Genomic DNA, 55,017 nt, shown 5'->3' with positions numbered 1-55,017 from the left:
GATCGATTTGAAACCGCGCACCGGCTTGATCAGTATCTTGAGCTTTCCGTGATCGGCCTCGATCACGTTATTGAGATACTTCACCTGCCGGTGGGCCGTCTCCCGGTCCAGCTTTCCTTCGCGCTTCAATTCGGTGATCGCTGCACCATAGCTCGGCGCTTTGTCGGTATTGAGCGTGGCAGGCTTTTCCCAGTGCTTCAGGCCTCGCAGGGCCTTGCCCAGGAACCGCTTCGCTGCCTTGGCGCTGCGGGTCGGCGACAGGTAGAAATCGATCGTGTCGCCCCGCTTGTCGACTGCCCGGTACAGGTAGGTCCACTTGCCCCGCACCTTGACGTAGGTTTCATCCAGGCGCCAGCTCGGATCAAAGCCACGCCGCCAGAACCAGCGCAGCCGCTTCTCCATCTCCGGGGCGTAGCACTGGACCCAGCGATAGATCGTCGTATGGTCGACCGAAATGCCGCGTTCCGCCAGCATTTCCTCAAGGTCGCGATAGCTGATCGGATAGCGACAATACCAGCGCACCGCCCACAGGATCACATCACCCTGGAAATGGCGCCACTTGAAATCCGTCATCGTTCCGTCCGTCCAATCTCCGCCAAGCATGCTCAAGCTTCACGATTTTTGCAACAGAGCCTACTTGGGCATGTGAGGTTGTGCTGTGCATCTCCAACCCGGGTGGTCCGACGCAATATCCAGCCTGTGTTCCACCGATAACGAAACTGTGGCGCGTGCTGGCTCTCGGCGGCAGCTTCCCGACATGCACGGGCGGGGGCATCGCCAAGACCAAATACAAGAAGCCGGATGATGGGAGGCCTGGTCGCTTGACGGTCACTTGGACTGACGGGCGGCAACAGACCTACTATCAGCCGCGCAACTGACCGGGAGCGGGAACGTGTTCCTCGAAACCGGGGCCGTTCTTTCGCTGGCGGCGCAATGCGCCCCAGCGGTAGCGCCGCATACGATCGCCGCGATCGTGGATGCGGAATCTTCGAACTATGTTTTTGCGATCAACGTCAACGGCGTGGCCAGTCAGCCTCGCCGTCCGCGTAATGAGGCTGAGGCCATCGCAACCGCGCGCTCCTATGTGGCTCGCGGCTACAGCGTGGATCTCGGCCTCGGCCAAATCAATTCACGCAACATGGGATGGCTCGGCCTAACGTGGGACACTGTTTTCAAGCAGTGCTCCAATATCGAAGCGGCAGGCCGGGTGCTCCTGTCCAATTTCCGTTCGGCCAAGACGGGGCGCACCCCGCAAGAGGCCCTTCGGGTCGCACTCAGCATGTATAACACAGGCTCTCAATCGAGAGGTTTCCGCAACGGCTATGTCGCCCGCGTGGAGAACGCAGGTCGCCGCGTCAGCGGTCGGCCTGCGACCGCAATCCCGACTGTCATCGTGGGCGATCAGCCCGCCAGCGCCGCCATGAGCGACACTGGCGCCGGTCGTGTGCCGGTGGAGCTGGCGGAAATCGCAGCGGAGAACATGGAGGCGGCTCCACCGCCTGCACCGCCTGCGTGGGATGTTTTCGGCCGCGCCCAACACGCGCGGATTGGTTCGTAAGGCGAAGATAGGAGTTATCGAATGTTTCGTATCTGGAAGATCAAGGCTGAATCCCGGCTCGATGCGCTGCTCGCGCGTCTCAAGCCCTCGCCGCTCATGGCGCGCGCGCTGCCCCTGTCGCTGCTGGCAAGCCTGCTCGTAGCGGAGCCGGCTTTTGCGCAGGCAAACTTTGAAGGCCTGGCCGACAACATTCTCGGCCTGCTGAGCAACGGTTTGCTCCGCACGCTTGCGATCATCGCGATCATCGTCGTTGGCCTTCTGTGGTTCCTCGGCCGCGCGTCGGTGCAGATGCTCGTCACGGTCGTAGTTGGCGTGGTGATCGTGTTCTCCGCGCCTTGGATCGTCGACACGATTACGGGGTGATCGGGGATGGACGGTCAGGAAGAAATGACAAAAGACCCGCTGTTCTTGGCCGTCACCCGCCCCGCTTTGTGGGCGGGTGTTCCCATTGAAGCGGGCGCGCTCATCATCATGGCGGGCGCAATCACGTTAGTTGGTTCGGGCAATCCTCTCTACGGCGGCGCGGCCGCCGTCGCGCTTTATGCGATGGCGCGGCTTATCGTTCGGCATGACGTGAACGCATTCCGGCTGATCTTCCTGTGGGGCCGGACCAAAGCGGCGAACCGGAACCGCGTCTTTTGGGGTGGATCGAGCTACACGCCGCTGCCGCTCTACGGAATCAAGCGAAAGGGATTTGGTCGTGGTGTTCGGTAAGAGCGCGCTCGCGGAGAAGGTGCCTTTTGACAAGGCCAAACGGGAGGAAATGCCCGAGAAATTCTTGCCGTATTCGCGGCATGTCAATGAGCATGTGGTCGCCCTCGATAACGGCGATCTGATGCTCATGCTCGAACTGGATGGACGGCCCTTTGAGACTTCGGACGTGCGCGATCTGAATGATTGGCACACGCGCCTCAACGGGGTCTGGCGCAATATCCATGACGAGCGGCTTTCGATCTGGACGCACATGTTGCGGATGCGCGTGCGCGACTATCCAGGCGGCACGTTCCGCTCGCATTTCGCCGCGAAGCTCGATCAAAAATACTATGAGCGGATGACGGCCGAACGCATGTTCCGCAACCGCTTCTTCATGACGGTCGTGATCCGCCCAACAGCAAACGCGACCGACAAGCTGATGGATTTCCTGCGCAAGAAGCAGGAGGACAAGAACGCCAATATCGCGGAAGCTCTAGAGCTGCTGGAAGACAAGGTGCGCGATCTGGAAAAGCTACTGCTGCGCGTTCGTCCGCGCCGTGTCGGCATCTATGAGCACCGGGGTCTCCTGTTCTCCGAACCGCTGGAAATATTGAACCAGGTGATGACCGGGCGCTATCGGCGCTGTCCTCTGGTCCGTGGCCGTCTCGGCTCGGCGCTCTATGCGAGCCGCGCCATCATCGGCGCTGAGACATTTGAGGTCCGCGACGCCGATCATTCGATGTTCGGCGGCATTTTCGGCATTCGCGAGTATCCGTCATCGACAACGCCGCGCCAGTTTGAATCGCTGCTTTCGGTCGATTTCAGCCTCGCCATAACGCAGTCGTTCACGTTCCTGTCGCGCACAGCGGCAACAGAACGGTTTCGGCTTCGCCAGACCCAAATGGCGAACGCCGGTGACAAGGCGATCAGCCAGATGGATGAGCTGATCGACGCGGCCGACGATTTGCAATCGAACCGCTTTGTGCTGGGGGACCATCATTTCACGCTGACGGTGTTCGCGGAAGATTTGAAGAAGCTGCGCGATAACATGTCGATCGCGCGCGCGGCGCTGGCCGATACGGGCATGGTCGCCGCCCGCGAAAGCGCGGCGCTGGAAGCTGCCTATTGGTCGCAGCTGGTCGGCAACTTCGCGTGGAGGGCGCGCCCCGCGCCGATCACGTCATATAATTTCTCGGCGTTCTCGCCCTTCCATACGTTCCCTGCAGGGCACGAGGACGGCAATCATTGGGGGCCTGCGGTCGCCTTGCTCAAGACAAGCGCTCGCAGCCCCTATTACTTCAATTTCCATTCGGCAGACCTGGGCCATTCGATGGTCATTGGTCCATCGGGCGGCGGTAAGACGGTGCTGGTCAACTTCCTGATGGCGCAGCTCGAAAAGTTCAACGCGCGCCATATCTTCATCGACAAGGATCAAGGCGCGGAAATTTTTGTCCGAGCCAGCGGCGGCACCTATCTCGCGCTGCGCAACGGGGAACCTACGGGCTTCGCTCCGCTCAAGGCGCTCGACAATACGGCTTCCCATCGCGCGTTCCTCGGTCGCTTCATCCGCCAGCTGGTGAAGCAAGAGGGGGCGCCGATCACGGTGCAGGAATCGCACCTGATCGACGATGGCATCGAAGCCGTGATGAAGCTGCCACGCGAGCAACGCTCGCTGTCGGCGCTGCGGACCATGCTCGGCATGTCGGACTCGGGCGGCGTCGGCGCGCGCCTAGTCAAGTGGACCTCCGAGGGGAACCTTGGCTGGGTTTTCGATAATGAGGAAGATTCCATGTCTCTCGAAGCCCGTTTCGTGGGCTTCGATATGACCGACTTCCTCGAAAACGCGGAAATCCGCACGCCGGTCATGCTCTACCTGTTCGAGCGGATAGACGCGCTCCTGACAGGCGAGCGCATGGTTATTGCGATTGACGAATTTTGGAAGGCGCTGGCCGATCCGGCGTTCACGGCATTCGCGCAGGATGGCCTCAAGACATACCGCAAGCGCAATGCGTTCCTCGTCTTTGCAACACAGTCGCCTGCGGACGCGCTGCGGTCCACGATCAGCCATTCGATCTTGGAGCAGGTCGCGACGAAAATCTTCCTGCCCAATCCGTTCGGCCAGCGCCGGGATTACATCGAAGGCTTCTCGCTCTCGGAGGCGGAATTTAAGCTGGTGCGCGAAGAGCTGTCGCCGGAAAGCCGCAAATTCCTCGTGAAGCAGGGCCATGACTCCGTTGTGGTCGGCCTGGATCTCATTGGCATGGACGATGAACTGGCCGTGCTGTCGGGCCGCGCTGAAACAACGGGCGTGGCCCGCGAAGTGATTGCCGAACTGGGCAATGATCCGAAGCTCTGGTTGCCGGAATTTCACCGGCGCCGGCGCCCAAGCTGAAAGGAGTGAGACTATGAAGCAGCTTATCTTGGCGGCTGTGTCGATCGGGAGCCTTGCGGCCGCGACGCCAGCCAGTGCGCAGGGTATCCCTGTGTTCGATAGCACGTCGGTGCTCAAGCATATCGAACAAATCCAGAAGACCATGCAGATGATCGAGCAAGGTCGCCAGCAGATTGCGGAAGCGCAGCAGCTCTACCAAGGGTTGAACCAGCTGACCGATGTTTCCTCGATCGCCAACCAGCTTAAGACAGATTCACTTCGCACCCTGGGCGTTGATGTGAACTCGCTCGAACGCATGGCGCGCGGCGATTTTGGCGGCGGCGGCAGCTACGGCGGGCGATCTGATGCGATCTATCAGGACATGCTCGAACGTCTCGGCGTATCCGCGAATGGCGATCAGACTGACGTTCGCTATCAGACAGCTCGCTCGATCGCGATGGACAAGGCCATGGCCGAAGGCATGGGCGAAGCGGCCACATCGCGCAGTGAGGGTCTGGAAGAGCTGCGCAATCGACTTGCGACCGCATCAACAGCCAAGGAAGTTGCTGACCTTCAAGCGCGCATCCAGCTCGAAAGCGCGTCGATGATGAACGACCAGCTCCGCGTCGAAGCGTTGGAGCGAGCGCGCAGAGCGGAGGCCGCGGCGCACACGGCCGAAGCTTTTGCGGACAGGTCGCGCAAACGCGATGAGCAGCGTGCGCGAGCGCGGGCGGCAGCTGGAATTTGACCATGAAGAAAATGGTCCTTCTTGCGATCAGCGCAGCCGGCTTGCTCGCCGGCTGCGAACGCGCGCCCACATTTCCCGAGATTTTAATGACCTATCATGACGTTGATTGGCTCAAAACTCATGAAGATCAGATTCCGGTGATCGTCGCTGAGTGCGACAAGATCGTGAACAGCGAACTCAAACAGTCGGACCTCCCCATGCCAGTGGCTCGCAATTGCGGAGGCATAAAGAACAAAATCGCCTCCATTGAAAGGTCGCGGAAACGTGATGAGCAGCGTGCGCGAGCACGGAAGGCAGCTGGAATGTAAGGCTGTAATAACAGCTTGAATTATATCTAATCGGAGCGGTCTGGTGGAATACGATCTATTTACGAATGCCTATCAGGGCTTCACCAACGAACTCAATTCGGTAGTTGTGTCCAACTATGCTGGGTTTGTTGGGTGGATCGCTGGACCGCTCCGCACTGGCATGATCATTTACATAATCCTGCTAGGCTACGCGATTATGCGCGGGGCCGTGCAATACCCCTTCCGCGAATATGTCTATCGCTCGCTTATGCTGGCCGCGCTCTATTATGCTGTGACAAACCTCTATGGAGCATCGCTCGCACAGATGATCGTGACCGGCCTGCCGCATGAGTTTGCCTCGATCGTAGGCGGCTCACCGGACGGCGTTGGTGGGTCTTTCGATGGGATGTGGGCGCGGGTCGATGATGCACTGCTCGCGATGCAGGATGCGACCGAGAAATACGCAGAGGAACACGCCTCACTGACTGATATTCCCGGCGCTGCGGCCGCAATTATGCTGTGTATCGGTGCCACTATCATCATTCTTTTGACAGCGATCGCGGCTCTGTTCGCACTGGCTGTCGGCTTTGTGATCGTGCTCTATGCGCTGTTTGCGCTCGCCTGTCTGGCGGTGGTCGGGCCGATCTTCGTAGCAGCGCTGCTGTTTGATTCCACCAGAAGCTACTTCTTCTCATGGCTCGGCAGCGTCCTCAACTTTCTGATGTTGTCGCTATTTGCGATGCTTCTTGTGCTCGTTGTGGCCAATGTCGCTGAATCGGCAACAGCAACATTCGATGGCGATTTTGACAACATCTGGAGCACCTGTATCCGGATCATCGCGTTCTACATTCTCGCCTGCTTTTTCTTCATCCAAATCCCCGGAATAGCTGCCTCACTTGGCGGCGGCGCGGCTGCAATGGTGACGCAGTTCGGCAACGCGGTGACGAAGGGTGGCGGGGCAGTTGCAACGGGCGCAGGGCACGCGGCCAGCGATGCCCGCGCCATGGGGGCCAGCATGGGGCGGGGCTTCTCGTCGGCGGTTCGCCGTTGGCGCAACCGAAACACAATCACCAGAGCTTGAGGGAACGAATATGCGCAAGTTGCTTGGACTCGGAATCTGCCTGGCGCTGGCGGCCTGCGCAGGTCAGCCCGTCAAAAAGCCAGCCAAATGTGAGGGGCCGATGCGGCCTGCAAATCCGCATGGGCTTACCCTCCCCACAATCCCGGATCAGGCCGCACAGCGAACCGCGCCGGCAAATGTGGACGTGTTCAATCAGGGTGCACCGGCAACGCCGGACGCGGCCCCGGCAGACCCCTCCACTCCGGGCAATGAACAGTCGGACGCATCGCGGGCGGTCGAAGTGCCGCGTCTAAGCGCCTCGCTGCGCGGCCCGATCTACTCGAATTGCTGAGGTGTTACGATGGCAGTTGGTATTCCAAAGGACGAGCTGAAAGCCTATTTTGAAGAGGCTGCAAGCTGGGAACGTGACAAGCTTGCGGCGGCCGAGCGCTCCAAAAAGCTGGCGTGGGTCGTCGCTGGCGTTGCTGGCGCCCTGGCGACTGCTGGCGTTGTGGCCGTTGCAGCCCTGACGCCTCTAAAAACGGTCGAGCCATATGTTATCACGGTGGACCGTAACACGGGCGAGGCGTCGATCGCCGCCAAGCTCCACGGTGACGCGACGATCACCTATGACGAGGCGGTCCGTAAGTATTTCCTCGCTACCTATGTCCGCTATCGCGAAGGCTGGATAGCGGCCGCTCGCGAAGAATATTTCGATGCGGTCATGGTCATGTCGGCGCGGCCCGAACAGGATCGGTGGTCACGCTTCTACAAGACCGACAATCCCCAAAGTCCGCAAAACATCCTTGCGAACCGCACTGATGTTTTTGTCGAAATCAAGCGGGTGTCGTTCCTGGGCGGCAACGTCGCGCAGGTCTATTTCACTAAGGAATCTGTGACCGGCTCGAACTCGACCAAAACCGATGCCGTCGCGACCATCAAATACAAGGTCGATGGCACGCCGAGCAAGGAAGTGGACCGCTTCAAGAATCCGCTTGGCTATCAGGTCGAGAGCTATCGCGCTGACGTGGAGGTGCCCCAATGACCGTGTTGAAGTGGAGCGCCCCGTTTGCGCTCGCGATCGCGCTAGCTGCGTCGCCGGCGATGGCCGAAGAAACGCCTCATGCGACGGTGCTCGATCACCGGGTTCGTGAAGCGAACTACAATGATCGGCAAGTCTATGAGATTCCGGGTGTATTCCGCATCGCCACGGAAATCGTCTTCGCCAAGGATGAAGTAGTCGAGCATGTGGCGTTGGGCGATACCGTGTCTTGGGAAGTCGCACCGGCTGCCAATTCGCTTTTCATCAAACCGCGCGAGCGCGCGGGTCGCACGAACCTGACAGTCATAACCCGTTCACGCTACGGCCCGCGCAGCTACCGCTTCGCTCTGTCGCCAACGCAGCGCGGCAGCGGCTTCTATACGGTCGTTTTCCGCTATCCTGAACAGGAAGCGGCCGAGGCGCAGGCGCAAGCCGCAATGGCCCAGCTGGCCCAGCTGAAAGCCTTGGAACGCGGCGCGGTGAAGTCCGCGCTCGATATTGGCGTGCTGGAAGGCACACGCAACGCCGATTACATCATGCAAGGATCGACGGCCATCCAGCCCTCCGAAGTGTCTGACAATGGACAGTTCACCGTGATGCGCTTCCCCAACCAGCGTGAATTGCCGGCGTTCTTCGTCGTCAATCCTGATGGATCGGAAGCCATCGCCTCCTTCGATGTGCGCGATGAATATGTGGTGCTGCACGGGGTTTACAGGACAATCCGGCTGCGCCGGGGCCTCGAAGTGCTCTGCATCCACAATCAGAAAACCGACTATTACGGGCGCGATCCCAAAACTGACACGGCCTCTGGCCTAGTCGAGCGAACCACGGGGGTTCAATAAAATGGCTGCGAACGATCATGACAACGCGCCGCATGGCGACAACATCATCTCGCAGGGCGAGACGGTCGAAAACCGGCCCCTCGCGTCTGAGCCGGTGCCCGATCCCGAAGATATTGAGCGGCAAAGCGAGCGCCAGGCGAAGATTGCCGCTCTGCCGAACAGGTCGATCGACCCCAAAAAGGCGGTCGTTCTCGCGGCGGTTGCCTGCGGCGCGATCGTTCTCGGTTTCAGCACAATCGACGCGATGCGGAGCGATCCAACCGAAAAGGCCGAGAAAGCGGAAAAGCCGGATGAAAGGCAGCTCGCCAACTACGATCCCAAGTCGATCATAGCGCCCACGCTTGCCGATGCGCCAAATGATCCGAACGCGCCGGTGCCCATGACGGAAGTGCCGGCGCTTGATGGAAGCCAAGCGCCCCGCACGGGCGGCGCGAATGGCCGCCCCCAAAAGTCTGAGGGGCAAGTCATCGCTGAGGCCCAACGCCGCGCCGGGATCATGGCTTATGGTGGCGAAAACGGCGGCGGGGTCGGTGGAGCGGTGGCAGCTGCCACCGGCCTGCCCATGGGCGGCGGCACAGGAGCACAGGGCGCGCAGTTGATTGGTGCGTCGGCCGATGGTGATGGGCAAGGTGGATCGCGCCGGACAAATCTCGAAAACATGCGCCAAACCTCGCAAATTGATCGGGTGTCAGGCCGCGACATTGGCAACCGCGATATGCTGATCCTCGCAGGGTCGTTCATTCCGTGCGTGCTGCAAACGGCGATGGATTCCAGTCAGCCCGGATATGTCAGCTGCATCATTCCCCGCGACATTTATTCGGACAACGGCCGCGTCGTCCTGCTGGAAAAGGGAACGCGCGTCTTGGGCGAATATCAAACCGGCGTCCAGCGCGGCAAATATCGTCTCTTTGCGGTATGGAACCGCGCGGTTACGCCTCGCGGCGTGGCGATCGACGTAGGTTCGCCCGCCAGCGACGCGCTTGGCCGTTCAGGTATGGCAGGCGGCGTGAAGAACTTCTTTTGGGAACGCTTCGGGGCCGCGCTGTTGTTCAGCTCGCTCAACGATGCCGCCTCGATCGCCGCCTCGGAAGTCTCCGACGCCGATAATGTCACGCGGGTTCCCAGCCAAGCGTCGGACACGATCTTGCGGGACACGATGCAGATTCAGCCGGTGCTTCGCATCAATCAGGGCGCGGAAGTGGGGATTATGGTCGCTCGCGACTTCGATTTCTCCAACATCTACGGCCTGCGGCTGAGGCGCGGCCAGTGAGCAATACGGCTGTCCTCGAAAACGCCCTGCTGCCGCTGCGTCCTCTTCTTGCGCGTGAGGACGTAACGGAGCTGGTGATTAACAAGGCTGGCGAAGCGGCGATTGAAACGCGCAATGGATGGTCCTGGGAGACATTGCCTGACCTCAATGAAAAGTCGCTGCTCGCGCTCGCGCGGGCAGCGGCGGCTTTCACGCATCAGGACATAAGCCAGTCCACGCCGATCTGCTCCACAATCCTCCCCAGCGGTGAGCGCGTGCAGCTGGTTGTGCCGCCTGCTGTCCCTGCCGGCACCGTGTCCATCACCATCCGCAAACCGTCATCGGTGACGTTGACGATGGAGGACTTCGAGCGCGGTGGGCTGTTTAGCGAGACAAAGATCGCAACTAGGCAAGTCTCGCCGCTCGATGTTGAATTGCGCGATCTGCTCGACGCAGGAAAGCACGTCGAATTTTTCCAAAAGGCGGTCCAAGGCCGCAAGAATATCCTGATTTCGGGCGCTACCGGCTCGGGAAAGACGACGCTCTCTAAAGGGCTGATCCAGCTCATTCCGCCGCATGAGCGGCTGCTGACGATCGAAGACACGCGCGAATTGGTCGTTCCGCATCGCAACGTGGTCCACATGCTCTACGCGAAGGACAAGCAGGGCACCGCGAAAATCTCTGCAAAGGATCTTCTGGAATCGGCCCTGCGTATGCGGCCTGACCGGATACTGTTGCAGGAGCTGCGCGACGGCACCGCGTTCTTCTATCTCCGCAACGTCAACTCAGGCCATCCCGGCTCGATCACGACGATCCATGCGGACTCGGCCGAACTCGCGTTCGAACAGCTGACATTGCTGGTCAAGGAAAGCGAGGGCGGCGCCGATCTGGCCCGTGACGACATTCGCAGCCTGCTCAAGCTGCTGGTTGATGTGGTCGTGCAGACCAAGAAGGTCGAAGGCCGCTTTCGCGTGACGGAGATATATTTTGATCCAGAAAACAGGCTCTAACAGGCTCGCACTGGCCCTCGTCCTCCTTCCGATCACGCTCCTGCTGATCGGCCTGCTGACCGGCACGGTGGCGTGGTTCTTCCTTAAGATGCCCGCCGCGGCTTATGATCCGCTCACGCTCCCCGGCTTCTTCTGGTATTACCGGCATGATCCTGTCGTGACCGAAGCGCTTTGGCGAGCCGCGGTCATAGGCGTGCCGTTGCCGGTGTTGCTCATGGCGATCGTCCTGCGGCCGAAAAAGAACCTTCACGGTGAAGCTCGTTTCGCGCGCGAAGGTGAAATCCGCAAGGCGGGCCTTCGCGCGAAAAAGGGCATTGTGCTCGGCCGCTTCCGCAATGGCTTTTTCCGCAACGGCTTTCTCATGGTGGGTAAGATGGAGCATGTATTGCTCGAAGCCCCTACCGGATCGGGCAAGGGCGTCGGCATCGTCATTCCCAATCTGTTGCAATGGCCGGATTCGGTTGTCGTGCTCGATATTAAGCGTGAGAACTACGAAATCACGGCGGGTTTCCGCCGCAAAGGCGGCCAAAAGGTTGTCCTGTTCAACCCTACGGACAGGGAAGGCCGCACGGCCCGCTACAACCCGCTCAGCTACATCAACAGGTCCGACCCGATTGAGGTCCTGGTCGAATTGCAGAAGATCGCCACGATGCTCTTCGTGCCTCCGGAAAAGGGCGAGGCGTTCTGGACGGAATCAGCCCGCACGGCATTTGTCGGCATTGCATCGTGGATCGCGGCCAAGCCTGAACGTCCCTTCTCGTTTGGCGAGATCTACCGGACCATCACGATGCCAGGGATGAAGGCATTCTTCGCCAAGGAAGCCGGCGATGGTGCGCTATCGGAAGGGTGCCGCGCTGCGTTGAGCGATTTTACGTCCAGCGCTGACAACACATTCACCGGCATTATCCAGACCGTCACCTCCAAGCTCAATCTCTGGATCAATCCGATTGTCGATCGCGCGACTGCCGAAAGCGACTTTTCCCTGACGGACCTTCGCCGCATCCCGACCTCGATCTATCTCGGCGTTTCGCCGGATGAACTCGATAGGGTCGCGCCGCTCTACAATCTGTTTTTCCAACAGCTGATCGACCTCAACACGCGGCAACTGCCCGACGATAGCGAAAAGCTGTCCGTGCTGCTCATTCTGGACGAATTTGCGCGGCTCGGCCGCGCCCAGGTCATTGCAAATGCGTTCTCCTATGTGCGCGGCTATGGGCTTCGTCTGCTTCCCGTCATCCAGTCACGCTCCCAGCTGCGAAATGTCTATGGGGAGCATGGCGCGGACGAAATCGTATCAAACTGCGGGGTCGAAATTGCCTTCACGCCCAAGGAACTGCGGGTCGCAAAGGAACTGTCCGAACGCCTCGGTTATCTCGGTCAGGATGCGGAAAGCCGGTCCCTGACGATACATGGATTGCTCGCCAATCGAAGCAAGACAATCTCCGAACAGCGGCGCGCACTGATGCTCCCTCAAGAGCTGATGCAGCTGCCCGAAGACGATATTCTCGTCATCCGGGGCGGTATCCCCGTCATTCGCGGGAAGAAAATTCGCTACTTCAAGGATGCCGTGTTCCGCTCGCGCTTGACGCCTGCGCCGAAAGTGCCGGCGCTGCCCAAGCCGATCGCCCCGATCGCGACCATCGATGATCTGAGCGATGAAGAGCTGGCGGCTTTCAACGATTATTCCGCACTGGCCGATGACCAGGTGCAGGACATTCCCGAAGACGTTCTCGCCCTCGATCGCGACATGCCGAACCTGACAGTGAAGGACGGCAGCATGGCTTTCGATGAAATCGACTTCGACGACATTATTGGTCCCGACCCGACAAAAGAGGAGTGGGAAGGCCAGCGCCGGGATCTAGTTCTAAGTGAAGGAGAAGAATATGGCCGATGATGACACAAGCCAGCGCGGTGCATCTGAGCCACGCCCTTTCGAAGTTCGCGGCGGACCGGGGAACAGCAAACAGTCGTTCGCTACTCTTCCCGATGCGATGCAGGCTTACGTCAAGGCGGACAATGGCGATCATTCGCTGACGGGCTCTGTTGCAAAGATTGGCGGCAGTCAGAGGTAGGCTGTCGCTCTGCGCCGATCAGGCGGCTGCTGCGAAATGGTGGTTGAGCATGCCCATGGCCTCCGTCAGCGCCGAGGGCCCAATGCCAAAAGCTCTCTCCACAAGGCGCACCTCGCCCCTGATGCCGGGCTGCAGGCACCAGGGGCGAGCCTGTCCTTTGCGCAGGGCTCGCATGACTTCGAATCCCTTGATCGTGGCATAGGCCGTGGGGATCGATTTGAAACCGCGCACCGGCTTGATCAGTATCTTGAGCTTTCCGTGATCGGCCTCGATCACGTTATTGAGATACTTCACCTGCCGGTGGGCCGTCTCCCGGTCCAGCTTTCCTTCGCGCTTCAATTCGGTGATCGCTGCACCATAGCTCGGCGCTTTGTCGGTATTGAGCGTGGCAGGCTTTTCCCAGTGCTTCAGGCCTCGCAGGGCCTTGCCCAGGAACCGCTTCGCTGCCTTGGCGCTGCGGGTCGGCGACAGGTAGAAATCGATCGTGTCGCCCCGCTTGTCGACTGCCCGGTACAGGTAGGTCCACTTGCCCCGCACCTTGACGTAGGTTTCATCCAGGCGCCAGCTCGGATCAAAGCCACGCCGCCAGAACCAGCGCAGCCGCTTCTCCATCTCCGGGGCGTAGCACTGGACCCAGCGATAGATCGTCGTATGGTCGACCGAAATGCCGCGTTCCGCCAGCATTTCCTCAAGGTCGCGATAGCTGATCGGATAGCGACAATACCAGCGCACCGCCCACAGGATCACATCACCCTGGAAATGGCGCCACTTGAAATCCGTCATCGTTCCGTCCGTCCAATCTCCGCCAAGCATGCTCAAGCTTCACGATTTTTGCAACAGAGCCCATCATGTTGCTCGGCACCTCGAACAGCGAATAGGTGAGATACATTATGCCCACGCCAAACCCGAACATGGCGGTGCTAAGGCCGAGTGCCTGGGACATGGGGACAGCGGCATAGGCCACGTTTCCCCGATCGAGGATTGCCACGAAATACAGGGCGATCAGCCACCACATGATGCGGTTTGCGACCTTGCGAATGATGGGCGGCGGAGTGTTGTCGTCCGCGCTTGCCGCCTGAGCGGGATCGGTTGCGCCACTCATTCTTTTCCTCCCCTTGAAACGTCTCTCGGCCACCCACTGAAACCGGTTGCACATAGTAGTAAAAACAACTATGGAAAAAGCAACCATCAACCGCTAGCGGGTGGATCGGGTCATTCTGGCAGGCTGGCACATTTCCAGCCATCCGGAGGGAAATGTCAGCCGCCGTGAATTGCACGCAGTACCAGGACAGAAACGAGATGCTGATAGAGGATCGCCCTGGAGAGGGTACTTTTACGGTCGACCGCTCCGTTTTCACCGACGAGGACCATTGTCGCCGTGAGCTGACTGCGGTGTTCGAATCCGGATGGGTCTTCATCGGTCTGGAAAGCCAGCTTCGGCAGAAGAACAGTTTCTTTACGACCCATATCGGTCGACAGCCGGTGCTCGTCACGCGAGACGATCAGGGTAAGCTGGGCTGTTTCCTTAACAGTTGCCGACACCGCGGAACCATCCTGTGCCCGTTCAAACAGGGGCGGCAGAAATATCATGTCTGCCGCTATCACGGCTGGTCTTATGATTCCGCTGGCCGCAATGTTCTCGTTACCGATAAGGACTCGGGTCAATATCCCGCCGCTTTCGACCAATCCGACCACGGTCTCATTCCCGTTGCGCGGCTCGGTTCCTACCGCGGGCTTCTGTTCGCCAGTCTGTCGGCGGATGTTCCCGATCTGGACAGCCATCTCGGCGATGCGCGCCGCTTCATCGATCTGCTGGTGGACCAGAGCCCGGTTGGAGAAATCGAGTTCGTCCCCGGTGATCTGGTCTATACCTTCCAGGGCAATTGGAAGCTCCAGTTCGAAAATGGTCTGGACTATTATCACTTCCAGTCGACCCACAGCTCTTACGTCGATATCCTTGCTGAGCGCGTAAAGGCCGGCACGGTCGAAGACGTCGTTCTCGGGACCGATGAGCCGGGGCAGGGCAGCTTCAGCTTCACCAATGGACATGCGGTCAATTGGTCGATCCACAATGAAGACCGTTTTGGGCGCCCCGTTCTGATGGAGCCCGGCGGCCTCGATGGTCTGCGTGAGAGGGTTGGTGCAACCTCTGCCAAATGGATGGTCCGGCAACGGAACCTGACCATTTTCCCGAATCTTCAGATCATCGATATCGGTGCAGCCCAGATTCGAACATGGCGACCCCTGGCGGCCGGCTTGACCGAGATGACGTCGCACTGTGTGGGCATGGTCGGCGAGAGCGGTGAAGCGCGCCGCAAGCGCATTCGGAACTACGAGGATTTCTTCAATCCGTCCGGGCTCGCCACGTCCGATGACAATGTCATGTATGAGCTCTGCCAGTCTGGCTATGCCGCGGCTGCAGCCGGGCCGTCGGAAGGCTATTTGCGCGGCATGGGGGCTGCGCTCGATCGGGCGCAGCCCCACGCCGACGAACTGGGCATCAACCCGGTAGAGAGCAGTTTTGGATCCCTTGGTTTTGGCGGGGAGACCAACTTTCATCCTGGCTATCGGGAATTGGTGCGGCGTCTGGCAGATGCTGCTGGGGGAAAGAATTGATGATCGAGATCGATACCGACCGCTCCATCGGGGCGGCGGAGGCCATTGCCAGGGATGTATTGTACCGCGAGACGGAGGCACTGGATCGTCAGGAATGGAACAATTGGCTCGACTGCTATTGTGAAGATGCGCGTTTCTGGGTGCCGACCTGGATAGCCGAACACAAGCTCGCCGACGATCCTGACCATCAGGTATCCATGATCTATCATGTGGGCCGGCGCGAACTCGAAGAGCGGGTGTTTCGCATCACGTCGCGCAAATCGGTCACCGCAATGCCGCTCCCCAGGACGCTGCATATGCTGTCCAACATTCGCGTTTCCGGCAATCGCCCGCAGGACATCTCCGTCAGCTGTACTGGCCAAACCGCAGTATATGATGTTCGGCTCGGCATCGTTCATCCCTTCTTTGCGCGATATACCTACGCATTGCGGGAGGCCGGTGGATCCTGGCGTATCAGCGAGAAGATCGTCCACCTGATCAACGACCGCGTACCCACGGTCCTCGATTTCTACAGCATATGACGGAGCGCGCGATGAGTGGGGAGGAAAGCGCGTCGGCGACCTGGCACAGCGTCGTCGACTGTTCGGCGGTCGATTCGGGGGAAGCTTACGGCGCCGAGATCAATGGCCAGCAGATCGTCATATTCCATACGGAAGAAGGTTTCTTCTGCACCGGGAATCTCTGCACGCATGGCGAAGCGATGCTGTCGGACGGGCTGTTGGACGGATGCATTGTGGAATGCCCGCTGCACTTTGCCCAGTTCGACGTGCGGACGGGAGAGGCTCTTTCAAGCCCCGCTTTCATCCCCGTCTCCTCCTATCCGACCCGCATCGTCGATGAGAAAGTCGAAATATTGATGCCCAGCTGAGGCCGCTTGGCCGTCATCATTTCTGCCGGATCGACATGAGGTCGACGTCGAATGGCTCGGCCTCGCTTCCCATGAGCGGGATCCGGGCGTCCAGGTAATTGACCATGTCGATCAGCGTTTCGACCTGCTCGGCCGTGAGCCCGCCGATAAGGCGAGCATGTCGTTTTTCGACCTCGTCAAATGTTGCCGCGTAGCGCCGGCGCCCTTCGGCTGTAAGGCTGATCTTCGTCGTGCGCCTTGCGACGTTCGGGACCGCCACGATATCGATCAGGTCACGCTCTTTCAGATCCCTGACCGCACGGCTGACCGCCGCCTTTTCAAGATATTGCGACGTCCAGATATCATAGGCGCTACATGGTCCGACTGACGCGATGTGCGAGAGAATACGCCACTCGAGCAAGGACAGATCGAACCGTTCGCCGAAGAACCGGTTCGCCGAGCTGCGCAACCGTGCCGCAAACCGCGACAGCACGGTTGGAACTGACGTGACCCCCGGCTTTTCCTCCAAGCTTGATTAGAGTCCGGCCTGATGGAAGGACGGACGAATGAAGCGAGCAAGGTTCACAGAAGAGCAGATCATTGGTGTGCTGAAGGAGCAGGAGGCTGGCGCGAAGACCGGCGATCTGGCTCGGCGTTACGGCGTGTCGGAAGCGACGATCTACAACTGGAAAGCCAAGTACGGTGGCTTGGAGGTGTCGGAGGCAAAGCGATTGCGGGTGCTCGAAGACGAGAACGCCAAGCTGAAGCGCTTGCTGGCTGAGGCTATGCTCGACAATGCTGGCCTGAAGGATCTTCTGGGAAAAAATTGGTAACGCCCGCTGCCAAGCGAGAGGCGGTCGCTCGTCTTCAGGCAATCCTGGGGATGAGCGAGCGGCGGGCGTGTCGCGTCATAGGAGCGGATCGCAAAAGCATGCGCTACCGATCCCAACGGGATGATGATGCCGACCTTCGGTCGAGGCTGCGCGAGCTTGCGCAGCAGCGCCGTCGGTTCGGCTATCGCCGGTTGCATATCCTGCTGCGGCGAGAGGGTATTGTGATCAACCGCAAGAAGACTCAGCGGCTCTATAGCGAAGAGAAGCTGGCGGTCCGACGCAGGCGGAACCGGCGCCGTGCTATCGGCGCACGCGCACCGGCTCCCGTGCTGGCGCTACCCAACCAACGGTGGAGCCTGGACTTTGTGTATGATCAGTTGGCGACAGGACGTCGTTTCCGGGTGCTCAACATCGTCGACGATGTAACCCGTGAATGCCTGCGTGCGGTGCCGGACACATCGATCTCAGGGCGTCGGGTGGTGCGTGAGCTCACCGATCTGATCGCCGAGCGCGGCAAGCCTACGATGATTGTCAGCGACAACGGCACCGAGCTGACGTCAAACGCCGTCCTCGCCTGGTGCGGGGAGGTCGGCGTGGAGTGGCACTACATTGCCCCGGGCAAACCAATGCAGAATGGCTACGTCGAGAGCTTCAACGGTCGCATGCGGGACGAGCTGCTCAACGAGACCCTGTTCCTGAGCCTTGATCATGCCCGCGTCGTGATCGCTGCCTGGGTAGAGGACTACAACCACGAGAGGCCGCACTCATCCCTTGGATATGAAACCCCAGCGGCCTTCGCCGCTGAACTGGATAAGCAATGGCCTGCTACGCTACGCCCTACGGGCTCCGCTCCACAGGCCATTGCTCAACACGCGCTCATGCGCAACAAAGCTGCCGGACTCTAATTCGCGCTGGTGGAAACTAGGGGGTCACGTCAGAACGTAACGTTCGAAATCGATCGAATCCAACAACTCGATATCCGAACTCTTCGTAGCGGCTTTGGTCATAACGTTATCAATGCCGGTTCGATCGGCCCGCTTCAAGGCTTGATCCCATCATGTCGGAATCAAGTTTACCGATCGAGACAAAAGCATTGCTTTGTTGCTACCCGGATGGCGAGAATCGTGGATCACGACCGACGATGTAATCGGGACGATGGCACATCTCGGCCATGCGCTCGTCACGTTAAGAGACAAAGCAAATCAATTCCCCATTGCCGTCGTCGAAGCGAACCCGGCAGTGAAAGGGGGAGCATCCCGGCCGGGTTGGTGCCAGTCTGGATGCTCCCTCGCTCACACTTCAGGCACTCTGCGCAGCCTGACGCTCGCGGACCGACCACGGGCTATCAACAATCTGTTGCGCGGCCTGCTGGCACGGCCAGGGATGGCCATTGCCGATGGCCACGTCGGCGGCCCAGGTGAACATGTGGGCAAAAGGCTTTTCGAGCGCCTTTTTCGATACCATGTCCGAAAACGCCTGCGGGAAGCCGATGATCGGCAACGCTTCGAGCAATTCTTCAATCATCGCGGGCGGTAGAGTGTCGAGACCAAAACCGGCGACATCGGCACCAGCCCCCATCAGGACGAGAGCAGATTCCGGCGACTTACGCTGAGCAATGCCCATCGAATTGTGCAGAACGATGGCATCCCAAACGAGTTCGATGCTCTTCTCGCTCATGCCACGCTCGCGCATCAATTTGGCGGCGGTGTCGGCGCCGTCGACCTCGAAGCGCTGATCGGCGGACGAGAATTCGTCAACCAGCCCGATATCATGCAGGGCGGAGGCGACAAAGGCGAGTTCTTCGTCGAACTTCTGCCCCGTCTGGCGCACCGCGAGGCTGCCAAGAATATAGACGCGCAGGCAGTGGTTGCAAAGATGGCGGGGCTGTTTGCCGACCATTAGCTCTGCTGCGGCGAGAGCCAGGGGGCTGTCCGGAATCCGAACGCCTAGGATCTCCGAGGGAAGGGTCACGCTCATGATATAATTTGTCCTTCTATAGAGCTCAGGATCGCCGAAACGGCTGCCCTGAGGTATCGATCGCTTTGGTTCGCTCAGGAAATTCCGCCGACGATCTTGAACTCCGCAACACAACGCCCAGCCGCCGCGCGGTGAAGCGCGACGACAATCGATCCATAGGGACCACGCCAGCGGCTATGGAGCCGAGCATGGGCCGCCATGGGCAATCTGATCGAACCGGCAAAGCGTCGCCCATCTCTCGTGACGGCCAGGGGCGTGCCGTTGACATACAGCCGGACGTCTCCCGCCTCGCCGCCGACGACATCGCCTTCGATGGCGATGGTGAAATATCCGTCGTCACTGACAGGCAATTGCTCAGCTTCCCAGCGCAACTGACCCGGATCGCCGCCTGTCGAGGAGGGGGAGGCGCGCAGCGCCGTATATTCTTCTCCCAGAGGCGGAGTTCTCTGCGGCAACGGACGACGTGACCGGCTGCTCTCGAACGCATATGCGTAGGACAAGAGGGCATTGTCGTCATAAGCTCGGCCGGCAAAGGTCAGGCCGATCGGCATACCGATGTCACTCATGAGGCCCATCGAAGTGGTAACGGTCGGTATCCCCAGATGCCGAATGGCCTGGTTGCCGTTCGCGACCCACACGCCGTTGCGCCACGCGGCTTTTTGCGACTGAGCGTTATAATCGCTATCCGCGTGACCGACATCCGCCACCGTGGGAAAGACGACCGCATCCAGGCCGAGCGCGTCCATCCATTCCTCGAGGTCGATGCGTCGGGCAGCCTCGAGGCCCGCTATGCCCTCGTCGAGATAAGGGATCTGGTCTTTGGGCAGCACCCCTTCCCGGGCAAGTGATGGAAAGGATGGGAAATTCGGAATGTCGCCATAGAGTTCAGGCAGCGCTCCCGGAATGGAAGGCAAAAGGAGATCCCCATCGACATCTGCTAGGCGATTCAGCTTGGGATCGCCATTGGCGCGCAGATAGTCGTCCCACGCGAACATGGTCAGATCCCAAACTTCGGCCTTGGGAAAGCCTTCGGGGACGAGGCCGCGCTCGACCAGCCGGTGCGCGGGATGGTGGTCACCCTCATAATTGGTGATGACGGGAAAATCGACTTCCACCACCTCGGCGCCCAATGCCAGAATATCGGCTTCGGCCAGCGCCCATTGATCGATGATGCTTTGGCGCGTCTCGACAGGATGCGGACCCTCCGGATCCTTGTTGATGTACATTTTGGGCACACCGATCCGTTTACCCGCCAGGGCGGAAGGATCGCGCAGGGTGCGATAGTCCGCTGGGCGGACTTCGGACGAAGAAGGAAGCAGGACGGCGCGCTGCTCGCGCCAGAAGTCGCCGCGCGTATCGGGGTCATCAGTGACCAAGACGTTGAGCACCTCGAACAGGTCATCGGTCGAGCGCGCATAAGGCACGACGACGTCCATCGTACCGACGAGCGGCCAATTGCCCCGTATCGATATGACGCCGCGCGACGGGGTATAAGCGACCAGACCGTTGTTGGACGCCGGCGCCCGTCCCGACGACCAGGTCTCTTCCGCCAAGCCAAAGGCGCCGAAGCTTGCTGCCGTGCCGGTGCCGGAGCCGTTGGAGGAGCCGGAGGCATAGGCCGCGGTTAGGAAATTTTGGCTCTGTTGCAAAAATCGTGAAGCTTGAGCATGCTTGGCGGAGATTGGACGGACGGAACGATGACGGATTTCAAGTGGCGCCATTTCCAGGGTGATGTGATCCTGTGGGCGGTGCGCTGGTATTGTCGCTATCCGATCAGCTATCGCGACCTTGAGGAAATGCTGGCGGAACGCGGCATTTCGGTCGACCATACGACGATCTATCGCTGGGTCCAGTGCTACGCCCCGGAGATGGAGAAGCGGCTGCGCTGGTTCTGGCGGCGTGGCTTTGATCCGAGCTGGCGCCTGGATGAAACCTACGTCAAGGTGCGGGGCAAGTGGACCTACCTGTACCGGGCAGTCGACAAGCGGGGCGACACGATCGATTTCTACCTGTCGCCGACCCGCAGCGCCAAGGCAGCGAAGCGGTTCCTGGGCAAGGCCCTGCGAGGCCTGAAGCACTGGGAAAAGCCTGCCACGCTCAATACCGACAAAGCGCCGAGCTATGGTGCAGCGATCACCGAATTGAAGCGCGAAGGAAAGCTGGACCGGGAGACGGCCCACCGGCAGGTGAAGTATCTCAATAACGTGATCGAGGCCGATCACGGAAAGCTCAAGATACTGATCAAGCCGGTGCGCGGTTTCAAATCGATCCCCACGGCCTATGCCACGATCAAGGGATTCGAAGTCATGCGAGCCCTGCGCAAAGGACAGGCTCGCCCCTGGTGCCTGCAGCCCGGCATCAGGGGCGAGGTGCGCCTTGTGGAGAGAGCTTTTGGCATTGGGCCCTCGGCGCTGACGGAGGCCATGGGCATGCTCAACCACCATTTCGCAGCAGCCGCCTGATCGGCGCAGAGCGACAGCCTACCTCTGACTGCCGCCAATCTTTGCAACAGAGCCTTCGGCGGGGAATGGGAGCAGGCTTTTGCGTTCCCCTCTGCCGCCCTTCGCTTCGCTCGGCGCCTTGGCCAGAGTCACGCGCCTCTGGCCGACCCCGGAAGGGGAGAGGGGAATCGCTCGAAAATCAATTCAGGGTCGTGCTTCGCTCGCGCTGAAGGCGCAGCGCCATCGCTTGGTAGCGGACGGCGCGTTCATTGTGGAGGGCGATGGTGGCCTGGTCTGCGCCGCGTAGGCGGGCTTCCCTGGCTTGCCGCGCTTCCTGGGCGGCACAGGCGGAAAAATGTGATGCGTCATGGGGGCGCATTGCCCTTATCCTCTCTTAATTTCTTATGGCTCGAACGATAACATCGACCTGTTTCCTGCTGCCATTACGCATGTTAACGCCGGAAAGCTTCCGTTTTTTGACGCTGGTCTGGCAAGTAATTCCGGAAGCGGATATCACAGCTTTTCAAGAGGTTGAGCGGGATCGTCCCCTTTCCCTCTTTTTGTCAGTTGCTCCAGTTCCAAGACGCGTCGCGGAACGTGTCGCGCAGGTAGGCGATGAAAGCGTCCACGGCGGCGGGGCGGCCCGCGGCGCGGGGGTGTACGGCGTGGACGGCCAGGTCCGCGGGGCCTTCCCAAGTGTCGAGCACGCGGACGAGGCTTCCTTCCGCGATCAGTTCGCCCACATCCCACAGCGAGCGCAGCGCAATGCCGACTCCGGCCACGGCCAGTTCGCGCACGATTTCGCTGCTGTTGGTGCGAACATGGCTTTGGCCGTCCACCAGCTTGAGCGCACGCCCGCTGACCAACCGCCATGGCAATTGTCCATCAGCCGCGAGCAGGCGGTGGCGGGGGAGATCGGCGATCCTTTCCGGCGTGCCGTGGGCAGTCAGATAGGCGGGGCTGGCGCAGAGAATGCGGCGGTTAGCGGCAAGGTAATGCCCCTCCAGATGCGCGGGAATGTCGCTGGTGATGCGAATGGCCATATCGATACGTTCGGCAAGCAGGTCTTCGTAGGCGTCGGAAAGGTTCAGTTGGAGGTCGACGCGCGGATGCTGTTCCAGGAAGCGGCCGACATGGGGCGCGACGTGCAGGCGACCGAAGGAAGTGGGTGCGGAAATTCGCAATGGGCCCGATGCGGTTCGGTGGCGGTTGGTGACGCGGTCTTCCGCTTGGCGGATGGCGTCGAGAATGGCGACGAGATCGCGGTGAAGGGTGGCGCCCTCCTCCGTCAGGGCGAGGCGGCGGGTGGTGCGATGGACGAGGCGGACGCCGAGGCGGGCTTCCAGCCGCGAAAGGCGTTTCGACATCATCGCAGGCGAGATGTTCAATATGCGGCCAGCGGCGGAAAGGCTGCCCGCTTCCACCGCGCGGGCGAAGAGGAGATAATCCGGGTCCATCGATGATCTTTTCCTATGAGGAACAGATGCTTTGAACCTTTATCGTCTAGTGCGACGATGGTACGGCGTCTATAGGCATTGTCCCGGTCTTTTGATGGAGAATGCCCCCGATGGACGGAATGATCGACAAGTCCGGCCTGATGGCCGCCGCCGCATTGGCGCGCTTTATCGATGGCGAGGTTCTGCCCGGGACGGGGATTGAGACCCATGCCTTTTGGGCAGGTGCGGCGAGCATTTTCGAACGGTTCGCGCCGCGCAACGCGGCTTTGCTGGCAAAGCGCGATGCGATGCAGGCGCAGATCGACAATTGGCATGTCGCGCATGCGGGGCAGCCGGTGGATGGAGAGGCATATCGCGCTTTCCTCACAGGCATCGGCTATCTGGTGCCGGAACCTGCGCCTTTTTCAGTCGGGTCAAGCCGGGTCGATGAGGAACTGGCGACCTTGGCGGGGCCGCAGCTGGTGGTGCCGATCCTCAATGCGCGGTTTTTGCTCAATGCTGCCAATGCGCGTTGGGGGAGCCTGTATGATGCGCTTTACGGCACGGATGCGATTGCGGGTTCGCCTGCCGGCAAGAGCTATGATCCGGCGCGCGGGGCTCAGGTGATTGCCTGGGCCAAGGCGTTTCTCGACCGGGCGGTTCCGTTGGCGGAGGGAAGCTGGGCCGAGTGGGCTGGTGGTGTGCCGGTGTTGCGGGATGCTTCGCAGCTTGCGGGCCGCGCGGGGGATAATATCCTGCTGCGCAATCATGGGCTGCATATCGAATTGGTGATCGATGCGGCGCATCCCATCGGGCGGGATGATCCGGCGCATCTGGCGGACGTGGTGCTGGAGTCGGCGCTGTCGACCATCTGCGATCTGGAGGATTCCGTCGCTGCGGTCGACGCGGTGGACAAGGTTGCGGCCTATGCGAACTGGCTGGGGCTGATGAAGGGCGATCTGGAGGACAGTTTCGAAAAGAATGGCGCCATGATGACGCGGCGGTTGCACGGCGACCGCAGCTATGTCGCGCCGGATGGAACCGGGTTCACATTGCCGGGGCGGTCTTTGCTGTTCGTGCGCAATGTCGGTCATTTGATGACGACGCCTGCGGTGCGGCTACCCGGTGGGGCGGAGGCCCCGGAAGGGATATTGGATGGAATCGTCACCAGCCTGATCGCCTTGCATGACATTCGGCGCAACGGGCGCGTCGTCAACAGCCGGGCGGGCAGCATCTATATTGTGAAGCCCAAGATGCACGGGCCGGAGGAGGTTGCCTTCACCAATGACCTGTTCGATGCGATCGAGGATCTGCTGGGGCTGGAGCGGCATCAGCTGAAGGTGGGGGTGATGGATGAGGAGCGGCGCACTTCGGCCAATCTTGCCGCATGCATCCATGCGGTGAAGGACCGGATCGTCTTCATCAATACCGGCTTTCTCGACCGCACGGGCGATGAGATCCATACCTCGATGCGGGCGGGGCCGATGATCCGCAAGGGCGAGATGAAGGGCGCTGCCTGGATCAAGGCCTATGAGGATCGCAATGTTCAGATCGGCCTCGCCTGTGGGCTGTCGGGCAAGGCGCAGATCGGCAAGGGCATGTGGGCGGCTCCCGATCGAATGGCGGACATGCTGGAGCAGAAGATCGGGCATCCTATGACGGGGGCGAATACAGCCTGGGTGCCTTCGCCCACGGCGGCGACTTTGCACGCTACCCATTATCATGCAGTGGATGTTTTTGCGCGGCAGGAGGAGCGGAAGGCTGAGCCGGTGGCGGGGTTGGATGCGCTGTTGACGATTCCGCTGGCGGCGGGCGTGAACTGGTCGGCGCAGGATGTGCGCGACGAGCTGGACAATAATGCGCAGGGGATTTTGGGCTATGTCGTGCGCTGGGTGGACCAGGGCGTGGGCTGCTCCAAGGTGCCGGACATTCATGATGTCGGCTTGATGGAGGACCGGGCGACGTTGCGCATTTCTTCGCAGCATATCGCGAACTGGCTGCTGCATGGGGTGTGTTCGGCCGAGGAGGTGGATGCGGCCTTGCTTCGGATGGCGGCGAAGGTCGATGCGCAGAATGCGGGCGATCCGCTTTACCAGCCGATGAGCGGGCGGGAGGAAGAGAGCGTTGCCTTCAAAGCGGCGCGGGCGCTGGTGTTCGAAGGGGTCGCGCAACCCAACGGCTATACCGAGCCGCTGCTGCACGCCTATCGGGCGAAGGCCAAGGCGGCCCTGGATTGACCGGTTCGTTTCAAGCGAACGGATGGAGGTAGTGCGATCTTCTTAGTCCGCTAGGCAAGCAGGACGTATGCGGCGCCTGCTATCGCCGAGCAGACCAGGACCGGCAGGACTCCGGCCTTCAAGCGCAGGACGGCGACCAGGGCCGCGGCAGAGAGGGCGAGCGCGGGGAGGTTGACCGAGGCGAGGACGGGGACGTCGAGCGATCCGGTCGGCGTCGGCACGGCGTTGACCTTGCCGAACAGCGTGTGGATCGCGAACCAGAGGGCAAGGTTCAGGATCACGCCGACGACCGCCGCCGTGATGGCGGTGAGAGCGGAGGAGAGGGCGCGGTTGTCGCGCAGGCGCTCAATGAAGGGGGCTCCGGCGAAGATGGCCCAGTCGGCCCGAAGCTGCGATTTTGGCCATGTTGAAGAACAAAGATTGAACATGGCGATCTACCAGGCTCGCTCTTGTCCTCCAATCTCGTAAACATCGGTCTCGATCGAGCACCTGTAGCTCTCTGCGATGTTGAACATCTCTGTCTGGAGAGATGCGATCTCATCATCGAGGCTGACGCCATCGGCACCCTGATCATAGGCGACGGTCAGCGTGTAATCGCAGTTCCCGGTCTTTTGCATCTGGTAATCCCGCTCCAGCATCGCCTCAATGCGCTCGCGAGCGGGCTTTCTGCCACGACCATGCTTGTTGAAGTTCTCGATGGTCAGATGCAGGGCGATGGTGACAGAAGGCGGCTTTTCCGGCAGCCCGATCCTTGAAGGAATGACGTCAAGCGCCCGATAGACGGTCATTCTTGAGATCTTGAGGTCGCGCGCGACGCTGGCCTTGCTCGCGCCGGCGGTGATCCGGCGTCGGATTTCATCGTCATCGATGTTTTTCTTCCGGCCTTTGTAGACGCCTTCGGCGCGCGCCGCCTCGATCCCGGCGCGCTGCCGGTCCTTGATGAACGTCAGTTCCATGTCCGCGACCATGCCCAGAATGGTGATCACCATCCGCCCCATGCTTCCGGCCGTCGTCACCTCCGGCTCAAGCACCCGCAATGAGGCTCCCTTCTGGTCGAGTTCATGAACCAGATTGAGAACATCGCGTGTGGAGCGACCGAGCCGATCGAGACGCAGGACGACGAGTTCGTCATCGGCGCGCAGGAACTGCATGATCGTCTCAAGCTCCGTGCGTCCAGTGCGCGATGCGCCCGAGCCTGTTTCGGAGCGGAGGATTTCACAGCCCGCTGCCTTCAACCGGGCAACCTGGATGTCGAGATCCTGGTCGATGGTGCTGACGCGGGCGTAGCCGACGCGGGTCATGGGCAAATCCGTCACATTAGGGTGGCTTTGCCCTCGTACAGTAACATTGGTGACGGAACCACCCTTTTGTGACATGTCGTATATGTCACTTCCGATCGTCACGTTCGGGTGCACCCAAATGGTGCGAGCGGAAAGGCCCCGGTCAGGCAGCAAGCCGCCCAAAATCGATCCGGCTATTCAGATCGAGGTCGAAGCGGCCATAAGGATTGACGTGGCTGTAAATCAGCGGTGTGAGGCCGCGATAATCATCCGGCGTCATCCGGCCCGTCCATTTCGGTTCCACCAGCACGCTCTGAAGCATTCGGGTGTTCACATAGACAAGCGACGCTTGCAGCAAATGTAGCGCCAGGACCGAGAGCTGCTGCTCATCGATGCGGTTAGTGGCGATCTCGCCGCCCTTGCCGAAGAAAACGAACCCATTGGCACTGTTCCAGTTTTCAACGACATTCAGGCCTTCATGAATTTCGCGGCGGAAGGACTCCTCGCGCAGATACCGGCACAGGAAGATCGTCTTGACCGCGCGGCCCAGCTCACTCAACGCCTTGTAGGTCGGGTGCATCACCTCGGAGCGGCTAAACCGGCGCAGGATCGCCTCCGGGTCGGCGGTTTTTGTCTGCATCGCGGCTGCATATTTGACCATCTCGTCATATTGCTGCTCGATCTCATCCCAGTTGATCGGACTGGAGAGGATCGGCTGCAAGTGGGGAAGCCGCGTTCGCATGCCGACATCGGGAAGAGCCAGCTTCTGGCGAGCGATCGCTTTCAGGCGGGGTGCAAGCTCAAATCCGAGAAGCCGGCAAAATGCAAAGCCAACCGCGCTTTGGCCATGACTATCAACATATTGTCGCTGGATTTCCATGTCGGTGCAATGGCGCAGCACGCCCTCGATCATGGAGGCGACCTCGGAGGAAGAGCAGCGCTTGAGCTGGGAATAGACGCATGTCGCGCGTCGTTCGACATGCCAGTAGATCATGACGCCCCGTCCACCATAACGCGCATGCCATTCCGTCATCAGGTTGCGATCCCAGGCTCCGAACTTTGTGGAATCTGACGCACAGGCCGTGCCGGCGTCCCCCCAGACTGCAGCATTGCGGATTGCCAGGGTCGCATTCGCAACCCTGGCACACGCCTCCTTGAGCGCCGCGGCATGAACGAAGCGGCGATGGACATGCAGCAGCTCTTCATAGCTGACATCGGGGGTGGCGCCGGCGATCCGCTTGAGCCCGGCATTCGTTCCCAGGCCGTAGAGGCATAGCAGGAGACGTTGATCCAGCGCGGTTTTCGGCAGTGCAACACGCGAGGCCGATGTTTCGAACGCTTCGAGAAGTCCCGTATCAAGGGCAGCCTCCTTCAGTACGTCGAGCAGCCCGGTCATCGGCCAGCGTTGGCCGATCTCGGTCTTGATCGAGGCGAGACCCCTGGGTTCGGGCAAGGGTTTGAACGGGGTGAGAGATATACGGTTCTCGCCGCGCCACAGCAGCCGAACCTTGTCGTTCCGGGGAATATTGGCATTGAGGAGCAACAGTTCCTGAGCAAGCTCTTCCCGGATGGCGCTTGAAAATGCACGCGCATCCGCCGTCAGGTTCAATCCTGTGTAATATGCTTCTCGCCGCGCATCGAAGTCCTTGGGAAGATCGTCATCGGGATTGCGGTATCGGTCCGCCCCGACAACCCAGATTTCCTTAGAACGGATGCGATCGCGCAGTTGCGCGAGGACACAAAGCTCATAACTGATCCGGTTTACGCGCCCCTCTTCATCAATGACGGAACTGCGCCATCTCGCCGGAATGACCTCGTCGACCGGCACTGCGTGCGGCGGCACGTAGCGGCATCCATCATCCACTTTGCTTCTGATCCAGTCCAGGGCCGCCAGCACCGGACGCCACACGGCGTTGTTCGACCGGAACTCCAGTGCCGAAAGCAGGCTTGGCAGCATACGGCGATAATGATTGGCCCATGACCTCCGCATCACCTTGTAGATCCGCCGATCCAAGGCGCCCTTTGCCTGGCTTTCCTTGATGATCGCCGCCAGTTTGTCCTTGCCGGCGATTGGGAAAATGACATCGCAGATGCGCCCGGATGGATCGTCGATCGAAGCGCTGGCAATCTCGACCAGGAGTCGCTCCTTGCCATAGACCCGCTCGATGTCTTTCGCGATATCGCCCACCACCTTGCGTTTCGAGCGCGATCCGATCTTATGGACCGTCTCGATCAGCAGGTCGACCATCGCATCCGTAAGCTGAGCTTCCCGCGCCATCAGATAAACGGCATAGAGCCCGAGCTGGCGCGCCGGTACATGCCGGCGCATCTCCGAGGCTTTCTCGCCGGCAACCCGGCGAACGATCTGATCGACCCATGCCTTGCCCGTGACCGATAGGAAATCTCGGGGAAGAGCAAGCCGTTGGATAAAGGCGAGTTTGGCGGTCACGCCAAGAATGTTTTCGAGCGTCGCCTGACCTGCATCCCCCTTCATCGTGTTGAAGCCGGTCGGGCCATCGGGATCGGCGAGCGAGGCTTCCAGCAAGGCGACCGCATCCGGCGCAAGCCGATCGCGGACTCGGGCCAACAGGGCCTCCAGATAGAGGTGTCGTTGCGAACGGACGAGGCGTTCCAGCTCCTTGCGCGACGGCCCATAGATACGGCGGTCGCGGCACCACAGGAAAACATGCTCGAGCATGGCATTGATCGGCTGCCCGCCCGCACAAAGATCGTCGGAAATCCACCTCGACAACGCCCTGCGATCCGTCTGCGTCATACGGCGGAACCCGAGATGCCGCAAAATCTCCGCGCAATGCCGGCGGGCGGTGCGCCCGGAAAAATCATAGTGGTTCACGGATTTGGCATCGAGACCAAGTTGCTCCGCCAGATACAAGACACCGTCGGAGGGTATCGACGCATGATCCGGCACAAAGAAGCCATGCCCGGCGAAAAATCTAAGCTGAACCGCCAATCCCAGTCGTGCCGTCTCCGCTTTGCCGGTCACGAACGCGATGTCCGAAAAACTCAGGCTCCAGGAGCCGATCAGATCCCCACTCGAAACGCCAAGGCTCATAACGCCGCTCCCTTATCGGAGCGGAACGTCGTTCCTCGCATGGGCGATCGTCAACAACAACCAGCCCGTTCCCGACGTGTTCTCCAAGATGACCAAAATCGCAGCTTCGGGCCGACTGGGCCAAGATCCAGAGAAAACAGGGGACGAAAGTCACCCAGGTGGTGAGGATGGCTCCCAGCGTTGCGGCGAGGAGAGGCGGGAGCGACCCGGCGTCGCGGAAAGCGGCGAGGAAGCCGACGAACTGCGTCACCATGATGAGCGGGCCGGGCGTGGTTTCCGCCATGCCAAGGCCGTCGAGCATTTCGCCAGGGCGCAGCCAGTTGAAGGTGCCGACTGCTTCCTGCGCGACATAGGCGAGGACGGCATAGGCGCCGCCGAAGGTGACGACGGCCATCTGGCTGAAGAAGGCCGCGATGCGGGTGAAGACGTCGTCGGGACCCAGGATAAGGAAGAGCGCGAGGATTGGGCCGAGCCAGAGAAGCAGAAGGATGATCGAGATCTGGAGCGACCAGCGCAGGTTGGGGCGGGCGTGATCGGGGAGTGCTTCGCCCAGTGCGGTGTCGCGGTCGTGGATGATGTTGCCTGATGCGGGGCCGTGGCCGCCGCCACCCCTGAACTGCGCGATGCCGCTGCGGCCGCCGAAATAGCCGATAAGGCCGGCCGCGAGGATGATCAGGGGGAAAGGCGCGTCGAGGAAGAAGATGGCGACGAACGCAGCGGCGGCGATGCCGCGCATCACATTGTTTTTGAGCGCGCGCGAGGGCTCTGTTGCAAAAATCGTGAAGCTTGAGCATGCTTGGCGGAGATTGGACGGACGGAACGATGACGGATTTCAAGTGGCGCCATTTCCAGGGTGATGTGATCCTGTGGGCGGTGCGCTGGTATTGTCGCTATCCGATCAGCTATCGCGACCTTGAGGAAATGCTGGCGGAACGCGGCATTTCGGTCGACCATACGACGATCTATCGCTGGGTCCAGTGCTACGCCCCGGAGATGGAGAAGCGGCTGCGCTGGTTCTGGCGGCGTGGCTTTGATCCGAGCTGGCGCCTGGATGAAACCTACGTCAAGGTGCGGGGCAAGTGGACCTACCTGTACCGGGCAGTCGACAAGCGGGGCGACACGATCGATTTCTACCTGTCGCCGACCCGCAGCGCCAAGGCAGCGAAGCGGTTCCTGGGCAAGGCCCTGCGAGGCCTGAAGCACTGGGAAAAGCCTGCCACGCTCAATACCGACAAAGCGCCGAGCTATGGTGCAGCGATCACCGAATTGAAGCGCGAAGGAAAGCTGGACCGGGAGACGGCCCACCGGCAGGTGAAGTATCTCAATAACGTGATCGAGGCCGATCACGGAAAGCTCAAGATACTGATCAAGCCGGTGCGCGGTTTCAAATCGATCCCCACGGCCTATGCCACGATCAAGGGATTCGAAGTCATGCGAGCCCTGCGCAAAGGACAGGCTCGCCCCTGGTGCCTGCAGCCCGGCATCAGGGGCGAGGTGCGCCTTGTGGAGAGAGCTTTTGGCATTGGGCCCTCGGCGCTGACGGAGGCCATGGGCATGCTCAACCACCATTTCGCAGCAGCCGCCTGATCGGCGCAGAGCGACAGCCTACCTCTGACTGCCGCCAATCTTTGCAACAGAGCCCCCAAGTATTATCCGACGCTACAGCGGGGGTCGATTGCACCGCAGCCCCCACCAAGGCGGTCGCGAGCGCGAAATTAAAAGCTTTCATCGCTTTCTCCCTCGTCATCGAGATTTATGCACATATCACGATGAGGGGGAAAGGGAAGCCTAAAACGCCAATTTGTTGCTGCATTGTTTGTCGGGAACCAATCGGATATGGTCATCCTCATATCCGTAATCGAGCACGACATGCCGCACAGCGCTTGACAGTCGCTTGTAGGTTTTAAGCGTTGGTTGCTCGAATAGGCAGACATTCAGCCACTTATCGCCACGCCACGATACTTTGACATTGATGATCCATTCACTCGACGGCAGTTGCGCAATTTCGACCGCTTGGATCATTCCCCCAGCAGGGCGGCGGGTGGTTAGTTCGCGCTCAAGGATCGGATCATACTGCCAATCGTCGCTATGCGGCATCGTGATTTATTCCCTTTTACCGATTAGGATATGTCTATCCTCGCTTTGACGGCGAGGGCAACCCGGCTTGTCGTCTCTTGCCGCGCAACCACATTACAGCCATTAAGCGTGTCAACACGCTTATTCCGGCACCACACCAACCTCTTGTGTTCTAGACCTATGGCGCGCCCGAAAAGACAGGAAGACCCTCTTCTCCCGGTTCCTTTGCCCCGGCGTCGGCCGAGCCGCGCCAACACGCGAAATCTCGCAGCATCGGTGAAACCCGAGCTGGCGGCCGAGATCAAGAACCTCGCTGAGCGCGAACAAACGTCCGTTGCTGCCCTGGTCGAAGAGGCGACGATCAATCTCTTGAAGGCACGCGGGATCGAATATCCCGACTATCTGCGCCACTACCGCAAATTGGCGTGACGAGCGCGTTATAAGCGTGCGCGCACGCTTATTCTTGCCAACCCCTTAAACTTGAGCCAGTTATGACGCGCTGATTCCGCCTTGGAGTCGGCGATTCATCTGTTGCGTGCGGGGTGGCTCCCCGAGGCGACAGGACAACAAAAAACCCTCGCTTGGCTGAGCGAGGGCTGTTTGTGCCACCGAAGTGAGCGCTTCTAACTTGGCTCTCTTTATCGGTGGTGCTGCGGCGAAAGTCAATCTCGAAAGCGTGCTTTCGGGAGCGATGGTGCTTGGCCTCGCGGGACCGACGAAGGGAGGTCCGCATGACCACTTCCATAGGCGCCGTGCTGCGTAGCACCGGCCTCGCCACGATCGACCGCGCCTTGCTTGCGCGTGCCGAAAAACCGCGCGTCAAAGTCTGGGCCGGCAGCATCGCCGTAGGCCACGAAAAGCGGGCCAAGGCTTACACACCGATCCGCAATGCTCGCCAGATGCGCGAGATGATCGAAGCCGCAAAGCTCTACGAGCGGCAAACGCTCGCGCAGCGGCGGACAACCACACCGCGCATTCGCAACGGAGCTATCGGACAGGCCGGCATCCAGATCATCGAGTTCCTGGCCCGTGTCATCGACTATAGCACTGGCGCGCTGTTCCCCAGTCTTCACACGATCATGGATGGAACCGGCCTCAGCAAGAATTGCGTCGTTCAGGCGCTTTCGCGTCTCAAAGACGCGCGAATTATCGACTGGTTCAGGCGCTACGAGCCGGTTCCCGACCACGAAGCGCAAGGCGCTGGCCCGCGCATCAAGCAGGCCACGAACGCCTATCGCTTCCTCTTCCCCGCCTTCCTCTCGAAAATCTTCGCTGCTCGCCGCCGTCGCGGCGTCGCGGCCGATCCAGCCCCCGCTTGCGAACAATATCGCCAGATCGAGGCGGCGCGCGACATGGAGCGCATGAGGGATCAGCTGCCCCTATGGGAGCTAACCCGCGAAGAGCGGGACAAGCGCGAGCTGGCGGACATTCTCGCCAGCCTGGGCCAAGCGATTGAGGCGAAAGAACGTGAGTCATCCGCAAGTGAAGATAACCGGCGGAGATATTTATATTGAATGGCCCTAGTCGGGCCATGCGCGATATTGGCATGTATCCCGACCGTTTGCCCGCCATCGTGAAATGTGTATAAATCCCAATGTCGGGATACCGTTGACGAAAGAAGTTCGATGCAGATGGACGTCGAAGCACGCGCACGTCAGATCGTAGCGGATATGGGCGGCCACTGGCGCGGCTCATATGGCATGGTTTGCTGTCCAGCCCACAACGACCGCAATCCGTCGCTCCAAGTCACCCCCGGCAAGAAGGCCGTCCTATTCAAATGTTGGGCCGGTTGCAGTCAGGAAGCCGTCTGGTCCGCGCTCAACAGCCGCAAAATCAATCGCCACACGAGCGGTGAAACGGTCGATCGCGCGCCCGAACCCTCGCGCCGGAAGCTCGCCCTCCAACTATGGGATTCCGCCGTGCCGATCGCAGGCACCGCGGCTGAACGCTATCTGCGTTCGCGCGCAATCGACCCGACCGGCCTCAAGCTCCGCTTCGCTCCGCGCTGCATCGTTGGTCCGCCCGACGCCCGCGAAGAGCATCCTGCCCTTCTCGTGCCGTTCGAGGCCGACGAAGGCATAATCGCCGTGCAGCGGATCTTGCTCGATCCAGCAACCGGCGAGAAACGCTACCATGCGGCGCTGCGCGAGGCGAAATTGACGCTCGGCCTGGTCCGACACGCCGCCATGCGGATCGGCGGCCAGCCAACCGGCGATGTTCTGCGCCTCGCGGAAGGCTTCGAGGAAGCCGTTTCCGTCACCCAGCTTAGTGACGGGAAATTCAAGGTGTGGGGCGCTGGCGGCATTCGCCGCTATGGCCTGATCGCGATCCCCGAACGCATCCGCAAAATCGTCATCTACTCGCAACACGGCCAGGAAGCCGCACAGGCCATAGAGGACGCGCGCGACCACCTCACTGCCAACGACCGCGAACTGAAAATCATCCTCCCGCCAGCCCCGGCGCCGATGGACTGGAACGACATTCTTCAGGAGAGAGCCAGGTGCTGATCCGAGGTTTCAAAAAATGGCCGCGAAATCAGCAAATCGCGTTGCCCATTCTCTCTGTTTTCGCGTTCGGCGCGCTGTTCAATCAGATGCAGGCGAGGAATAGCGAGCCGGTTTCAATCCATGTCGAGAACCCGCGCATTATCGACGGCGATACGCTCGAAACGCTCGATAAAAAGCGGGTGCGGTTGTCGGGAATTGATGCGCCGGATGAGGACGGCAAGGGCAATGTGCCCAAGATCGCAGCGCAGCTCTATTTGGAAGAGCTGGTGAAGCAAAATGGCGGCATGGATTGCACGAGCGATTTTCAGGACGAAAAGTTGACGATCGAGCCGATATGCAACACGCGGCGGACGAGCTGGGGCGGGTCTAACCTGTCGTGCCGGTTTCGGTCGAATGGGGCATCTGTTTCGGCAACGATGGTACGCCATGGATATGCCGTTGATTACAGGCAACATTCAGGGCTGGCCTATGCCCGTTTCATGAAAGACGCTGCCGATGAGCGACGAGGCCTTTGGGGTGTCGATTACGAGGCGATGAGGAATCTGGCGATCGAGAGGGGCCAGCTGCCGAACAAGTGCAAATGATCGGAGCCGGGAACCTGCCCTATTCCACCACACGGCTGCGCCGCGCGGCTCCACGGAGCCAGCAAAGCCGTCTCCGCCCATTCGGGTGACGGTCAGGGCTATAAGGGAAGATCAGCATGAATGATGCGACGCGAACGACGATGCAGGCCGCGCCCAGGCACAGTGCATCGCCGCGCATCGAGGCAATCGCGGCATGGCTGATCGCCGCGCTCATTCTCGCAGGCGGCGGGATCGTCGCACGCCTGATTGTCGATTATCCGCAGTTCCTGCCGAACAGCTATATCGGCTTCCTGATCTACCGGGCCGGTCCCGCCGCCACCTTGCTATGGGCCTGCGCCGGCGCGACCATCACCGTCAGTGCAGCGCCGAGGCGTCCCGTTCTCCTGATCGCTCTGGTTGGCTCGATCGCCGCGTGCTTCGCGCTCTCCGGGCTTTGATCTCTAACCCCATGCCTTGCGTTGATAATTCCGGCATTAACCCTGGAACACCACCATCCATTATCCAATCAGGCTCACAGCGTTTTCATGAGCAGGTCCCCTCACGATTATCATAGACGCTTGCGGGCGGTTGATGAGCGCGCCGCAGCTCTCCGCGCTGAATCAGAACGCTGGCAAGCCTTCTGGAATGAAGCTGGCGGAGATCAGATCGATCCTCCCATTGTCGCAAAGCCCCCACGCCGCCGCTGGTTCTCCTTCTTAAAGCGACCGCAATAGTTTGAGCGGCCCAGGGCCGCGCTCCGTCAGTGGTGGCAGCTGCCACCGGGGGAACACCAAGGGCACCCGCCCTTTCGTTCCCGAAGCATAATCGACAGGACCGGGTTGCCCGACAAGTTCGGCCAGTTCCGGCGCGCTCGCGCGCGCCGGGGCCTCCCTAGTCGCGCCGCCCGCACCACTCCCATCGATTTTGCTCCCCCCTCCCCATCCCGCGCTTCGCCAGCGGGTCAGAGCCGCAGGCCGCAGGCAGCGGCTTCGCCTAAAGGAGTGAAAAATGACCATCCAGACCATCCAACTGAACAAGCTGGCGCTTTCCGACCTCAACGTGCGGAAGGTGAAGCCCAAGGAAATCGAAGCCCTCGCCGCCGACATTCAGGCGCGGGGCGTGCTGCAAAACCTGATCGGCTATGATGAAGACGGCAAAATCAGGATTTGCGCCGGAGGGCGGCGCTACCGGGCCTTGAAGCTGTTGCAGAAGGCAAAGGCCATCCCCGGCACTTTCGAGGTTCCCGTTGAAATCCGCAGCAAGGACGAGGCGCTGGAAATCTCGCTTGCCGAGAACGCGCAGCGCGAGGACATGCACCCCGCCGATGCCATCGCAGCCTATCGGGCGATCATCGACAGCGGCAAGGACGTTGACGATGTTGCAGCATCGTTCGGCGTCTCCCCGGCCTATGTCCGCCGCGTGTTGAAGCTGGCGGCGCTGCACCCGACCATTCTCAAAGCCTTCCAGAAAGACGAAATCGGCATGGGCGCGGCGCAGGCTTTCGCGCTGACCGACGATCAGGACCGCCAGCTTGAGGTTTTCAAGCGCACCGGCGACAACGCCCACCAAATCCGCGCCATGCTCACCCAGGAGAAGGTTGCCGATACCGACAAGCATTTTCGCATTGTAGGCGAGGAAGCCTATTGCGCCGCAGGCGGCACCTTCACCACCGATCTTTTCGGAGAACGTCGCTATTGCGATGATGCGGGCCTTGTCATGGACCTTGTGCAAGATCGGCTCGACGCCATCGCCAAGGCGGCGCGCGAAGATGGCTGGCGCGATGCAGAAGGGCAGCTCTACCGGCCTGATTCCTACTGGATGCGCGGCCATCTGGAACCCGCTGGCGAGCGCGATCCGACCGAGGAAGAAACCGCGCAGCTGGTCGAGATCGAGGCGGCAATCGCCAAGCGGGAAAGCGAGGTGGACGAGGACGATCACGACTATGACGACGAGTTGCGCGCCCTGACCCGCAAACAGGACGCTATCGTATCGGCTTGCCGCGTTTTCACCGCCGAGCAGAAGGCCGAGCACTCGCTTATCGTCTTCATCGGCCATGACGGTATCGAACAGGTCGCGTTCACCCGCACCGCCAAGGGCACCGCCGCCGATGGCCCCAAGCCTCCTCGCCCCGACTACTCGCAGAAAGTCATGGATCAGCTGGGCGGCATCCGCACGATGGCGGTTCGGGAAGCCCTTGCCAGCGACCCGGAGCTGGCGCTGGACGTGCTCTTAACGGGCCTCTTGGGGCAGGTTCGCGGCAACGCTTATTCGTGGCAACAAGCCGCCGAAATCACCGCCGAGAAGAACCGCTTCCATGTTGACGATGCGGTCATGGGCCATTCCACGATTGCCGACATTGACGAGATCGCAAGGGCCGATCTTGACCGCTTGGCCGAAACACCCACGCTGGACGACATGCGCCAGATGGACAGCGAAGCGAAATTGCGGCTGCTGGCCTACTGCGTTGCCTCGCAGATCACGAGCCTTTCGTTCCACAGCGACCGCGACCGCCAGCTGGCGCAGATCGTCGGAGCCGCGCAGATCAACATGGCCGACAAGTGGGAACCTAATCAGGTATTCTATGACCAGCTTAGCAAGGCCACGCTCTTGAAGCTGCTGGCCGAAGGTTGCGGCAACGACGCTGTAGAGAATTGCCAGACCATGAAGCGCTCTGACCTTGCCGTGACGGTCAACGAGCGCCTTGCGGGGCGGCGCATCCTGCCCCCCGCCCTTCGACCCTCTGCCTTGCCCGATGCCGCCGATAGCGAAAGCCAAGCGGCATGACGGCACGGGGAGCGCGCTTCACTCCCGCGCTCCCCGCAAACTTGGGGGCGGTGGCAGCTGCCACCGCCCGGCCTTTGCGATTAGCGAATGCGCCTGTTGAGGAAGAAAATCCCGATGGGTGCGACGAACAGCACAAAATCATGCAAGCCGCCGCCAAAATGAGCGGCCAGGGCCGCGCGCTTAGTAGTCTGTCAGCTGCCACATAGGATCGAGCGGCCCAGGGCCGCGCTCCGTCAGTGGTGGCAGCTGCCACCGGGGGAACACCAAGGGCACCCGCCCTTTCGTTCCCGAAGCATAATCGACAGGACCGGGTTGCCCGACAAGTTCGGCCAGTTCCGGCGCGCTCGCGCGCGCCGGGGCCTCCCTAGTCGCGCCGCCCGCACCACTCCCATCGATTTTGCTCCCCCCTCCCCATCCCGCGCTTCGCCAGCGGGTCAGAGCCGCAGGCCGCAGGCAGCGGCTTCGCCTAAAGGAGTGAGGAAAATGGCTAAGGAAACGAACCGGATCGACATTTATCAGGCCGTCACCGACGACATTCTTGCGATGCTCGAAGCGGGCACCAAGCCTTGGGTGAAGCCGTGGAGCGGTGGGCCGACCATTCCGCTCCGGCACAATGGGGTCGCCTATCGTGGGATCAACGTCCTCAGCCTTTGGGCCAGCGCCATGCGTCAGGGCTTCGCCTCCCCCTATTGGCTGACCTTCAAACAGGCATTGGAGCTTGGCGGCAATGTCCGGAAGGGCAGCAAGGGGACCACCGTTGTCTATGCTAACAAGCTTGTCGTGAAGGACTCCGAGACGGACGACGAGCGCGCCATTCCGTTTCTGAAACGATACACGGTTTTCAATGCCGATCAGGTCGAGGGACTGGACGGCAAATATCCCGCGCCCGCCCCGATCATTACCAATCCCGAAACCCGCGACGTTGAGCTTGAAGTGATGTTCTCTCGCATCGACGCAACCGTTCGCATCGGCGGATCGCAAGCCTATTACCACACCCGCGACGACTATATCCAAATGCCTGCTTTTGAAGCGTTCCATTCCGCCGACGACTACTATGCCACGCTTGCGCACGAGGCCGTGCATCATGCAGGGCATGAAAGCCGCCTCAACCGGAAAACCCTGATTTCAACGAGCCGCGCCGACTATGCGAGGGACGAGCTCGTAGCCGAGCTGGGCGCATCCTTCATCGGCGCGATTGTCGGTTTCAAGGTCGAGGAACGCGAAGACCATGCCGCGTATATCGAGCACTGGTTGACCGCGCTCCGCAACGACAAGCGCGCGATTTTCGAGGCTGCCCGTGAGGCTCAGAACGCCGCCGACTACCTGTTGGCGATGATGACCGACCAAGCGGATTGAATGACCCGCCCTGCTAAATGCACGAGACGCCGCGCAAGCGCGGCGTCCCATTTCAGGAAAGTGAAATATGGGGGCTACTCAATGTGGTTTATATACAAATCCCGACATGTTAACTATGGGCGGGAGCAGGTCGTTTTTAGGTGCAAAATGGAAAATATCATCGACACCTACAGGAATCGCATCAAGGCGATGGGGTATGAGCCGCGTCGGCAGGAAGAGATTCCTGACGTGATGGCAGCTTATTGCGAAGCAATCGCAAATTGCAAGATTGAAGGACTTGAATTGGTTTCGGATGACCACTCTTTTTGTTTGCTGTTGGTCGAAACCCAAATTCCCGTCGATGTGGCGATTGGTCTGGCGCAGGACTACAACCGTGATGTTCTGTCCCGCCAGAAACTCGCTGCATGACAGGTGAGCGACCCTTACACCTGGCGTAACAGCGACGTTCTTCGGAACAAGCTGGGAATCCGCGACGATAATATCCTCAAGGAGCGAGAAGCTTTCTTCTCGGTTGTCCGACATGGCGAGCTGGTTGTGCAGCGCGCCGCGCCGGCGACGAACGCGCGCGAGTATCGCGAACTGCACAATCATCTGTTTCAGGACGTATATGATTGGGCGGGGCGCTTTCGGACTGTGGACATAAGCAAACCCGGCAGCACTTTTGCCCGAGCGCACTTCATTGCCCGCAGCATGGAGCACGAATTTAAGCAGCTGCCCGACCTCCAAACCCTCAAGTCGATGGATCGTGATCGCTTTGCGGATACCATGGGGCGGCATATTTCCGAATTAAATGCCGTTCATCCGTTCCGTGAGGGCAATGGTCGCACCATGCGGCTGCACTTGCAGCTACATTCCCTTGCGGCCGAGAAATTCGTCTCGATCCAGGCAATGGGGCCGAAGGACTGGATGGAGGCGAGCCGCGACAGCTTCCATACTGGAAATCACGCCTCCCTCGCCAAAGTCATCCGTGATACCATGCCCCTCGAACAGAACCGCGTCGAGCCAGCGCGTGGGCCAGCGGGCATCGCGTTTCCACCCTCGATGGAATCTCTCATGCCAGTTGGCGAACGACGCGCAATGAGTATCGAGCAGGCCAAGGATCAAATCAGCCGTTACCTACCTACTGCGCAAACCGTTGCGTCGCGGCAGCATGAGCAGCTTAATCGGATCGCGGAAACGTCCGCTGACATGCGCCAGCTGGCCGCGCGTTCAGCGCAGGAGCTTGCCTTTTTCCGCGATCCCAAAGGGCCGATGCACCACCTTCAGCTGATTGAGCAACGCCGCTATCATCAGATCGAAGTCAATTGGTCCGAGGGTATGGACCCGCTGCAAAGAGTCCGCGCCATCAGCGCGGGCGCCGCAGATTTCCTTTCGAAAATGACCGACCGCGACATTCAGGCCGCCGATCGCGCGCTACGTCTGCAAGTCATGCCTCCCGGCGTCAGTCAGGTTGATCTACGCCTTGCCGCGCAATTCGAGAAAAACTCGCCTGAGCAGAACCGCGCCGATGCCAGGTTCGCGCAATTCCAGCTCGCCATTGATAAGCGCGTCGCGACAGCTACCGAGCGCGGCGCATCGAAGGAACAGCTGGCGCAGATCGTCGAAAGCGCAAAGGCCCATGTCGCCGCAACATTGCGCGAAGGCAAATCACCGACGCCGACCGCCGAGAAATCAAAGGACCGCGAGCGCTGAAAATGAGCGGCCAGGGCCGCGCGCTTCGTAGTCTGTCAGCTGCCACATAGGATCGAGCGGCCCAGGGCCGCGCTCCGTCAGTGGTGGCAGCTGCCACCGGGGGAACACCAAGGGCACCCGCCCTTTCGTTCCCGAAGCATAATCGACAGGACCGGGTTGCCCGACAAGTTCGGCCAGTTCCGGCGCGCTCGCGCGCGCCGGGGCCTCCCTAGTCGCGCCGCCCGCACCACTCCCATCGATTTTGCTCCCCCCTCCCCATCCCGCGCTTCGCCAGCGGGTCAGAGCCGCAGGCCGCAGGCAGCGGCTTCGCCTAAAGGAGTGAGGAAAATGGAAGCGACAACTGACCAGATCGCCACCGTTGCGGCGCTGAACGACATTGCGCGGCGAACGATGGGCGTGACTTGTCGCACCGTGATTACGCAAGGCATCGCGGCGCTGGACGAGAATACGCAGTCCGACATTCTCAAGATGATCGAGGGCTTTGAGGATTTCACACCCGACAACGATCCTCACGGCGAGCATGACGCCGGTTTCCTTTATCGCGATGTGATCGGCCAATGGCATACCCGCTGGACTGACGACAGCACGCGCCCAGCCCTCTCGGTCATGTGGAAGTTCGACTATTACGACCGCGATCTTGAATTTGGCAGCGCCGAACCATGGAATCCCGATGCCACAATCCGCGTGCTCACCATTCTCCTAACCAGCGAATATTGAGGGAGGCCACCATGACCAAATCGCCCCCCGTGATCGAGCTTAGCTGGCGTGATGAGAATTACGGTTCCGTCTGCGCTGTCGCCGCCTTCCGCAACTATGCGGGCACACTGGATTGGAGCGACCGCACCCACCAGCGGTTTCGCGGATGCCTGAAACGCGCAGGCTTCGCCTTCCACGATGGCCGGTGCAGCTACATCGCCACCAGCGGCACCCGCGAGGATCGGCAGCGCGCCCTTTGTGACGAGCTGGCCCGCGCAGGCTTCCAGATCGACAGCGGCGACGTGAGGGCAGAGGCATGAACCGCGAACGCCGCAAGCAGATCGCCGCCGCCCGCGTGCTGATCGACAAGGGCAAGGCCCTGTTGGATGAGGCGCGCGACATGCTCGAAACCGTCAAGGATGACGAGCAGGCCGCCCGCGAAAATCTGCCCCCCAGTCTTGAGGACAGCGAACGCGCGCAGGCGATGGACGCCGCAGTTTCCGAACTGGAAAGCGCGATTTCAGCCCTTGAAGACTTCGACGCCGACGAGATCGGCACGCAACTCGACACCGCCAGCGAATAGGAAGGATTGACCATGCAACCCATGCGCCACCTAGATCGAGACACGCGCCGCGCCCGCCTTCTGGCGGCGCGCACGCGCCCCGTCGGCGGCATCAACCGGCGCGGCATCTTCACCGGCCATTGGGACGGTGGCGATGTTGTGCGCCAGTTTCGCGGCGATAACGGATCGTGGATCGGCCTTGCCGCCTACAAGGCGAAGGAAGAGCCGGAGCCGCAGCCATGAAAATCAGCAACACGGCGAGCGCCGTTCGCGTCACCCTCTCCCCCACCGAGATCAGCGATTTGCAATTTGTGATCGAGGCGGCCGAGCGCGCGGGGCATTATATGCCCGCGCGCGTCCTCAACATCATGGCGGCGCTGACGCGCAGCGCCGACGATGTTCGGATGAAACAGGCCATGAAGCGGGCGGAAAAAGATCGCGTGACGCGGATCGAGCAGGACCGACGCGCGCGCGAACGCCAATTCATGCTAGGCGACCGATACAGCGTCATGGCGAGCCGCGCCGACTACGCCGATGCGTCTTCTGATCCGGACGCGCGCCAATGGGTTGACCTGGTGTTTCATGAAATCATGCAGAGGCCGCTTCCCGATCAATACGAACTCCGGCGCGACGTGTGGCGTGTCCACGTTGTCCAACTGGACGGCGGCACGCTCGGCGCTGTTGTAGGCGGCGATTGCACTCAAACCGCCGACCCCGCCGAAATTACTTCCGTAGCGGAACAGCTGATCGCCCGCTTCGAGGCCAGAGCTTGACGCGCGTGGAGCGGTGGCAGCTGCCACCGCTCCAGAGAGATCTAGAATCTGGCGATGAGAGGCAGCAGCGCCGCCGCTTGGCTTCCCAGGACCGGCACCCAATAATTCGCGGCGCGGTAATCAGGGCCGTGATCGACCGCCATCACCCCAAAGACATATCCGATCATTGGCAGCGTCCACAGCAGACGCCCGCCCAGGTCCACGCCCATCAGCACCAGCGCAACGCCAAGCACAGCCCAAAGCGGAATCAGTCGTTCCATGATTTCGCGATGACGGATTATTCGCCATGCACTTTCCCGGTCATCGGCGCTAACCTGCGATACGAGGCCCATAGCTTCCCCTTTTCATCAACGGTCGCCGGCGATCATCCAACGGCTTCACGAAAATGTGAAGCGCGTTTCGCGCGCATTCTCGCCAATCCGTTGTATAGCCCCCATCGAGCGAGGGCGAGGGACTGTGACAGCGGCCCTTCGCAAATCCTCTCGCTCAAAGGAGGTGATGTGATTTGACAGCATATGAAGCAGCTCAATTGACGATCGCAGCCGTCGCGCTCGTGATCGCAATTGTGAAGCTGGGGAAGTCCGATAAGGGCTGATCTAGCGGGGCGGGTGGTCTGACAGGGCCGCCCGCCCTAAATGTTTGAACCCGCCGTGTGACAGCACGGCGGGTTCAGGTAGGTGCGTGAAATGAATCAGCACACGAAGCATTGCCTATATAGCCCTTTTCCCTTGCCAATCCAATAACCGACGCGCGCGCGAGGTGTTCCCCGTCTGTTCCCTTTGGCGCATAAGCGCCCAATGGCCGCGAACTACAACCGCCCCAAGCCCATTGATCCTATCTGGTATCGGCAAGGCTGCTATCTGCGCATCTATTGCGCTTGCGGTCGCCGCGTTGTCGCCCCGCTGGGCGACTTCGCCCGCTCGCGCCGCATTTCTTTCGATACCCGCATTTACGAGCTGATCGCGCGGCTTCGGTGCAGCCAGTGCCGCCGCAAGCCTTATGCGGACGTGTCGCGCAACCGCTCGGGCAATTAAAATGACGGAGGATCCGATTGCTCGGATGCTTCCGGCGCTATCCGTTGGGCATGTCGCCGGCGACATGCCGCAGCGTCCTCTAGGTCACCGCTATGCTATGACCTGGCGGGCGCTTTTCCCTAGATTGAGGCGGCAATGCCGCCGCGTCCGCTGTTCGACTTTGGGGCCTGTTCCTGCCCCCTGCCGCAAGGGCTGGACCGTCTCGGCCGCTGTGCGGCCTCGCTTGGCGATCAGGCGGGTTTCCCCGCCCTTCCTTCGCTACGCTCCGTGCAGGACGGGTGATCCCCCTCCCCCCTGATCGGCCCTGATTTGCGGCATTCCCCGGCCCTGCTCGCCGCTGGGCAGAAGTCGATGACCCGTCATCGCCTTCGGCTCCATTCTAGGCAGGGAAAACAGCACATGACCGACATTCCGTTGGCAACGATTCTTCGGATCAACGCCGCCCGCACCATTCCGCTCGCTCGCTATGAGGAAGAGGGCAATTTTGACCGCTTCGGCTACATCAAAGACCTTGCCGAAAATCATGGCGCTGACCTTCCCGCCGTCATCGAGATTGCCGACCTACTAGGACCGGATGAAGATTTTGACGGCCTTGTGACCACCATCGAGGACGCCGCCGAGGGCTTCGGCTTTGGTGCTCTTATCCTCGGGGGGGCGTGAGCATGGGCCAGGAGCTTATGACGCCCGCGCAGATTGCGGATATTTGCGACGGCCGAGACAAGGCCATAGCCCTTTGGCTCGGCCTCTATGACACCTACCATGCAACCCGCGACGAGGCGGCGCGCCTGACCCTTGGCGGCCCACTATCGCTGTCATGTGGCCGCGACTGGACCGAGGACACGTTGACTCGCGCTTTCATCCAGTCGCAGCCTATCGACCAGCGCGACAAGGAGACGGGAGCGCGCCAGACCATCGACGCACGCGACAATTTCGAGCGCGTCTTGACGCACACGATGGACCGCCGGTGCTGGGCGGCCCTCATGGAGCAGCTGGGTTTCGACCAGCTGCTAGACCAGCAGGCCCGAAAGGAGTTTCATGACGGCTTGCGCGATGATCCCGTGCCGTTCACGCCCGACAACTGCGCCGCGACTTTCGGAAATATCTGGACCAACCGGCGCGACCTCTATTTGCGCGGCATCGCCAACGTCTTCGCCAAGCTGGATCGCCGCTTTCGCTCGCACAACGGTTTCAAGATCGGCGCGCGTCTCATCATCGACCGCGCCTTGAACGAATGGGGATCATGGGACCGATACGAGCGCCGCGACACGTTGCGGGACGTGGAGCGCGTCTTTCTGGAACTGGACGAAAAGCCCCCTGTTTCAGAGGGCCACAGCATCGCCTCACAAGTTGCCGATGCTGCGCGCGTGCGCGGATCGCTGCCAACGGTGATCGAGGGCGACTATTTCCGAGTTCGCGTCTTCAAGAATGGCAATCTGCACATATGGTTCGAGCGTGACGACCTTTTGCAGAGTGTGAATCTGTTGCTCGCGGAATATTACGGCGAGGCTATCGGTGACGGCTATGAGACGACCGAGGCAGAAGCGGCCCCGGCCTATCATATCACGCCCGCCAAGAATTTCGGCGCGTTCATGACTTCTCCGGAGATCGCCGCCCAGGTCATCGAACATGCGAGAATCAGCAAAGGCCAGCGCGTTCTAGAGCCTAGCGCGGGAAAGGCCGCGCTCGCTTCGGCCGCACGCAACGCCGGTGCCGATGTAACTTGCGTGGAGCTGCAACCCGGCTTCGCCCATGAGCTACGGGTAATCCATGGCTTTGCCGATGCGATCGAGGGCGACTTTCTCGCACTGGACCCGGCCCATTATGCACCGTTCGACGCAGTGATAATGAACCCGCCTTTTGATCGAGGCCGCGACTGTGACCATGTGCGCCATGCCCTCGCCTTTCTCAAACCGGGAGGCGTGCTGGTGGCGATCATGAGCGCGCGGGCAGAGTATGGCGAGGATCAGCGCCACAAGGCGCTACACCGCATGATCGCCGGTTGCGAGGCGATCTATTTTCACGGTCGTAAATGGATCGACCTTCCCCCCGGTTCTTTCGCCCACGCTGGAACCAACGTGAACACCGTTTTGCTTGCGATCCGCAAGCCGGGTTGATCGGTGCAGGCGGTGGCAGCTGCCACCGCCTGTCCTGGCGCAGATTGAGGCGGCAAGCCGCCGCGCTGATCTGGCGCGTTTTGGGGCCTGTTCCTGCCCCCTGCCGCAAGGGCTAGACCGTCTCCGCCGCTGCGCGGCTCCGCTTGGCGATCAGGCGGGTTTCCCCGCCCTTCCTTCGCTACGCTCCGTGCAGGACGGGTGATCCCCCTCCCCCCTGATCGGCCCCGTTTGCGGCATTCCCCGGCCCAGCGTCGCCCGCTTTCGGCAGAAGTCGATGACCCGTCATCGCCTTCGGCTCAATTAGGAAGGGAAAGCCCATGAAAATCCGTATCTACCGCCAGACCGAGCAGGACTTTGACCGGATCGAGATCGAGGGCGCGACCTTTGAAACCATCGTCAACCGGGCAGCGGTCGAGGGGTTTCAATGCAGCGGTTACAACAGCAATCCGAGCCAGCGGCTTGAGTTGCAGGGCGCACCGAAATTCAAGGGCATTTGCGGTCCTATGTGGGATGGCGATGCGATCCGCTACGAATGCAGCGCCACCTATGCGGAGTTGAGCGCATGAGCGCTGCCCCCGCGATCCGCACGGCGCAGGCCGACGAGCTGGGCGACCAGATCATTGCCGCAGGCTTCGCGACAAGCGGCTTTCTGCTGGACATTAACGGGGCGCTTGATGTGCCCCGCGACTTTCCCCTTTCCGCACCGTGGAATCTGCCGTCGCGCCTGTTCCAATTCCCCATCGAGGTTATCCGCGCAGAGCAGGACGAGCCGCGCAAGATCGGCCTTCGCCATCCTTTGCTTGCCGCCCATCCTTTCGTGCAGCACGTCGAGCGCGCGCTAGGGATCGAGATCGCCCGCGATGGCGTGACGAACCGCCACGGCTACAGCAACCGCGCTCATTCGCTCTGGCATCATGCGGTGGACCTTATCAGCGCCGGGAAATGGCGCGAATTGCTCGAAACGCAGGAGTTCACCGAACCACGCAACATCTTCAAGGCCGTTGCCTATGGCCTTCGCTACTCGCACCATGAGGACAAGAGGGCGAGCGGTCATATCAACACCGCCGAGGCCCGCCAGATCATGCGCGCGATGGATGCCACCGAGCCGACCGACCGCGCCGCGCTGATCCTAAGCCTTTCCGCCCCGTCCCCGTGCAAGCAAGACCGCAGCGCCGAATATTGGGCGATCAACGCTCACGGCATCTGCGCCGAGGATGAGGCATGGGCCTTCATCGTCGGGATCGAGGACGGTTGGTTTTCCTATGACCGTGCCGGTTTCCTGCAATGGTCCCCCAAGGGCCGCGACCGCTACGCCGCAGGCGATAGCGCCAGCTTCACCGAGGCGAGCGGCCAGACCGCTTTCGCCTTTTGAGGGGATCGAGCATGGCGCGCCATTGCATCCGAGAACCCCGCTACGTTCCCCCGGTGCAACGCATCGGGGAACAACCCGACCTGTTCGGAGGCCCGACCCTTTCCCATGTTGCCGAGCGCAAGGGACCACCGAAAGGCTGGCAGCGCCAGTTGCAGAAATGGGGCCGCTGCACCGTCATTGCTGATCTTGAGTCCGCCCCTTTGCCTGCCATCAACCCGGCCCCGTCCCCGGCTCCGGTTTTCCTTGTCGCTTGCGTTGCCGCGAAGCTGGACCGCCCCGCCCCGGCTCGCGATCTTTACGCATCGCCATGGTTTCGGAAGGCTCGCGCCTATGTCGAACGGCAGGAAGGGCAATGGTTCATCCTGTCCGCAAAGCATGGCCTGATCGCGCCGGAAACCGTGATCGCGCCTTATGACGAGACGCTAGGCGCGATGAAGGCAAGCGCGCGCCGCCTTTGGGGCGTGCGCGTGATCGAGGCGATGGCCGATCAGATTGATGCCGCCGCGCCGCTGATCGTTCTCGCAGGCCGGCACTATCGCGATCCTTTGTGGCCGCAAATCGAGCGGCGCGCATCCGCGCCGATGGAAGGGCTTGGAATCGGCCAGCAACTCGCTTGGCTCGCTCAAAAATGGTGATGGAGTGCAGCTTGCCGTCAGGCGGTTTGAGACCGTAAATCGACCTGTGACTATGGACGCCCCCAAAGAACCCTTGTGGACGCAAGATCAGGCCATTGCCTATGAGGCAGCGCTTGAGGCGATCAATGACGTGATCGCCGGTTACAGCGAACAAATCGCACTGGAACAGGACCGTCAGAAGCCAGATGCAGCGCGTATCTCGTGGCTTGAAATGCGGACGGATCATGCGTCCGCAACCAGCCATGCCCTTACCGTCACCGATGATGAGAATGTCCGGCAAGCACTGCTGGAATACAGCGCCATGGTGCGGGCGAGGGAAGCCCCAAGGTAGCGGTCTGCCCTTCGGGCAGGCGTTGATTTGTTAAATCCCCCCGTCAGTGTCTTCCTAGCATGAGGGACGCACCAGGCCGCATCAAGGATCGGCGGTCCCCCCAATTTGCTACGCAAATCGGCTCCCCCACCGCCCGCTAGCGCGGCCGCTTCGCGGTCCCTGACCCGACCCGGCGCGACCCTCCCCTTGGCCTTGCCAATTCCGGCAACAAGGAGGTTGTTATGTCTCATCGTCTGTTCGCCCAGCTGGCTTTCGAGCGCGCGCTTGGAAATGCTGCGATCGACGCCCTGAGAAATGCGGTCAACGATAAGGACCATTTTGAGGCCGAAAGCATGTGGCCGAAAGATCCGATGTTCATCGGCAAAACGAGCGCCGACATTGAGGCTGTGTCCGACGAGCTGGCGCAGATCATTGCGGATCGCATCAATGATGTGCTGGACGGTCCCGGCATCCGCAACATTGAGCGCGGCGAGTGTTTCGACCCGCAGCTTGTCGCCCTTGTCCTTGAGGCCAAGGCGAAGCGCGGTCAGTCCGGCTGACGCCGGAGGGGCGGGCATGGCCCGCCCCTTTTCGCCCGTTGGGCAAAACCGATGATCTCGGTGCTACATGGAGCGGGGGGCGGGGCATCGAACCCCGCCCCCCGCAATCTCTTCTCTCTGTGTGTCGTGGCATTTTGGCATGGGTGCGCGCCAGCTTTCAAGGATCGGCGGTTCCCCCAATTTGCTGCGCAAATCGGCTCCCCCACCGCCCGCTGACGCGGCCGCTTCGCGGTCCCTGACAGCCGGCGCCGGTGCCCATGCCGGGTGTCTCCCGTCACCAACGAGAAGGAGAACCGGATGCACATCAAATTGTTTAGAGCACTGAAAGCGGCTAATCTGTCCGACGACGCCGCAGCGGAAGTTGTAGAGGCTATTGAGGAGTATATCGCCGTGAAGGTTCAGGAGGCGAACAAGGGAATCGAAAGCAAGCTGACGGCACAAACTTGGGTCATCGGCAGCGTCGGTTTCGTCCTCGCAGTCATCGGCCTTGCGCCCGCTTTCATCAAACTGTTCCAGTAAGACAAAGGGAGGCTTCGGCCTCCCTTTTTTTGCCGAACCGCCCGATTGTCAGGAGGCGCAAATTGATCGACTTCGCACAAGCACGGTTGGATATGTTCGAGAGCGGTGTATTCGGCCAGGGCAATGCTTTCTGGCGCTGGATCGCCACGGTCGAGGCGCGGCCCTATCTGGCCGCTTTCGCTGCCGATCGAGCACCTCCCAGCGAACGCGAGTTTTTCGCGGTCGATCTTGCCGCAGAGGATCTACTTGATTCCGATCACCTGGCCGAGCTGGCCCAGCAGATCGAGGCGACGCACGGGGGGCGCCATACGCGCCAGGGTTAGCCGCGAGCAGCTTTGCGCTGTTGCTCCGCTACGTCGCGGATCATAGCTGCCCAGCATCCCAAAATCATGCCCTCTTCATTATCGACTTCGCTTGTCGCGACCGCATAGATACCCAGCAAGTTTGCGACCTCTTCCGTCTCGACAATGCCTTGGCGCGCAAGCAGGGTGGCAAAGATCGAGAGCGCTCCACCCATTGCCCGCACCAGTGGCGCATCTTGTGGCAGACGGTCAAATTCGGGGGGCGGGTTACTGGACATAGATCATTCCAATCAAAAAAAGCGACAGCCTTTCAGGACTGATCGTCTGAAATGCTATCCTCTGCCAATAATTCGACAACCGATAATCTGAAAACACCGGCAAGGCTCTCCAAGGTATCAAGCGTGGGATTGCCTTGTCCCCGAACCATGTATGAAATATGCGACGCCGCAACGCCCGAGCGTTCGGACAACTCCCCTTGAGTTATGCCTAGCTTCTTTAGTTCGCGCGCAATGTTGGCCCCGAGCTGGGTCATCAACGGCGATGTTCGTTTCAGGTATATGGTTGGCATCGTGTTCGCGTCCTTCTCGCTAGGCGCAGAATGTCGGCACAGGCAGCATGGCGCAATAGGGTTGCTCAAGCAACTAATTGCGCCATGGCTTTCGCGCCTAGCGCAGATGGTATAGATTGTGCGCCATGTTCGTGCTGGAACATGGGATAATGAACATGCAGTCACCGATCGCGCTGTTTAATGCGAAGCTTGCCAAGACGGCGAACCATAGCGCAACGGCTTCGGCTGATAGCCTCGGCGGCAGCGCGATCGAGCGGATCAACGATCCTCACATTATGGACAAACTGCTAGCAACTCTCGAACCGCGAGAAGAGCAAATTGTGCGCCTAAGGATTGGTGGTCCCGAGGGGGAAGCGCAAACGCAGCGAACAGTGGCAAGTGTGGTGGGGCTTTCGCCTGGTTCGATCGGACAGATCGAAGCAAAGGCCTACAGACGGATGCGATGGGTGATGAACAATCTCGGCACGGACGCGGCCGTGCTCGATGCGCTCATTGCGAAGCGAAATGCTGATAGGGCGCGGGAAGAGGAAGTTGCCGCTAGCGCGGCCGAAGCAGCGGCCAGAGAGCAGGACCAAAAAAGGATTGATGCTCGACACCGCGATGAAAGGCGGCGCGCGAAAGCTCGAAAGCGAGCGTGGGAGCGCCAGCTACGCAAGGCGGAGGAACAGCACCAGGCCTTGAATGATGAGGCGGCTTATCTTGCGCAGCGCATAATCGCGCTAGAAGGACGGAACCGGGTCATTCGCATGTTTCTCCCCCGCAATTCTGAGCTTGAGCGATTGCGCGCAAGAGCGCGCCAGTGCGGAATTGAAATCGCACAAGCGGACGCAGGCATTGCCAAGCTTCGCTCATCGCCGCCCGAGGGGCCTGACCTTGCTGACTGAGAACGTTCCTTCCCCTGCCCCACAGATTGCCCGCGTCTATCTGCGCGTCAGCACCGACGCGCAGGATTTGCGTCGCCAAGACGCGATCGTGGGCGAAGCAAAGGCCGCAGGCTACTATGTCGCGGCGGTCTATCGAGAGAAGGCATCGGGTGCCCGCGCCGACCGCCCCGAGCTTTTGCGCATGATTGCCGATCTTCAACCCGGCGAAGTAGTGATCGCGGAGAAGATCGACCGGATAAGTCGTCTCCCCTTGACCGAGGCTGAGCAGCTGGTTGAGACAATTCGTGCGCGAGGCGCGCGACTTGCCATTCCCGGCGTCGTGGACCTGTCCGACCTCGCGGCCGATGCCGATGGCATCGCCCGCATCGTGCTCGAATCTGTTCAGGCGATGCTCTTGAAGATCGCCTTACAGATGGCCCACGACGATTACACCGATCGCCGCGAGCGACAGCGCCAGGGTATCGCCTTGGCAAAAGCCGCAGGTCGCAGCGGAGGGCGCAAAGGCGATCGGGCAACGCACGCCCGCATTGTGGCATTGCGCGAGGCGGGCAAGAGCATTGCCAAAACGGCAGAGCTGGCCGATTGCGACCGCAGCACAGTCAAGCGAGTATGGGCGGCGCATCGCGCCGCCCAGGTGCAAGAACCCAGCCCTCAGCGAAATCACCGTGAGCGGAAACGCTGATTGCCCTTTCTGTTCGGCTTCGCGCCGGTGGCAGCTGCCACCGGCAGTCCCCTGCCCGCGTCAACGGACTGCCAGCCAGGGAAAGAGCGGCGGAGCCGCGACAGGGTTTTCCAATCGCCCCCATGCCGATCGAGCGCAGCGACCTATGGGCGCCAATGGCCGGTGGCAGCTGCCACCACCGCCAGTCCAAATTGCTGCATCTACTCGGGCGGTTTCCTTTGGGCGTTGCTGTCTGACGGATACGAACTGCGCATCGCCACTAATGCGGGCAAGCAGAAAACCGGCCTTCGGCCTTGGGTTTCCGCAAGCGGACCCTCCCATTTTCAGCTTGCCCGCGTGGCTCAGCTCCGCCGCAAAAAATCCGTCAGCAACGCTTATCCAAAGGAGACTACCATGCAGAACATCGCTGAATTTCGGATCATCGGCCGCGTTGGCAGTGTCGATACGACCGATAAAGTCACCCACGTTTCCGTCGCCGCGAACTACAACCGCAAGGATGGCGATGAATGGAAGACCGATACGCACTGGAACCGTGTGACGTTCTTCCGCCAGCTGGCAGAGCGCGCCGCTGATCTGGGCAAGGGCGACCTGGTTCACATCACCGGACGGGTCCGCCAGAACAGCTACGAGAGCAATGGCGAAACCCGCTACTCGGTGGACCTGATCGCTGAGGGGCTGGGCATCCTGACGAGGGGCGGGGCTGATTAAGCCCCCTCCCTTTCCCCATAAGACGGGCGGCCTAGCGGCCGCCCTTTTTTGTGGACAATGCCTCTCATAGACCCTAACGATAATAGGGTCTAATTTTGCGAGGCATCTGTGGCGGCCAAACTGTTCAATCGTGTAGCGAGCTTGCGCATCGCTGCCGGACTTACGCAATCCGAGCTGGCGGCGAGGATTCACGTCTCACCTGAAACAGTCGCCGCCATCGAGAACGGCAGGCAGGACGCCACTTTGATAACGGCGCTCCGAATGTCCCACGCACTGCGAACTCAAGTGCCGAACATCTTTAGGGAGCAGCCTTTCCCTAAGCTGATCGGCTCCGATCGAGGCGAGAGCCGCACAGCTTAGGAGGTCACTATGCGCCGTCAGATCGTCAGCAAACTCCGGCGTGCAGCAAGCGCGCTACGGACGGCTATGCTTTTGGCGTGGCTTATCCTGCTGATCGCAGCTGGCGCGCTCATGCTGATCGTGGCTCTTATTGTCGCCACGCTGGCCCACGCTGCCTTTGGCTGGTGGGGCGTGGCCGTGGTCGCAGCTTTCGTGCTGGCGGCTATCTTCGGCAAAGATCCACCGACCGAACCAACCAGCCCGCGTCGCAAGCGCAAGGGCCTTCACCTGAATGACGATCCGAACCCATGGTATATGCAGTCGCAGTATCGCTTCGGATCGGGAAATAGCGCCGCCCATAACCGCTGGCACAAGTAGCCCGTGGCGCAGCCATTGAAGGGATTCTCAATGCGAACAATCGTAGTGACTAATGAGCGCGGTGGCATCGGCAAGACCATGCTTACCTGTCATATCGCGTGGCATCTGGCCGAGCAGGGCAAGCGTGTCGTGGTCCTTGACCTGGACAAGCAATGCCACAGTGCCGGAATGCTGAAAGCCGAGTTCGAGCAGATCGGGCCGGTTCAGTCGATACTCGACTTCGCCCCCGGCGAGGAACCTCCGGCGCTGGCTTGCTTCAAGAACACGAGGCAAGTGGTCGAACTGACGACTGACGGCCCGCAGCAGGGCCAGCACATCGCCGCCTATGTTCGCGCCATTCGTGCCGGCCTTGCCAAGCACTACGACTATTGCGTGATCGACACGGCCCCGGCTTGGGATGGCCGCAACCTTATGGCGCTGATCGCATCCGATTATGTCGCGGTGCCTTTAGACCCCGACAAAACCGCACGGCAATCGCTCAACGAGATTTCGCAAAGCATCAGCCTTGCCAATAAGGTTCGGGGGGAGGGCAACGAAACCCGCTTCGGGATCGTGTTCAATCGTGTGCAGACGACGAGTGAAGTGTCTAAAATGCTCATGGAGCGGATCGGGCAGGCGCTACCCGCCAATGTTGTCCCGCATACCATCCCGCACCGCGAGCATATGCGCGAGGCGGCCCTTCTCGAAATTCCCGTGTGGCGACTTGCCAAGGATACGCGCCGCAGCGCGCCGGTCCTGCGCGAAGTCGTCTCCTACATTGTCGATCAAGCTGAGAGGGAAGCCGCATGAGCAAGGCAGCTGTCAAACCGGCGAAGAAGAGCTTTGCCGACTTCGATATGGACGCGATGGATTTTTCGGCCGTCCCCGCGAATACCGAGTTCAAGGCAGCTGGGCGGTTTCAGCGCCTTCCGCTCGCTGACATTGATCCAGACCCCGCGCAGGTTCGCCGGGAGTTCGACCAGGCCGAGATTGATGCACTGGCCGCGACCATCAAGGACCGCGGCTTGCTGCAACCCATCGTCGTCGCGCCAACATCGAACGGCCGCTACATCATCCGATACGGCGAGCGGCGCTACCGCGCGTGCCGCCAGCTTGGTTTCGACCAGATCGACACCGTTCTGGATCAGGCCGACGCCGAACGCGATATTGGCCTCGACCAGTTTCTTGAGAACGAACAACGCCAAGCCCTAAGTCTGGCCGAGCGCGTCAGTTTCATCGCGAGCCGCGTCAGTGACACGCTTTCGACAAAGGATCTAGCCGCGCGCATCGCCAAGCCGCATTCGGAAGTGAAGCGCCTCTACTCGCTGCGCACCTTGCCCGAGGACATTCTTGCCGCGTTGAAGAATTGTTCTCCGCGCGCCGCCGTCGCCATCAAACACGCGATCGAGCTGGACGAGAAGGCCACGCGCAATTTCGTGGTCACGAATGAAAATCCGACAGCCGCCGCCTGCGAGCAGTTTCTTGCCACGCTCCAAGGCGGTCCCGATGAAGAGAGCGCTCAGGCCGGCGCCGCTAAACCGAATGACGATTCAGCGCTGCCCCAAGAATCGCGCGCGCCGGTGGCAGCTGCCACCAGTGCAGCAGATGAGCGTCGGGAGCGGCCCGAACTGGATGCCGGCGACGACGAGCGGGAAGGGGAGGGCGCTGCGCTTGCCGAGCGTTCCGATCACAAGCCGCGCACCCCCCGTCAGCCGAAAGAGGCCAACGACGCACCGGCCATCATCATTCAGGGCCGTCGCGGGATTGTTCTCAGCGGCCAGGTCACGGTTCGGTTCGACGGCGAGGCTGCGCCCCAAACCTTCGACTTCTGATAGCTTTTACCGTCCACGTTCACTCAGCATTGAGGCGGCGTGGAATTTTGAAGCGGTGGCAGTTGCCACCGCTTTTTGTTTGTGGGGTAGGTATCTACTGTATGGCAGGATAAGCCTTGC

General features: G+C 60.7%; 66 protein-coding genes and 1 pseudogene (1 of these 67 only partly in view). 52 read left to right on the top strand and 15 right to left on the bottom strand.

The features are described from left to right. Positions 1-573: the 5' portion of an IS6-like element IS6100 family transposase gene (locus tag AN936_RS23455; protein ID WP_001389365.1), read on the bottom strand. The gene continues 192 nt to the left of window position 1, outside the view; the window shows 573 of its 765 coding nt (coding positions 1-573); the start codon lies at positions 571-573; the stop codon falls past the left edge of the window. Positions 574-892: 319 nt separating this feature from the next. Here AN936_RS23455 and AN936_RS23450 point away from each other — a divergent pair, with 319 nt between their 5' ends. Genes AN936_RS23450 through AN936_RS24935 form a run of 14 tightly spaced genes read left to right on the top strand, consistent with a single transcriptional unit; the run spans position 893 to position 12,932 of the window. After that, entirely contained in the window at positions 893-1,558 is a 666-nt protein-coding gene (locus tag AN936_RS23450; RefSeq protein ID WP_004213200.1) for a lytic transglycosylase domain-containing protein, read from the top strand. 21 nt (positions 1,559-1,579) lie between these two features. Then, positions 1,580-1,921, top strand: coding sequence for a TrbC/VirB2 family protein (locus AN936_RS23445; RefSeq protein ID WP_004213202.1), 342 nt, complete (start codon positions 1,580-1,582; stop codon positions 1,919-1,921). A gap of 6 nt (positions 1,922-1,927) precedes the next feature. Continuing rightward, a complete protein-coding gene (locus AN936_RS23440) occupies positions 1,928-2,272 on the top strand; it encodes a type IV secretion system protein VirB3 (protein ID WP_006949650.1) in 345 nt (114 codons plus the stop codon). Beyond that, positions 2,259-4,643 (top strand): VirB4 family type IV secretion/conjugal transfer ATPase, encoded by a 2,385-nt coding sequence (locus AN936_RS23435; protein WP_006949654.1) that lies wholly within the window; start codon positions 2,259-2,261, stop codon positions 4,641-4,643. The genes AN936_RS23440 and AN936_RS23435 overlap by 14 nt, the downstream gene beginning before the upstream one ends. A gap of 13 nt (positions 4,644-4,656) precedes the next feature. After that, complete coding sequence (locus tag AN936_RS23430; protein ID WP_046195635.1) at positions 4,657-5,370, top strand: type IV secretion system protein; 714 nt, start codon at positions 4,657-4,659, stop codon at positions 5,368-5,370. A gap of 2 nt (positions 5,371-5,372) precedes the next feature. Beyond that, positions 5,373-5,678: a hypothetical protein gene (locus tag AN936_RS23425; protein ID WP_006949657.1), complete on the top strand. Its 306-nt coding sequence runs from the start codon at positions 5,373-5,375 to the stop codon at positions 5,676-5,678. Between the two features lie 43 nt (positions 5,679-5,721). Further along, entirely contained in the window at positions 5,722-6,738 is a 1,017-nt protein-coding gene (locus AN936_RS23420; protein ID WP_004213214.1) for a type IV secretion system protein, read from the top strand. Between the two features lie 10 nt (positions 6,739-6,748). Further along, the gene (locus tag AN936_RS24520; RefSeq protein ID WP_004213216.1) at positions 6,749-7,069 is read left to right on the top strand and encodes a hypothetical protein; all 321 of its coding nucleotides are present in this window, start codon (positions 6,749-6,751) and stop codon (positions 7,067-7,069) included. 9 nt (positions 7,070-7,078) lie between these two features. Then, positions 7,079-7,762 carry a virB8 family protein gene (locus AN936_RS23415; RefSeq protein ID WP_004213217.1) on the top strand — a complete coding sequence of 228 codons (684 nt, stop codon included), beginning with the start codon at positions 7,079-7,081 and terminating at the stop codon, positions 7,760-7,762. Next, complete coding sequence (locus AN936_RS23410) at positions 7,759-8,601, top strand: TrbG/VirB9 family P-type conjugative transfer protein (RefSeq protein ID WP_004213222.1); 843 nt, start codon at positions 7,759-7,761, stop codon at positions 8,599-8,601. Before AN936_RS23415 ends, AN936_RS23410 begins: the two co-directional genes overlap by 4 nt. Position 8,602: 1 nt before the next feature. Beyond that, positions 8,603-9,871 (top strand): type IV secretion system protein VirB10, encoded by a 1,269-nt coding sequence (gene virB10, locus AN936_RS23405; protein WP_004213224.1) that lies wholly within the window; start codon positions 8,603-8,605, stop codon positions 9,869-9,871. Further along, complete coding sequence (gene virB11 / locus AN936_RS23400) at positions 9,868-10,860, top strand: P-type DNA transfer ATPase VirB11 (protein ID WP_004213226.1); 993 nt, start codon at positions 9,868-9,870, stop codon at positions 10,858-10,860. The genes virB10 and virB11 overlap by 4 nt, the downstream gene beginning before the upstream one ends. Continuing rightward, positions 10,838-12,754 carry a type IV secretory system conjugative DNA transfer family protein gene (locus AN936_RS23395; protein WP_046195636.1) on the top strand — a complete coding sequence of 639 codons (1,917 nt, stop codon included), beginning with the start codon at positions 10,838-10,840 and terminating at the stop codon, positions 12,752-12,754. Before virB11 ends, AN936_RS23395 begins: the two co-directional genes overlap by 23 nt. Further along, a complete protein-coding gene (locus AN936_RS24935; RefSeq protein ID WP_149037846.1) occupies positions 12,744-12,932 on the top strand; it encodes a hypothetical protein in 189 nt (62 codons plus the stop codon). The genes AN936_RS23395 and AN936_RS24935 overlap by 11 nt, the downstream gene beginning before the upstream one ends. Before the next feature lie 18 nt (positions 12,933-12,950). Here AN936_RS24935 and AN936_RS23390 read toward each other — a convergent pair whose 3' ends face one another. Both AN936_RS23390 and AN936_RS25210 read right to left on the bottom strand, forming a co-directional pair. Beyond that, complete coding sequence (locus AN936_RS23390; protein WP_001389365.1) at positions 12,951-13,715, bottom strand: IS6-like element IS6100 family transposase; 765 nt, start codon at positions 13,713-13,715, stop codon at positions 12,951-12,953. Further along, positions 13,681-14,034 (bottom strand): hypothetical protein, encoded by a 354-nt coding sequence (locus tag AN936_RS25210; RefSeq protein ID WP_054590665.1) that lies wholly within the window; start codon positions 14,032-14,034, stop codon positions 13,681-13,683. The genes AN936_RS23390 and AN936_RS25210 overlap by 35 nt, the downstream gene beginning before the upstream one ends. A 197-nt stretch (positions 14,035-14,231) precedes the next feature. On the opposite strand from AN936_RS25210, the gene AN936_RS23380 reads away from it, so the two are divergent. Genes AN936_RS23380 through AN936_RS23370 form a run of 3 tightly spaced genes read left to right on the top strand, consistent with a single transcriptional unit; the run spans position 14,232 to position 16,416 of the window. Beyond that, positions 14,232-15,548 (top strand): aromatic ring-hydroxylating oxygenase subunit alpha, encoded by a 1,317-nt coding sequence (locus tag AN936_RS23380; RefSeq protein ID WP_234715873.1) that lies wholly within the window; start codon positions 14,232-14,234, stop codon positions 15,546-15,548. Next, positions 15,548-16,069 carry an aromatic-ring-hydroxylating dioxygenase subunit beta gene (locus AN936_RS23375; protein ID WP_054590663.1) on the top strand — a complete coding sequence of 174 codons (522 nt, stop codon included), beginning with the start codon at positions 15,548-15,550 and terminating at the stop codon, positions 16,067-16,069. The genes AN936_RS23380 and AN936_RS23375 overlap by 1 nt, the downstream gene beginning before the upstream one ends. A gap of 11 nt (positions 16,070-16,080) precedes the next feature. After that, complete coding sequence (locus AN936_RS23370) at positions 16,081-16,416, top strand: non-heme iron oxygenase ferredoxin subunit (protein ID WP_054590662.1); 336 nt, start codon at positions 16,081-16,083, stop codon at positions 16,414-16,416. 16 nt (positions 16,417-16,432) lie between these two features. On the opposite strand, the gene AN936_RS23365 is transcribed toward AN936_RS23370, so the two are convergent. Then, a complete protein-coding gene (locus tag AN936_RS23365) occupies positions 16,433-16,924 on the bottom strand; it encodes a MarR family winged helix-turn-helix transcriptional regulator (RefSeq protein WP_084758716.1) in 492 nt (163 codons plus the stop codon). A gap of 37 nt (positions 16,925-16,961) precedes the next feature. On the opposite strand from AN936_RS23365, the gene AN936_RS23355 reads away from it, so the two are divergent. Then, a protein-coding gene (locus AN936_RS23355; protein WP_149037845.1) for an IS3 family transposase occupies positions 16,962-18,133 on the top strand; the annotation gives its coding sequence in 2 pieces (ribosomal slippage) (positions 16,962-17,214 and positions 17,214-18,133; 1,173 coding nt in all). 394 nt (positions 18,134-18,527) lie between these two features. On the opposite strand, the gene AN936_RS23350 is transcribed toward AN936_RS23355, so the two are convergent. After that, the gene (locus tag AN936_RS23350; RefSeq protein WP_084758715.1) at positions 18,528-19,205 is read right to left on the bottom strand and encodes an HD domain-containing protein; all 678 of its coding nucleotides are present in this window, start codon (positions 19,203-19,205) and stop codon (positions 18,528-18,530) included. A gap of 74 nt (positions 19,206-19,279) precedes the next feature. Beyond that, positions 19,280-20,926, bottom strand: coding sequence for an amidase (locus tag AN936_RS23345; RefSeq protein WP_084758714.1), 1,647 nt, complete (start codon positions 20,924-20,926; stop codon positions 19,280-19,282). Between AN936_RS23345 and AN936_RS23340 the strand changes: the two genes are divergently transcribed. Further along, on the top strand, positions 20,903-21,667 hold the full coding sequence (locus AN936_RS23340; RefSeq protein WP_001389365.1) for an IS6-like element IS6100 family transposase: 765 nt from the start codon (positions 20,903-20,905) through the stop codon (positions 21,665-21,667). The two genes, AN936_RS23345 and AN936_RS23340, sit on opposite strands and share 24 nt — an antisense overlap. A 542-nt stretch (positions 21,668-22,209) precedes the next feature. Here the strand turns inward: AN936_RS23340 and AN936_RS23335 are convergent. Further along, positions 22,210-23,103 carry a LysR family transcriptional regulator gene (locus AN936_RS23335; protein WP_054590657.1) on the bottom strand — a complete coding sequence of 298 codons (894 nt, stop codon included), beginning with the start codon at positions 23,101-23,103 and terminating at the stop codon, positions 22,210-22,212. Between the two features lie 110 nt (positions 23,104-23,213). Here AN936_RS23335 and AN936_RS23330 point away from each other — a divergent pair, with 110 nt between their 5' ends. Then, positions 23,214-25,319 carry a malate synthase G gene (locus AN936_RS23330; RefSeq protein ID WP_054590656.1) on the top strand — a complete coding sequence of 702 codons (2,106 nt, stop codon included), beginning with the start codon at positions 23,214-23,216 and terminating at the stop codon, positions 25,317-25,319. Between the two features lie 50 nt (positions 25,320-25,369). Here the strand turns inward: AN936_RS23330 and AN936_RS23325 are convergent, their stop codons facing one another. The 4 genes and pseudogenes from AN936_RS23325 to AN936_RS23310 all read right to left on the bottom strand — a co-directional run. Continuing rightward, positions 25,370-25,747 (bottom strand): chromate transporter, encoded by a 378-nt coding sequence (locus AN936_RS23325; RefSeq protein WP_054590655.1) that lies wholly within the window; start codon positions 25,745-25,747, stop codon positions 25,370-25,372. 6 nt (positions 25,748-25,753) lie between these two features. Continuing rightward, the gene (locus AN936_RS23320) at positions 25,754-26,620 is read right to left on the bottom strand and encodes a recombinase family protein (RefSeq protein ID WP_006961816.1); all 867 of its coding nucleotides are present in this window, start codon (positions 26,618-26,620) and stop codon (positions 25,754-25,756) included. A gap of 142 nt (positions 26,621-26,762) precedes the next feature. Continuing rightward, positions 26,763-29,672 carry a Tn3 family transposase gene (locus AN936_RS23315; RefSeq protein ID WP_006961814.1) on the bottom strand — a complete coding sequence of 970 codons (2,910 nt, stop codon included), beginning with the start codon at positions 29,670-29,672 and terminating at the stop codon, positions 26,763-26,765. 124 nt (positions 29,673-29,796) lie between these two features. After that, positions 29,797-30,432 (bottom strand): annotated as a pseudogene (locus tag AN936_RS23310) (chromate transporter); the annotation flags it as partial. A 62-nt stretch (positions 30,433-30,494) separates the two neighbouring features. Here AN936_RS23310 and AN936_RS23305 point away from each other — a divergent pair. Further along, positions 30,495-31,259, top strand: a complete 765-nt coding sequence (locus AN936_RS23305; RefSeq protein WP_001389365.1) for an IS6-like element IS6100 family transposase — start codon at positions 30,495-30,497, stop codon at positions 31,257-31,259. Positions 31,260-31,460: 201 nt separating this feature from the next. On the opposite strand, the gene AN936_RS23300 is transcribed toward AN936_RS23305, so the two are convergent. After that, positions 31,461-31,769, bottom strand: a complete 309-nt coding sequence (locus AN936_RS23300) for a hypothetical protein (protein ID WP_004213195.1) — start codon at positions 31,767-31,769, stop codon at positions 31,461-31,463. Positions 31,770-32,024: 255 nt separating this feature from the next. On the opposite strand from AN936_RS23300, the gene AN936_RS25205 reads away from it, so the two are divergent. From AN936_RS25205 to AN936_RS23230, 14 genes are all read left to right on the top strand, one after another. After that, positions 32,025-32,177 carry a hypothetical protein gene (locus AN936_RS25205; RefSeq protein WP_006949649.1) on the top strand — a complete coding sequence of 51 codons (153 nt, stop codon included), beginning with the start codon at positions 32,025-32,027 and terminating at the stop codon, positions 32,175-32,177. Between the two features lie 323 nt (positions 32,178-32,500). Next, positions 32,501-33,262 carry a replication initiation protein gene (locus tag AN936_RS23290; RefSeq protein WP_234715875.1) on the top strand — a complete coding sequence of 254 codons (762 nt, stop codon included), beginning with the start codon at positions 32,501-32,503 and terminating at the stop codon, positions 33,260-33,262. Between the two features lie 111 nt (positions 33,263-33,373). Further along, a complete protein-coding gene (locus AN936_RS23285) occupies positions 33,374-34,255 on the top strand; it encodes a DUF7146 domain-containing protein (RefSeq protein WP_007016055.1) in 882 nt (293 codons plus the stop codon). Further along, entirely contained in the window at positions 34,249-34,839 is a 591-nt protein-coding gene (locus tag AN936_RS23280; RefSeq protein WP_006949646.1) for a thermonuclease family protein, read from the top strand. Before AN936_RS23285 ends, AN936_RS23280 begins: the two co-directional genes overlap by 7 nt. A 116-nt stretch (positions 34,840-34,955) precedes the next feature. After that, positions 34,956-35,276 (top strand): hypothetical protein, encoded by a 321-nt coding sequence (locus AN936_RS23275; RefSeq protein WP_006949645.1) that lies wholly within the window; start codon positions 34,956-34,958, stop codon positions 35,274-35,276. A 550-nt stretch (positions 35,277-35,826) separates the two neighbouring features. Beyond that, positions 35,827-37,602: a ParB/RepB/Spo0J family partition protein gene (locus AN936_RS23270; protein WP_021319980.1), complete on the top strand. Its 1,776-nt coding sequence runs from the start codon at positions 35,827-35,829 to the stop codon at positions 37,600-37,602. 483 nt (positions 37,603-38,085) lie between these two features. Then, positions 38,086-38,958 carry an ArdC family protein gene (locus AN936_RS23265; RefSeq protein WP_004213405.1) on the top strand — a complete coding sequence of 291 codons (873 nt, stop codon included), beginning with the start codon at positions 38,086-38,088 and terminating at the stop codon, positions 38,956-38,958. Between the two features lie 147 nt (positions 38,959-39,105). Then, positions 39,106-39,366: a hypothetical protein gene (locus tag AN936_RS23260; RefSeq protein WP_006968047.1), complete on the top strand. Its 261-nt coding sequence runs from the start codon at positions 39,106-39,108 to the stop codon at positions 39,364-39,366. 3 nt (positions 39,367-39,369) lie between these two features. After that, the gene (locus AN936_RS23255) at positions 39,370-40,650 is read left to right on the top strand and encodes a Fic/DOC family protein (RefSeq protein ID WP_054590654.1); all 1,281 of its coding nucleotides are present in this window, start codon (positions 39,370-39,372) and stop codon (positions 40,648-40,650) included. Between the two features lie 327 nt (positions 40,651-40,977). After that, positions 40,978-41,367 (top strand): DUF3768 domain-containing protein, encoded by a 390-nt coding sequence (locus AN936_RS23250; RefSeq protein ID WP_054590653.1) that lies wholly within the window; start codon positions 40,978-40,980, stop codon positions 41,365-41,367. Positions 41,368-41,378: 11 nt separating this feature from the next. Next, complete coding sequence (locus tag AN936_RS23245; protein ID WP_006953883.1) at positions 41,379-41,666, top strand: hypothetical protein; 288 nt, start codon at positions 41,379-41,381, stop codon at positions 41,664-41,666. Then, on the top strand, positions 41,663-41,929 hold the full coding sequence (locus AN936_RS23240) for a hypothetical protein (protein ID WP_004213311.1): 267 nt from the start codon (positions 41,663-41,665) through the stop codon (positions 41,927-41,929). The genes AN936_RS23245 and AN936_RS23240 overlap by 4 nt, the downstream gene beginning before the upstream one ends. 21 nt (positions 41,930-41,950) lie before the next feature. After that, positions 41,951-42,151, top strand: a complete 201-nt coding sequence (locus tag AN936_RS23235) for a hypothetical protein (RefSeq protein ID WP_020819821.1) — start codon at positions 41,951-41,953, stop codon at positions 42,149-42,151. Beyond that, positions 42,148-42,681 carry a hypothetical protein gene (locus AN936_RS23230; RefSeq protein ID WP_007016089.1) on the top strand — a complete coding sequence of 178 codons (534 nt, stop codon included), beginning with the start codon at positions 42,148-42,150 and terminating at the stop codon, positions 42,679-42,681. Before AN936_RS23235 ends, AN936_RS23230 begins: the two co-directional genes overlap by 4 nt. Positions 42,682-42,722: 41 nt before the next feature. Here the strand turns inward: AN936_RS23230 and AN936_RS23225 are convergent, their stop codons facing one another. Then, positions 42,723-43,013: a hypothetical protein gene (locus tag AN936_RS23225; RefSeq protein WP_006953889.1), complete on the bottom strand. Its 291-nt coding sequence runs from the start codon at positions 43,011-43,013 to the stop codon at positions 42,723-42,725. A 465-nt stretch (positions 43,014-43,478) separates the two neighbouring features. On the opposite strand from AN936_RS23225, the gene AN936_RS23220 reads away from it, so the two are divergent. The 10 genes from AN936_RS23220 (at position 43,479) to AN936_RS23175 (ending at position 49,548) form a co-directional block, all read left to right on the top strand. After that, complete coding sequence (locus tag AN936_RS23220; protein WP_006953891.1) at positions 43,479-43,715, top strand: hypothetical protein; 237 nt, start codon at positions 43,479-43,481, stop codon at positions 43,713-43,715. Between the two features lie 399 nt (positions 43,716-44,114). Beyond that, the gene (locus AN936_RS23215; protein WP_006953895.1) at positions 44,115-44,375 is read left to right on the top strand and encodes a hypothetical protein; all 261 of its coding nucleotides are present in this window, start codon (positions 44,115-44,117) and stop codon (positions 44,373-44,375) included. 2 nt (positions 44,376-44,377) lie between these two features. After that, a complete protein-coding gene (locus tag AN936_RS23210) occupies positions 44,378-45,829 on the top strand; it encodes a DUF4942 domain-containing protein (protein ID WP_230463538.1) in 1,452 nt (483 codons plus the stop codon). A gap of 317 nt (positions 45,830-46,146) precedes the next feature. Beyond that, positions 46,147-46,395, top strand: coding sequence for a hypothetical protein (locus AN936_RS23205; RefSeq protein ID WP_013054021.1), 249 nt, complete (start codon positions 46,147-46,149; stop codon positions 46,393-46,395). Beyond that, a complete protein-coding gene (locus AN936_RS23200; RefSeq protein WP_013054022.1) occupies positions 46,392-47,201 on the top strand; it encodes a hypothetical protein in 810 nt (269 codons plus the stop codon). Before AN936_RS23205 ends, AN936_RS23200 begins: the two co-directional genes overlap by 4 nt. Positions 47,202-47,212: 11 nt before the next feature. After that, entirely contained in the window at positions 47,213-47,836 is a 624-nt protein-coding gene (locus tag AN936_RS23195; RefSeq protein ID WP_013054023.1) for a DUF6884 domain-containing protein, read from the top strand. A gap of 52 nt (positions 47,837-47,888) precedes the next feature. Beyond that, the gene (locus tag AN936_RS23190) at positions 47,889-48,167 is read left to right on the top strand and encodes a hypothetical protein (RefSeq protein WP_021225590.1); all 279 of its coding nucleotides are present in this window, start codon (positions 47,889-47,891) and stop codon (positions 48,165-48,167) included. Between the two features lie 221 nt (positions 48,168-48,388). Next, the gene (locus AN936_RS23185) at positions 48,389-48,706 is read left to right on the top strand and encodes a hypothetical protein (RefSeq protein ID WP_020819825.1); all 318 of its coding nucleotides are present in this window, start codon (positions 48,389-48,391) and stop codon (positions 48,704-48,706) included. A gap of 297 nt (positions 48,707-49,003) precedes the next feature. Next, positions 49,004-49,225, top strand: a complete 222-nt coding sequence (locus AN936_RS23180; protein ID WP_004213291.1) for a hypothetical protein — start codon at positions 49,004-49,006, stop codon at positions 49,223-49,225. Positions 49,226-49,287: 62 nt separating this feature from the next. Then, entirely contained in the window at positions 49,288-49,548 is a 261-nt protein-coding gene (locus AN936_RS23175; RefSeq protein ID WP_021225591.1) for a hypothetical protein, read from the top strand. On the opposite strand, the gene AN936_RS23170 is transcribed toward AN936_RS23175, so the two are convergent. Both AN936_RS23170 and AN936_RS24485 read right to left on the bottom strand, forming a co-directional pair. Then, positions 49,545-49,805: a hypothetical protein gene (locus AN936_RS23170; protein ID WP_230463539.1), complete on the bottom strand. Its 261-nt coding sequence runs from the start codon at positions 49,803-49,805 to the stop codon at positions 49,545-49,547. The genes AN936_RS23175 and AN936_RS23170 overlap by 4 nt on opposite strands. A gap of 32 nt (positions 49,806-49,837) precedes the next feature. After that, the gene (locus AN936_RS24485) at positions 49,838-50,059 is read right to left on the bottom strand and encodes a helix-turn-helix domain-containing protein (RefSeq protein ID WP_234715874.1); all 222 of its coding nucleotides are present in this window, start codon (positions 50,057-50,059) and stop codon (positions 49,838-49,840) included. Positions 50,060-50,220: 161 nt separating this feature from the next. On the opposite strand from AN936_RS24485, the gene AN936_RS23165 reads away from it, so the two are divergent. The 7 genes from AN936_RS23165 to AN936_RS23140 all read left to right on the top strand — a co-directional run bounded on the left by AN936_RS23165 (position 50,221) and on the right by AN936_RS23140 (position 54,897). Then, positions 50,221-50,979 carry a sigma factor-like helix-turn-helix DNA-binding protein gene (locus tag AN936_RS23165; protein WP_051768229.1) on the top strand — a complete coding sequence of 253 codons (759 nt, stop codon included), beginning with the start codon at positions 50,221-50,223 and terminating at the stop codon, positions 50,977-50,979. Beyond that, positions 50,969-51,661 carry a recombinase family protein gene (locus AN936_RS23160; RefSeq protein ID WP_030540873.1) on the top strand — a complete coding sequence of 231 codons (693 nt, stop codon included), beginning with the start codon at positions 50,969-50,971 and terminating at the stop codon, positions 51,659-51,661. Before AN936_RS23165 ends, AN936_RS23160 begins: the two co-directional genes overlap by 11 nt. 393 nt (positions 51,662-52,054) lie before the next feature. After that, complete coding sequence (locus tag AN936_RS23155) at positions 52,055-52,369, top strand: single-stranded DNA-binding protein (protein ID WP_030540874.1); 315 nt, start codon at positions 52,055-52,057, stop codon at positions 52,367-52,369. A 108-nt stretch (positions 52,370-52,477) separates the two neighbouring features. Continuing rightward, complete coding sequence (locus AN936_RS24480) at positions 52,478-52,729, top strand: helix-turn-helix transcriptional regulator (RefSeq protein ID WP_059153604.1); 252 nt, start codon at positions 52,478-52,480, stop codon at positions 52,727-52,729. A gap of 9 nt (positions 52,730-52,738) precedes the next feature. Continuing rightward, a complete protein-coding gene (locus AN936_RS23150) occupies positions 52,739-53,086 on the top strand; it encodes a hypothetical protein (protein WP_228168057.1) in 348 nt (115 codons plus the stop codon). A gap of 30 nt (positions 53,087-53,116) precedes the next feature. Next, positions 53,117-53,875, top strand: a complete 759-nt coding sequence (locus AN936_RS23145; RefSeq protein ID WP_030540876.1) for a ParA family protein — start codon at positions 53,117-53,119, stop codon at positions 53,873-53,875. Further along, positions 53,872-54,897, top strand: a complete 1,026-nt coding sequence (locus AN936_RS23140; RefSeq protein ID WP_030540877.1) for a ParB/RepB/Spo0J family partition protein — start codon at positions 53,872-53,874, stop codon at positions 54,895-54,897. Before AN936_RS23145 ends, AN936_RS23140 begins: the two co-directional genes overlap by 4 nt. Positions 54,898-55,017: the final 120 nt, after the last annotated feature.

The organism is Sphingopyxis macrogoltabida (assembly GCF_001307295.1).
Classification (GTDB): Bacteria; Pseudomonadota; Alphaproteobacteria; order Sphingomonadales; family Sphingomonadaceae; genus Sphingopyxis; species Sphingopyxis macrogoltabida_B.
The sequence above is the reverse complement of the archived record's forward strand: the minus strand, read 5'-3'. Positions and strand labels throughout refer to the sequence as shown.

Coding starts and splice junctions, on each gene's coding strand:
- AN936_RS23445 (WP_004213202.1), top strand. CDS start 1,580: ATGTTTCGTATCTGGAAGATCAAGGCTGAATCCCGGCTCGATGCGCTG.
- AN936_RS23440 (WP_006949650.1), top strand. CDS start 1,928: ATGGACGGTCAGGAAGAAATGACAAAAGACCCGCTGTTCTTGGCCGTC.
- AN936_RS23430 (WP_046195635.1), top strand. CDS start 4,657: ATGAAGCAGCTTATCTTGGCGGCTGTGTCGATCGGGAGCCTTGCGGCC.
- AN936_RS23425 (WP_006949657.1), top strand. CDS start 5,373: ATGAAGAAAATGGTCCTTCTTGCGATCAGCGCAGCCGGCTTGCTCGCC.
- AN936_RS24520 (WP_004213216.1), top strand. CDS start 6,749: ATGCGCAAGTTGCTTGGACTCGGAATCTGCCTGGCGCTGGCGGCCTGC.
- AN936_RS23415 (WP_004213217.1), top strand. CDS start 7,079: ATGGCAGTTGGTATTCCAAAGGACGAGCTGAAAGCCTATTTTGAAGAG.
- AN936_RS23410 (WP_004213222.1), top strand. CDS start 7,759: ATGACCGTGTTGAAGTGGAGCGCCCCGTTTGCGCTCGCGATCGCGCTA.
- virB10 (WP_004213224.1), top strand. CDS start 8,603: ATGGCTGCGAACGATCATGACAACGCGCCGCATGGCGACAACATCATC.
- AN936_RS24935 (WP_149037846.1), top strand. CDS start 12,744: ATGGCCGATGATGACACAAGCCAGCGCGGTGCATCTGAGCCACGCCCT.
- AN936_RS23390 (WP_001389365.1), bottom strand. CDS start 13,715: ATGACGGATTTCAAGTGGCGCCATTTCCAGGGTGATGTGATCCTGTGG.
- AN936_RS25210 (WP_054590665.1), bottom strand. CDS start 14,034: ATGAGTGGCGCAACCGATCCCGCTCAGGCGGCAAGCGCGGACGACAAC.
- AN936_RS23380 (WP_234715873.1), top strand. CDS start 14,232: ATGCTGATAGAGGATCGCCCTGGAGAGGGTACTTTTACGGTCGACCGC.
- AN936_RS23375 (WP_054590663.1), top strand. CDS start 15,548: ATGATCGAGATCGATACCGACCGCTCCATCGGGGCGGCGGAGGCCATT.
- AN936_RS23370 (WP_054590662.1), top strand. CDS start 16,081: ATGAGTGGGGAGGAAAGCGCGTCGGCGACCTGGCACAGCGTCGTCGAC.
- AN936_RS23350 (WP_084758715.1), bottom strand. CDS start 19,205: ATGAGCGTGACCCTTCCCTCGGAGATCCTAGGCGTTCGGATTCCGGAC.
- AN936_RS23340 (WP_001389365.1), top strand. CDS start 20,903: ATGACGGATTTCAAGTGGCGCCATTTCCAGGGTGATGTGATCCTGTGG.
- AN936_RS23345 (WP_084758714.1), bottom strand. CDS start 20,926: ATGGCGCCACTTGAAATCCGTCATCGTTCCGTCCGTCCAATCTCCGCC.
- AN936_RS23335 (WP_054590657.1), bottom strand. CDS start 23,103: ATGGACCCGGATTATCTCCTCTTCGCCCGCGCGGTGGAAGCGGGCAGC.
- AN936_RS23330 (WP_054590656.1), top strand. CDS start 23,214: ATGGACGGAATGATCGACAAGTCCGGCCTGATGGCCGCCGCCGCATTG.
- AN936_RS23325 (WP_054590655.1), bottom strand. CDS start 25,747: ATGTTCAATCTTTGTTCTTCAACATGGCCAAAATCGCAGCTTCGGGCC.
- AN936_RS23320 (WP_006961816.1), bottom strand. CDS start 26,620: ATGACCCGCGTCGGCTACGCCCGCGTCAGCACCATCGACCAGGATCTC.
- AN936_RS23315 (WP_006961814.1), bottom strand. CDS start 29,672: ATGAGCCTTGGCGTTTCGAGTGGGGATCTGATCGGCTCCTGGAGCCTG.
- AN936_RS23305 (WP_001389365.1), top strand. CDS start 30,495: ATGACGGATTTCAAGTGGCGCCATTTCCAGGGTGATGTGATCCTGTGG.
- AN936_RS23300 (WP_004213195.1), bottom strand. CDS start 31,769: ATGCCGCATAGCGACGATTGGCAGTATGATCCGATCCTTGAGCGCGAA.
- AN936_RS23285 (WP_007016055.1), top strand. CDS start 33,374: ATGCAGATGGACGTCGAAGCACGCGCACGTCAGATCGTAGCGGATATG.
- AN936_RS23275 (WP_006949645.1), top strand. CDS start 34,956: ATGAATGATGCGACGCGAACGACGATGCAGGCCGCGCCCAGGCACAGT.
- AN936_RS23270 (WP_021319980.1), top strand. CDS start 35,827: ATGACCATCCAGACCATCCAACTGAACAAGCTGGCGCTTTCCGACCTC.
- AN936_RS23265 (WP_004213405.1), top strand. CDS start 38,086: ATGGCTAAGGAAACGAACCGGATCGACATTTATCAGGCCGTCACCGAC.
- AN936_RS23260 (WP_006968047.1), top strand. CDS start 39,106: ATGGAAAATATCATCGACACCTACAGGAATCGCATCAAGGCGATGGGG.
- AN936_RS23250 (WP_054590653.1), top strand. CDS start 40,978: ATGGAAGCGACAACTGACCAGATCGCCACCGTTGCGGCGCTGAACGAC.
- AN936_RS23245 (WP_006953883.1), top strand. CDS start 41,379: ATGACCAAATCGCCCCCCGTGATCGAGCTTAGCTGGCGTGATGAGAAT.
- AN936_RS23240 (WP_004213311.1), top strand. CDS start 41,663: ATGAACCGCGAACGCCGCAAGCAGATCGCCGCCGCCCGCGTGCTGATC.
- AN936_RS23235 (WP_020819821.1), top strand. CDS start 41,951: ATGCGCCACCTAGATCGAGACACGCGCCGCGCCCGCCTTCTGGCGGCG.
- AN936_RS23230 (WP_007016089.1), top strand. CDS start 42,148: ATGAAAATCAGCAACACGGCGAGCGCCGTTCGCGTCACCCTCTCCCCC.
- AN936_RS23225 (WP_006953889.1), bottom strand. CDS start 43,013: ATGGGCCTCGTATCGCAGGTTAGCGCCGATGACCGGGAAAGTGCATGG.
- AN936_RS23220 (WP_006953891.1), top strand. CDS start 43,479: ATGGCCGCGAACTACAACCGCCCCAAGCCCATTGATCCTATCTGGTAT.
- AN936_RS23215 (WP_006953895.1), top strand. CDS start 44,115: ATGACCGACATTCCGTTGGCAACGATTCTTCGGATCAACGCCGCCCGC.
- AN936_RS23210 (WP_230463538.1), top strand. CDS start 44,378: ATGGGCCAGGAGCTTATGACGCCCGCGCAGATTGCGGATATTTGCGAC.
- AN936_RS23205 (WP_013054021.1), top strand. CDS start 46,147: ATGAAAATCCGTATCTACCGCCAGACCGAGCAGGACTTTGACCGGATC.
- AN936_RS23200 (WP_013054022.1), top strand. CDS start 46,392: ATGAGCGCTGCCCCCGCGATCCGCACGGCGCAGGCCGACGAGCTGGGC.
- AN936_RS23195 (WP_013054023.1), top strand. CDS start 47,213: ATGGCGCGCCATTGCATCCGAGAACCCCGCTACGTTCCCCCGGTGCAA.
- AN936_RS23190 (WP_021225590.1), top strand. CDS start 47,889: ATGGACGCCCCCAAAGAACCCTTGTGGACGCAAGATCAGGCCATTGCC.
- AN936_RS23185 (WP_020819825.1), top strand. CDS start 48,389: ATGTCTCATCGTCTGTTCGCCCAGCTGGCTTTCGAGCGCGCGCTTGGA.
- AN936_RS23180 (WP_004213291.1), top strand. CDS start 49,004: ATGCACATCAAATTGTTTAGAGCACTGAAAGCGGCTAATCTGTCCGAC.
- AN936_RS23170 (WP_230463539.1), bottom strand. CDS start 49,805: ATGTCCAGTAACCCGCCCCCCGAATTTGACCGTCTGCCACAAGATGCG.
- AN936_RS24485 (WP_234715874.1), bottom strand. CDS start 50,059: ATGACCCAGCTCGGGGCCAACATTGCGCGCGAACTAAAGAAGCTAGGC.
- AN936_RS23165 (WP_051768229.1), top strand. CDS start 50,221: ATGTTCGTGCTGGAACATGGGATAATGAACATGCAGTCACCGATCGCG.
- AN936_RS23155 (WP_030540874.1), top strand. CDS start 52,055: ATGCAGAACATCGCTGAATTTCGGATCATCGGCCGCGTTGGCAGTGTC.
- AN936_RS23150 (WP_228168057.1), top strand. CDS start 52,739: ATGCGCCGTCAGATCGTCAGCAAACTCCGGCGTGCAGCAAGCGCGCTA.
- AN936_RS23145 (WP_030540876.1), top strand. CDS start 53,117: ATGCGAACAATCGTAGTGACTAATGAGCGCGGTGGCATCGGCAAGACC.
- AN936_RS23140 (WP_030540877.1), top strand. CDS start 53,872: ATGAGCAAGGCAGCTGTCAAACCGGCGAAGAAGAGCTTTGCCGACTTC.